A 55651-nucleotide genomic window follows, 5' to 3' on the forward strand; every position below is an offset into this window, starting at 1 on the left:
TTCACGTTCGCCAGATCGACGCCCGTCCCGTCCGCCTTCACGCGCGGCTTTACGTTATAATCCAACACCCGCTTCACGGGCACGACGATCTTCATGTCCACTCTCTCAATCAGAAGCTGAAGCGGCCGCCGATCGACGCTACGAACGCACGGGCATTCTGCACCTGACCATTGGTCAGGATCGGCGTCTGAACGGCCGTTCCCGCATAGGCGGCGGTGCGGCGATCGATGCTGGCATTGGCGAAGTCAATATAGCTGCCCGCCGCATCCAGCGTGAAGCGCGGGGTCACCTGATAGGAACCACCGATCGAATAGTTCCAGCGGTTCGCATCGGGCACGCGCGCGTCGCGATTGCCGTTCTGGGTCGGCGTGATGCCACGCTGCGCGCCCGCGCGCAGGGTCAGGCGATCCGTGGCCGCGTAATCGAAGCCGCCCGCCAGCGAGAAGCTGTTCTTGTAATTTTGCGGGATGGCGGTGTTGATCGGCGCGCCCAGGCGGATCGCATCGAAATCAGCCCAGGTAAAGCGCACCGCCTGCGCATTCAGCGTCAGCTTGTCGGTCGCGCGGAAGCGACCGGCGACGATGATCTGGGCGGGCGTGTAGAAGGTCGCGGTCGCACCATCGATCGTCCGGTTCTGCCCGGCGAGCGGGCCGAGCAGGCCGCCGACTTCCAGGCTGCCCTTCAGATTGTGCTTGATCCGCGACTTGTAGCTGATGCCGACCGTCGCCCAGTCATTGTGCAGCTGGACACCCGCGGTCCATCCCAGATCCCAGCCATCGCCCTTGAGCCGCTGAAAGCCATCGGGCAAGGCCGAGGACAGGTTGGGCAGCGCGTTGCCCAGCTCGGCCTTGGTATATTGGACGTTCAGCGCGCCGCCGACGCGCAGCCAGTCGAGCAGCGCGACGCCGACCGAGGGCTGGATATCGATGGTGCGCAATTCGGTCTTCAGCGCGCTGTACCGCGCCCAGCTGGTCGCGTCATATTCGGTCGTGAAGCTGTAGGGCGACGTGACCGCCAGGCCGACCGCGACCCGGTCGTTCAGCGGAACGCCGACCGCGCCCGACGGCACGATGCCGCGATTGATGGGGTCGCTCGACACCCGGTCGCCACCGACCGGCTGGAAGGTCGTCTGGCCCGGACGACGGATCAGCGTGCCATTGTCGACGACATCGCCCTTGGGGATGATTGCCGATGCGCCCAGCACCGCCTCGCCACGCTCCATCCCCGCGATCGCGGCCGGGTTCCACCAGAGCGAGGACGCGCCGGTGTCGGCACCCTCACCCGAAAAGGCGCGACCCTGGCCACGGGTCGACTGTTCCTGAAGGTAGAAGGCCTGACCATGCGCCGCGCCTGCAAAGGCGAAGGACGAAGACAGGATGGCGGTGGCCAGAAGCGGCGCCTTGAGGGACTTGTTCATGAGCATACTCCCCGAGAATTTCTATCTGGTTGGGCAAAGATCAGCGGATGCGGGTCCAGGTCTGCGTCTTGCAGAGCGGTACGAAGACGCAGCCGCGCACCTTCAACGTGTCCGGCCCCTCGGGCGTCAGCTTGGCGCTATAGGTCTTGCCATCCTCGGCATTGTAGATCGTGCCGCCGTTCCAGGCCGCGCCATCCTGCGAAAAGCCCTGCAGGATCAGCAGGTTCTTCAGCGGACGGTTGCGCAGCTTGGGATCGCGGTTGTTCTGGTCGGTCAGCGCGGGGTTGGTGCGCAGCTTTTCCGAGGTCAGGACACGGCCGCAGACCGAAGAGCCGCATTTCTGGATTTCGACCACGCCGCCGCGCGTCTGGGTCTGCCAGCGGCCGACCACCGAGTCCGCATTCACACCGGCCGCTGCAAGGGCCATCGCCGTCAGGGTCAACAACATGCCTCTTCTCCTCTCCACACCCGCTTATCGGGGCCGAAGCGCCGGCTTTTTAGCCGGTCGCTCCCGAAAATCTTTATTACCCTATACGTCCACCATGTGACGCATAGGAGAACAACACGTCATGCCTACGATGCCGGTTAACCGCAATCAAGTGTAACCGGCATCGCGTCACCTCAAAACGCCTCCAGTTCCAGTGCCATGGTCGAGCGCTTGCCCGACTTGATCGCCAGGAACGCCGCCGTCGCCTGCGGCAGGATGCGGTCGAAGAAGAACCCGGCCGTGGCCAGCTTGGCCTTGTAGAAGCCCGCCTCGGCGGTACCCTCGGCCAATCGCTCGGTCGCGATCCGCGCCGACTTCAGGAAGCAGTGCCCCATGCCGACCAGGCCCAGCAGGCGCAGATAGTCGGTTGCTGCCGCACCCGCCTCCTCGGGGTCCTTCATACCCTTTTGCGCGATCATACCGGTGCTGAGCTGCAAGGCGCCGAACGCCTGCTGCATCCCTGCTGCCCAGCCGGTGATCGCCTTGTCGTCGTGGCGGGTCAGCGCCTCGACCTGCTCCGACACGGCATGGAAGAAGGGACGCATGTACCGGCCCATATGCGCGGGCATCTTGCGGCCGACCAAGTCGAGCGCCTGGACGCCGTTAGTGCCCTCGTAGATCTGGGCGATACGCGCGTCGCGGACGAACTGCTCGATGCCATGGTCACGAATATAGCCATGGCCGCCATGGACCTGCACCGCCATGTTCGCCGCGTCGAAGGCGAGGTCGGTGAACAGCGCCTTCACGACCGGGGTCAGCAGCGCGACGAAGTCGGCCGCGCGCGACTGGTCGGCCGGGTCGATCGCATGGGCTTCGGCATCCAGACCACGCGCCGCCCACTGCCCCAGTGCACGACACCCTTCGGCATAGGCACGCATGGTCATCAGCATCCGGCGCACGTCCGGGTGGACGATGATCGGATCGGCGGGCAGGTCGGGACGCACCGCCCCGCCCAGCGCCCGGCCCTGCAAGCGGTCCTTGGCGTAGGCGACCGCCGACTGGTACGCGACCTCGTTGATGCCCAGGCCCTGGATGCCGACCGAGACACGCTCGGTGTTCATCATGGTGAACATCGCCGCCAGGCCCTTGTTCAGCTCTCCCACGACCCAGCCCTTGGAGTCGTTGAACTCCAGCTGGCAGGTGGCCGAAGCCTTCAGACCCATCTTGTGTTCGATCGCCGCGACGCTGACGCCATTGGCCGGGCCGACCGAGCCGTCATCCCTGGGCAGATATTTCGGCACCAGGAACAGGCTGATCCCCTTCACCCCCTTGGGCGCATCGGGCGTGCGCGCGAGGACGAGGTGAATGACGTTGTCCGTCAGGTCATGGTCGCCCGCCGAGATGAAGATCTTGCCGCCGGTCAGCAGATAGGAACCATCCTCCTGCGGCTCGGCACGGGTGCGCAGCAGGCCCAGATCGGTGCCGCAATGCGCCTCGGTCAGGCACATGGTGCCGGACCATTCGCCCGAGATCATCTTGGGCAGGTAAAAGCTCTTCAGGTCTTCCGAGCCATGGCCCATCAGCGCGGTGGTCGCGCCATGCGTCAGGCCGGGATAGAGGCTGAACGACAGGTTCGTCGCGCAGATCATCTCCTCGACCAGCTTGTTCACCGCCTCGGGCAGCCCCTGCCCGCCATATTCGACCGGTGAGGCGAGCGCGGCCCAGCCGCCTTCGCAGAACTGGCTATAGGCTTCCTTGAAGCCCGAAGGCGTGCGGACGACGCCGTTTTCCAGCTTGCACCCTTCGATGTCGCCGGTAGCGTTGAGCGGCAGCAGGACCTCCTGCGTGACGCGCGCCGCCTCTTCAAGAATCGCGTCGTACAGCTCGGGACCAAATTCGTCCTGGCCCGCGACGGGGCCGAACTCGTCCTCCTTGAACAGCTCGTGGAGGACGAAACGCATGTCGCGCAGCGGTGCGTTATAGACTTGCATGGGATTATCCTCTCCCGATCAGTTGCGCAGCGGCTTGCCGGTTTCGAGCATATGCTCGACCCGCGCCTGGGTCCGCGCATCCTTGACGCTTTCCATGAAGGCGGCGCGTTCCAGCTTGAGCAGCTGATCCTCGCTCACCTCGTCGATGATGTCGGCCTCGCCGCCGGTAACAATGTTCGCCAGACGGCCCGCGACCACCACATCGTACGGCGTGGCGACGCCCTTCTTGGCGAAGTCGGCGACCGCGCCGTTGAACGCGACGCGTCCGGCCGCACCCGGCAGGCGGAAGACCGGCTTTTCGGGCGGCTGATAGCCCTCGACCAGCGACAGCGCCTTCTGCTTGGCATCGGCCAGCAGCCGGTCGCGGTTCATGGTGATGCCATCGTCCTTGCGGAGATAGCCCAAATCCTTGGCCAAAGCCGCCGAGCGCGACACCTGCGCGGTCGAGATCGTCTCGAACGCCTTCATGGCGGCGGGCATCGGCCCCTTGGGCATCTTGGGCGACTTGGCGAGACGGTCGATCAGCTCGCCGTTTCCGCCCCATCCGGGGACCAGACCGACGCCGGTCTCGACCAGCCCGATATAGCTCTCGGCATGGGCCTGGATCGCATCGGCGTGAAGCAGGATCTCGCACCCGCCGCCCAGCGCCATACCCGCAGGCGCCGCGACCACCGGGAAGGGCGCGTATTTCAGCGCCTTGTAAGCCTGCTGCCCCGCGACGACCAGCTTGTCGACCTCGCCCCAGGCGGCGATGTTCACCGCGAACATGGCGAGACCCAGATTGGCACCGGCCGAGAAGTTGCTGCCCTCGTTATAGATGACCAGCGCCTTATACTGGCTCTTCACCAGCGCGATGGTCTTTTGAAGGAGCGACAGAACCTGCTCGTCGAGCGCGTTCATCTTGCCGGTGAACTCGAACGCTACGACGCCGTCACCGACATCCCAGGCCGAGGCCGAACCATTCTTGAGCAGCGGTTCGGAGCGCAGCTTGATGTCCTCCAGCAGCACCACGCCCTCTGCACGGACGACATCGGCATAGTCGCCGCCTGCGGTCAGATACTGACGCTTGCCATCGACCACACGGTAGAAGGGGCGGTCGCCTGCCGTCTCCAGCAGGGCGGGCACCTTCTTGCCCTCGGCACGCAGACGCTCGGCGAGCTTGCCCGGACCCATGCGGTCGATCAGCTCGAACGGGCCGAACTTCCAGTTATAGCCCAGCTTCATCGCGTCATCGATCGCGACCACATCGTCCGCCGCCTCGCCGACCAGCCCGGCGGCATAGGACAGAACCGGACCCAGCACCGCCCAGGCATAGTCGCCGACCTTGCCCGGCGCCGCGACCAGCGCGGCCAGATCCTTTTCGGCGCGACCTGGCAGACGTTCCGGCTTCTTTTCAGCGCGATATTCGCCGGTCTTCAGGTCGATAGCCTGCTTCGCCTTGGTGCCGTCGGGCTTGCGGTCGAGGCGGTAGAAGCCACCCTTGCCCTTGCGGCCCGTAAAGCCCTCCGCGATCATCTTGTCGATCAGCGGCAGCGGACGGATCGTGTCGAAATAGGCGTCGCCCTCCGGCAGGGTCGACGATAGCGACTTGGCAAGCAGCGGCATCAGGTCGATGCCGACCAGATCGATTAGCCCGAAAATGCCGGTCTTGGGCACGCCCATCGGACGGCCGCCGATCTGGTCGGCCTCCTCGACGGTCAGGCCCTGGTCCATCGCCGCGTTGATCGCGACCGCCAGCCAATAGGTGCCGATACGGTTGGCGATGAAGCCCGGCGTGTCCTTCGCGCGGACGATGCGCTTGCCCATGCGGTGATCGACGAACTGCTCGACCTTGGCCGCAACACCGGCATCGGTATGCTCGGAGGTGACGATCTCGATCAGCCGCATATAGCGCGGCGGGTTGAAGAAATGGGTGATCAGGAAGTCTTGTCTGAACTGCTCCGACCGCCCCTCGACCAGATGGCCGAGCGGGATGGTCGAGGTGTTGGACGACACGGCCGTGCCGGGACGCTTCAGCTCTTCCAGCCGGGCATACAGCGCCTGCTTGATGTCCAGCCGCTCGACCACCGCCTCGACGATCCAGTCGCATTCGGCGACGCGATCGAGGTGATCCTCGATATTGCCGGTTTCGACCAGCTTGGCGGCGGCGGGCGACATGAAGGGCGCGGGCTCGGTCTTGAGCATCTTGGCCACAGCCCCCTTGGCGATGACGTCGCGGTCGGCGCCGTCCTTGGGCACGATGTCGAGCAGCAGGACGGGCACACCGGCATTGGCGACCTGCGCCGCGATGCCTGCGCCCATCACCCCTGCACCGATCACGCAAACCTTGTTGATCGTGTCAGCCATCATGCACGCTCCAGCACAGTCGCGATGCCCTGCCCGCCACCGATGCACTGGGTGGCGAGAGCGTACTGACCGCCGTCACGCGCCAGCAGCGCCGCCGCCTTGCCGACGATGCGCGCGCCGGTCGCGCCCAGCGGATGGCCGATCGCGATCGCGCCGCCATCCTTGTTGATCGTCTCATCCTTCAGGCCGAGGTCGCGAATGCAGGCGATCGCCTGGCTGGCAAAGGCCTCGTTGATCTCGACGACATCCAGATCGCCCGCCGAGATACCCGCCCGCTCCAGCGCCTTCTTCGACGAACCGATCGGGCCAAGGCCCATCGTCTCCGGCTCGCAGCCCGAAATGCCGACCGACTTGATGCGGGCGAGGATCTTCAGGCCGTGGCGATTGGCGAATTCCTCCGACGTGACCAGCACCGCCGCGGCACCATCGGTCAGCGGCGAGGCGGTGCCTGCGGTCACGGTGCCTTCCTTATCGAAGGCAGGCTTCAGGCCCGCCAGTACCTCTTCGGTCGTGTCGGCGCGGATCAGGCCGTCCTCGGTCACATCGCCCGCCTTGGTGTGGATCGGCACGATCTCATCGGCCAGACGACCGGCGGTGCGCGCCTCGGCGGCCTTTTTCTGGCTGGCGACCGCGAACTTTTCCTGCTCGGCGCGGGTGATCTGGTACTTGGTCGCGACATTCTCGGCGGTCTGACCCATGCCCATATAGGCCCCCGGCCGCGCTGCGGCGAGTTCGGGGTTGGGCAGCGGGTTATAGCCGCCCATCGGCACCCGGCTCATCGACTCGATACCGGCGCAGATGAACGCCTCGCCAGCGCCGATCTGGATCTGGCCCATGGCGATATGGATGGCCGACATGGACGATCCGCAGAAGCGGTTCACCGTCATGCCGCCGACCGACAGCGGCAGGTCCGCCAGCAGGCCGATCAACCGCGCGACGTTCATGCCCTGCTCGCCCTCGGGGAAGGCGCAGCCCAGGATGATGTCCTCGATCTCCGAAGCATCGACGCCGGTCCGCTCGATCAGGCCGCGAATCACCTGCGCGGTCAGGTCATCGGGACGAACCCGTGCGAGCGCGCCCTTGCCAGCCTGGGTGAAGGGAGAGCGGGCATAGCCTGCGATCACGATGTTGGTCATCCAATCCTCTCTTTATGGGCTTGCGGCCTAACGTTAAGGTGCGTTACCTACCCTATACGTCAACACAATAAGCAACTCGACCGCAATCGACAACCGGGTATGGTCGAAAAAAGATATAGGAGAGCGACGCGATGACGGCAGGAGCCATCGGGGAAACCACGACAGGCGGTGTACCGGGTCAAGCGATGGGACGCCCTCTGGTCTTCGAGCCGCGGCTGCTGACCGACATGTTCGAGACCACGGTACGGCGGCATGGGTCTCGGCCCGCCATCGATTTCATGGGCCGAATCACCCGATATGACGAACTGGGCGCGATGGTCGACAAGGCCGCCGCCGGGCTCCAGGCGCTGGGGGTGACGAAGGGCACCCGCGTCGCGCTCTGCCTGCCCAACATCATCTATTACCCCGTCCTCTACTTCGCGACGCTGAAGGCCGGGGGCATCGTCGTTAACGTCAACCCGCTCTATGTCGAGCGCGAGCTGTGCCACCTGCTGGAGGATTCGGGCGCGGAGATCATCGCGACCTGCGACATTCCCGACATTTACGGCCGCGTCAGCCATGTCGCCGAGAAGCTTGGCCTGCGCCATGTCATCTCCTGTCCGGTCGCGGGCGCGCTGCCGACGATCAAGGGGCTGGCCTATCTCCTGCTCAAGCGCGCGATGATCGCCGCCCCCGGCCCCTCGCCCCGCCACCTGACCTTTGCTCAGATGATGAAGCGCGGCGGCGCTTTGGCGCCGATCTCGGCGAGGTCCGATGATGTGGCGGTGCTGCAATATACCGGCGGCACCACCGGCAGCCCCAAGGCGGCGATGCTGTCCCACGCCAATCTCGTCGCCAATGCCGATGCCATGGTCATCCATACCGGCGGCGAGGAGATGATCGGCGAGGAACGCATATTGGGCGTGCTTCCCCTCTTCCACGTCTTCGCGCTGACCACCGTGCTCAGCTTCGCGATCCGGGTCGGCGCGGAGATGATCCTGCTCCCCCGGTTCGAGCTGGACCAGGTGCTCAAGACGATCGCGCGCAGCAAGCCGACCTATTTCCCCGCCGTCCCCACCATCTATAATGCGATTGCGGGCGTCGCGGAGGCACGCAAGGTCGACCTGTCGGCGATCAAGGCGTGCATTTCGGGCGGCGCCCCCCTGCCCGCCGAGGTGCGCGTGGCGTTCGAGAACACGACCGGCGGCAAGCTGGTCGAGGGTTATGGCCTTTCGGAGGCGTCGCCGATCATCACCTGCAACCCGCTGATCGGCGAGAACAAGGGCGGATCGGCGGGCATCCCCTTCCCCGGTACGATCATCGAGATCCGCGACCGCGACAATCCCGACCGGCTGATGCCGCCGGGCGAGGTCGGTGAAATCTGTGCGCGCGGCCCGCAGGTCATGTCCGGTTACTGGAACAAGCCGAGCGAGAGCGAACAGGTCTTCATTCATGGCGCGCTGCGTACCGGCGATGTCGGCTATCTGGACGAGGACGGCTATCTGTTCATCGTCGACCGGATCAAGGACGTGATCCTGTGTGGGGGCTATAACGTCTATCCGCGCATGATCGAGGAAGCGCTGTACGAGCATCCCGCCGTCGCCGAAGCCGTCGTCATCGGCATTCCCGACCCCTATCGCGGCCAGTCGCCCAAGGCTTTCGTCAAGCTGGCCGCCGATCACCACGCCACGCCCGAAGAGCTGCGTGCCTTTTTACAGGACAAGGTCAGCAAGATCGAACTTCCCCGCGAGGTCGAAATCCGCGAAAGCCTGCCCAAGACCTTGATCGGCAAATTGTCGAAAAAGGAATTGGTTGAGGAAGAATTGGCCAAAGCCGCCGCTACGGCGGCGCGGCCCGTGGGGGAATAGACGGTGGGGGAAAACGAGGAGCTTCGCGGCATCCAGGATGTCGCGAACAGCTTGGGCGTGACGACGCGCACGCTGCGTTTCTATGAAGATCGCGGACTAATCGAGCCGCGCCGTGTCGGCACCGCGCGCGTCTATTCCAAGCGCGAGACGGGGCGGATGCAGTTGATCCTGCGCGGCAAGCGACTGGGCTTTTCCCTGCGCGAGATCGAAGAGTTCCTGCGGCTGGACGATGCCGACCCGCAGCATGTCGAACAGATGCGCGTGCTGGCCGAACGCTGCCGCGAACGGGTCGACGAACTGCGCCAGCAAATGACCGCGCTGGTCCAGACGGTCGACGAACTGGAAACGATCGAACGCGAAGCGCGCGAACGGATCGCAAAGGCGGGGGCCTGACCGCTTCTGATTCCTCCCCTGCAAGGGGAGGGGGACCAGCGAAGCTGGTGGAGGGGCGTCCCCGCTGATGGTGACACCCCTCCGTCAGTCCTGCGGACTGCCAACTCCCCTTACAGGGGAGGAATTGGGAACTAAGCCCCCGACGGCGCCCGCCATCCCAGGCCGAGCGCCTTTTGCAGCGCGACGTAATCATTCGTCAGCCCGGCGACCGCCTGCGACAGCGACTGCTGCGCCGCCACCCGCTGCCGTTCCGCGTCCAGCGTGTCGATCAGCGTGGCCGCCCCCGCCCGATAGCGCTGCTGCATCAGCACCGCCGAGCGATCCGCCGACGCCTTGGCCCGCGCCAGCGTCGCTACCGTGTTCCGCCGCGCCCGGAAGCGCGACAGCGAATCCTCGGCATCGCGGAGCGCCGACAGGACTGCACCGCGATAACGCGCCTCCGCCTCGTCGCGCGCGCCCTCGGCCTGGCCGACCCGGGCATTGGCGCGACCGAAGTTCAGGACGTTCCACTGCAGCATCGGCGCGCCCAGCGTCACAAGATTGTCGAGATCGGTCAGCGAGTCGAGCGAGGTGCCGCCGATGCCGATGATCCCCATCAGGTTGAGGCGCGGGAACTTCGCCGCCTCCGCCACGCCGATTTTGGCGGTCTGGGCCGCCAGATTGCGCTCGGCCGCGCGGATGTCCGGGCGACGCTGAAGCAGCGCAGTCGGATCGCCGACCGCCACCTGCGCCGGCGGCAACGGCACCGGTGCCGCCTGGGTCAGGCGCTGGTCGAGCGTACCGGGTGCCTCGCCGATCAGGATAGCGAGCGCATTGAGGTAGGTCTCGACCGAGGACGATAGCGGCAGGATCTGCGCATCGGTGCTCTCCACCTGATTGCGCAACCGCTCGACCTCCAGTTGCGAGGCGGTGCCGTTGTTGAACCGCTGGAGCGTCAGGTTCAGCGTGTCGCGCTGCATCTTCGACGCCTCGCGCGCCAGGATCAGTCGCTGCTGCGCGTCGCGAAGCCCGACATAGGCCTGGGCGACATCGGCGCTGAGCGAGACCTGCGCATCGGCGACATTGGCTTCCGCCGCCTCGGCACTGGCGCGCGCGGCCTCGACGGTGCGACGACGGCCGCCGAACAGATCGATCTCCCAGCTGGCATCGAAGCCCAGGTTGAAGAAGTCGACATTGGTGCCGCCGCCAGAGCCGCTCGCCGAACCGCCGGACGCGCCGCCATTGGCGCCACCCTGCTCTCCGCCACCGCCGCCGAGGTTGAGTTCGGGCAGATTGGCGTGGAGATAGGTCGCGCTGGCATTCGCATTGGGCGCCTGATTGGCGCGCTCCAGTCGTAGCGAGGACCGCGCCTGCTTCAATCGCGCCTGCGCGACCTCGACATTCGGATTGGACGCCAGCGCCCGCTCCTCCAGCCAGTTGAGCATCGGATCGTTCAGCGTCGTCCACCAGTCGGCCACCGCGGGTGCGGTCGTCGCCAACGTGTTGTCGGCACGCGCGAACCCGGCGGGCGGGGTCGCGGCCGAACCGATGGCCTTGGGCGGCCCGGCATAGTTCGGCCCGACGGTGCAGGCCCCCAGCAGGAGGAACGGGATGAGGGAAAGCTGCTTGCGCATCATGGGTCTCAATGCATCGCCACGGGGCCGCCCTTGGGCAGCGGGCGGAGGAACAGGACAAGCGGCATCACCATGATGATGCCGACGCACAGGATGAAGAACAGGTCGTTATAGGTCATGACCAGCGCCTGTTGCCGGATCGTATTACCGATCATGCGCAGCGCAGCATCGGCGCTGCCGAATTGCTGGGTCAGCGCATCGATCCATCCCTGGGTCGACCCCGAATTGGCCGACAGCGATTCCTCCAGCCGACGCTCGTGCAGGAAGCTGCGCTGGTCCTGCACGGTGGCGATGCCCGCCAGCGCGAAGGAACCGCCCAGGTTGCGCGCCGCGCTGAACAGCCCGGCCGCATCGCCCGCCTGAGACGGCGGCACCGACGAGATCGCCGCCTGATTCAGGAACACCATGCCAAGGATCGTGCCGACGCCGCGCAACAGCTGGCTGTCGGTGAACGAACTGCCAGTGGAATCGGCGGTCAGCACCGTGTCGATCCCAGCGCTCAGCGCCATGATGCTCAGCCCCAGTCCGACCGCGATACGGATGTCGACTTTCTTGATCAGGATCGGGGTGAACGGCATCATCATGAGGCTGGGAATGCCGCTCAACAGCACGACCTTGCCCGCCTGGAACGCGTTATAGCCAGCGATCGAGGCGAGGAACTGCGGGATCACATAGGAGGTGCCGTAGAGCACCATGCCCAGCACGATCCCCATGATCACCACACTGCCGAACTGGCGGTCGAGCAACAGCTTTAACCGGATAACCGGACGCGACGCCACGAACTGCCCAGCGAACAACAGGCCAAAGCCGAAGATCGACAAGATGGTCAGTTCGATGATCTCACGCGACTCGAACCACTGCTCGCGCTGCCCTTCCTCGAGCACGACGGTCAGCCCGCCCAGCCCGAGCGCTAGGCCCGCAATGCCCAGCCAGTCGGCCTTGGCCAGCTCGGACAGGTGCGGCTTCTGGTGCGGCAGGCCGACGAGCAGCAGCGTAACGAGCACCGCGCCGACCGGGATGTTCAGAAAGAAGGCATAGTGCCAGCTGACATTCTCGGTCAGCCAGCCGCCGATCAGCGGCCCCATGACAGGCCCCAAAATGGCGGTGACGCCGAAGAACGCCGTCCCGATCGGCTGCTGCTCGCGCGGCAGACGGGTGGCGATGATGGTCAGCGCGGTCGGGATCAGCGCACCGCCGGTGATGCCCTGCCCCGCGCGACCGATGATCATCATCGTCAAATTGGTCGATAGGCCGCACACCACCGAAAAGCCGGTGAACAGGATCGAGGCGATCAGCAGGAAGGTACGTAGGCCCAGCAGCCGCTCCAGCCACGCCGACAGCGGAATGATGATGATCTCGGCGACCAGATAGGAGGTCGCGATCCATGTCCCCTCGGTCCCGCTCGCACCGATCTCGCCCTGGATGGTCGGCAGCGCGGAGTTGACGATCGAGATGTCGAGCGTCGCCATCAGTGCGCCGATGCTACCCGCCGCGACGGCGAGCCAGGCGGTCAGGTCGGCCTTCGCCGGTGTGCCGCCCACTGGGGCAGCCGAACCGGCCTTCATGCCCTTTGACGGGGCGGCGGCGGCGCTCACCGGCCCTGCGCCCCCTGCCGCGCTTCGTTATGCTGGTCCTGCTGCTCGGCGATGTGCTTCAACGCGCCCTTGGCCGAGCGGGTGTCGACGGTCACCTCGACCGACATGCCGGGCACCATCAGCGCACGGGTCTGCGCATCGGCGTCGACCGCGATGCGGACGGGCACGCGCTGGACGATCTTGGTGAAGTTGCCGGTCGCGTTCTGCGGCGGCAGCAGCGAGAATTGCGCGCCGGTGCCCGGTGCCACGCTCTCGACATGGCCCTTGATCTCGACACCCGGCAGCGCATCGACTTCGATCTTCACCGGCTGGCCGGGACGCATCAGGCCCAGCTGCGTTTCCTTGAAGTTGGCGTTGATATACAGCTGGTTGACCGGCACGATCGACATGGTGCGGGTGCCCGCCTGCAGGAACTGGCCGACGCGCACCGTCTTGTTGCCGACGCGACCGCCGATCGAGGCGCGGATCGTGGTCGAGCCCAGATTGACCTCGGCGGCGTCCAGCTGCGCCTTGGCGGCCTGCCCCTGCGAACGCGCCTGCTGCACCTGCGCATCGAGCGTGCCGATACGGCGACGCGACGCGGCCAGCGCGGCGGAAGCTGCGGCGACCTTGGCGTTGGCCTGACGCGCCTGGTTCTGAAGCTGCGACAAACGCTCGCGGCTCTCGGCACCCGATGCGGCGAGCGGCGTGTAACGCGTCACCTCGGCCTGCGCGAAGGCGGCGTCGCTCTGCGCGGCGCGGAGATCGGCCTCGGCGCGGTCGATCGCGGCCTGCTGTTCCTTGATCTGCGCCTGGACGCCCTCGGCATTGGCGCGGGCGACACCGATCTGCGCCTGGATTTGCGCGGTCTGCGCCTGATAGTCGCGGGTGTCGATCTGGAGCAGCGGCTGGCCCGCCTGGACATTCTGGTTTTCGCCGACGAACACCTTGTCGACATAGCCCGAGACCTTGGGCGCGACCGTGACCGCATCCGCCTGGATGAAGGCGTCGTTGGTCGTCTGCATATACTGGCCGACGCTCTTGTAGTTCGCATACCAGAAGACGCCGCCGATCACGGCGACCGCCGCGACGACCAGCAGGATGACACGGATGCGCCGCTTCTTGGCGGGCGATGCGGGGGTCTTGCTCTCCGCCGTCTCCGCGTCCTGGCGCTCGGCGTCCTGCCCCTCATTCACTTGGTTTGCGTCGGCCACACCGGCCTCCCTGTCGATGGAATCAAAAGAACTGGATGGTGCATTTGCTCGCACTTGCACAATAAGGCAAGACCATTTATTGAGCTACCTCATATTATGTGCGATTATGAAACCCTGGCTCTCCGCTACAGCCGCATCTATCTGCGTTTCCACCGGCTTCTGGACCGGCGGATGGCCGCGCAAGGGGCTTCGCTGGCGCGCACCAAGATGCTGCACTTCATTGCCAACAATGCGCCGGTTCGTGCCGCCGATGTCGCCGACTGGTTCGACCTGGCCCCCCGCACGGTGACGCAGGCGATCGACACGATGGAGCGCGACTTGCTGGTGGTGCGCGTGCCCGACCCCGACGACCGGCGGGCGAAGCGGCTCGATATCACCGATCATGGGCGGCAGGTGCTGCGCCAGACCGAGCCGCTGCGTCGAACGCTGATCGCTCAGGCCTTCGGTTTGCTGAGCGATGAGGAAGTCGGGCAGTTCGCGCGAATCCTCGACAAGATGGAACAGGCGATCGAGGGTTCGCCCGAAAATCAGAACCGCGATCAGATCCTCTCGCCATAGAAACGCAGCGCGGCGGGGGGATCGCTGGGCCGCCCGCCCTGCGCCACCACATGCGCGGCACGGACGGCGGCGCCCAGACTGCCTGCGCGAAACGGCTTGGCGATGCAGCCGATGACCAGCGGATGGCCGCCGCGCTCGGGGCAGTTGCCGCTCAGGAAGATGCAGGGAATGCCGCGATCTGCGAGCAGTTGTGCGGCGGTCAGCCCGCTATCGCCATCGGCCAGCTTCACGTCGCAAAGCGCAAGGTCGGGCCGCTCCTCATCAACCAGCGCCATGGCGGCGGAGACGGTGTCGGCAATGCCGATCACGCGGTGACCGTGCAGCGTCAATGCGTCCTCGACCAGCATGGCGACCAGCGCCTCATCCTCGATAATCAGGAGGTTCAGCGGGGTTTCGTCGCCGCGATCGTCATCGACCAGTTCGTTAGGACGCGAGGCGAGCCCCATATGCGCCGCCGTCATGCGGCATGACCAAGATCAGGCACCCATCATCCTCGTTCGTCAACGTCGCGCGCAACTGATGGCAAAGCCTCGCCACCAATCGATCTCGGTCGACCACTTCGGCGATACGTCCCCATCCGATCGCCTCAAACGAGATACGGAGCATTTCGTTCCCCGGCGCACTGTTCACCGTGAAGACGATGCGTGGCACCCCCGCACCCTGCGCCATCAGCGCGTCGAGCAGCAGTGCGGCCGCCACCGCGCGTTCGATCGGCACCGAGACCGGACTGTCGACCGTGATCGGCACATTGCCGGTCTCGCCGCGTAACTGCGCGATCACGTCGCCGAACAGCGCGGGCAGGTCGACCAGCCCCGTATCGGCGGTGGCGTAGAGCGGCCGGTGCGCGCTCGCCAGCACCTGCAACCGTTCGGCCGCCCGCATCAGCGCTCGGCGCGTGCCGGTATCGGGGGCCTCCCGCCCCTCATGCGAGACGAGACCGATCGCCACTTGCAGCGCGTTGCGGACCCGGTGGTTCAGCTCGGCCAGCAACTGCGCCTGGGTATCGAGCCCGCGCCGCAGCGCCTCCTCGATCCGCAACCGGTGCTGCGCCAGTGCGGCATAATGGCAGAGTAGCAGCAACAAGCGCCGCTCCTCCTGGTCGAACGGCCGCGCCGCACGCCGCCCGAAGCCGAGCGTGCCCAACAACTCGTCCCCGTGCAGCAACGGCATGCACAGATAGACCTGCACGCCCAGCGACCGGACGAACCCCGTCCGCTCCTCACCGCTGGTCTGGATATCGGTCAGGTGCAGCGTACGCCGCTCGCGCATCGCCTGACCGCAGGCGGAGGGGCCGATGTCCAGACCGGCCGCCGCCTGCCACTCGGCCCGGGTCAGGCCGCCAGCGGCCTCCAGCCGGACGGCATCGCCGTCGCGGCGAAAATGGAAAAAGACGTCGAGATGGAGTTCGTCGCGGATCAGCGCGAACAGCGAGTCGATCATCGCACCGGGATCATCCGCCGCCATCAGCCGGTCGGTCGCCGCCGCCACGAGCGACAGATAGCGCTGCGCATCGGCAGGGCTGGCCGCAGCCGTTCCGATCGCTTCGCCGGGCAGCGGCAAAGGCGGGAATGAAGGTGGTGGGAGAGCCACGGAGGTCAGAGTAACGCTACCGGCCCGTGGCTCCAAGGGGTGTTTCGGATAAATCCGTGGGGCGGGAGGTCATCCCGCCCCAAACGGGTCAGCGCGCCGCCACCGCCGACTGGTCGAGCGGCACGACCGGCAGCCAGACGCGGCTGGCATTGGCGCCGCCGCGCTCCAGCGTGATCGTCGCCTTCCGGTAATCGCCCGCCTTGGCCGTGAAGATATTGGGCACGAAGGTCTGCGGATTGCGATCGTAGAGCGGGAACAGGCTGGACTGGACCTGGACCATGATCCGGTGCCCCGGTTGGAACACATGGTTCACGGTCGGTAGGCGGAACTTATATTCCTGCACCTTGCCCGCCGGAATGGCCGTGGGGTTGGAGAAGCTGTTGCGATAGCGGCCGCGGAAGACGTCGAGGCTGATCGGCAGTTCATAGCCGCCCATCTTTTCGTCGATCGCGTTTTCGGACGGGTAGACGTCGATGATCTTCACCACGAAATCGCCGTCCGTCCCGGTCGTGCGCGCGAACAGGTCGGCGATTGGCGCACCGGACACCCGCACCGCCTTGGTCAGGACCGGGGTCGTATAGGTCACGACATCGGTCCGCCCATCGACATGGCGCTGGTCGCTGACCAGCCAGTCGCCCCAGCGGCCGTCGTTGAAGTTCACCGGGCGCGACAGATGCGGGACCGGATTGGCGGGATCGGAGACATAGGCATCCGCCCCCGTCCCCGGCTTGTCGAAGCTCAACCCCTTGTCCTCCGCCAGATAGAGCGGGGTCAGCGGCGCGGCGCACCCGCTCTGGCAGGCGAGCGGCCACTGGGTCAGCTTGTCCCAGTGATTCTCCCCGGTGTTGTAGATGGCGGCGCTGGGCAGGTTGGCGGGCGCGCCGTCCTTCAGATACTGGTTGAACAGCGGTAGGACCATCTCCTCGCGGAACTGCTTGGCGGTGTCGCCATTCCACTGGAACGGCCCCAGGCTGGTGCCGGTGCGGTTGATCTGGCTGTGCCGCCACGGGCCCATCACCAGGAAATTGTTGCCCAGCTTGCCCTTGGCCTTCAGCGCTTCCCAGGCGGTGATGGCGCCGTACATATCCTCCTGGTCCCACAGCCCCTGTTCCCAGATGGTCGGCACGTTGGAGGGGTTGGCCGCGAGCAGCTTGTCCAGCGCCTGACCCTGCCAGTAGAAGTCATAGGCCGGATGCTGCACCACGCGCTGCCACATGGGCAGTTGGTCATAGCCCGACTTCTTCGCCCAGTCGTTCGCCGAGCCGTAGCGGAAATTCTCGTAATCGTCGTAGCCGCCGCTGGACGGCGCCTTGCCCTCGCCCTTGTAGCCGGTTTGCGACCCGATCCAGCCGATATTGGCGAGGCGGAACGCGCCGTAATGGAACCAGTCGTCGCCCATCCAGCCGTCGATCATCGGGCTTTCGGGCGCGGCGACCTTCAGCGCGGGGTGTGGGTTCAGCAGCGCCATGACGACCGTAAAGCCCTCATAGGACGACCCGATCATGCCGACGCGGCCATTGGATTCGGGCAGGTTCGCCTTGTTCACCAGCCAGTCGATCGTGTCATAGGCGTCGGTGACGTGATCGACCTTGGTCGCGTTCAGCGGACCGATGACGGGACGCGTCACGACATAGTCGCCCTCCGAGCCGTACTTGCCGCGAATATCCTGATAGACGCGGATATAGCCCGCCTTGACGAACGCCTCGTCGGCGAGCGGCAGCGCCTCGATCATCTTCGTGCTGTCCGACCGCTTGGCCCGGCCAGCCGCATTATAGGGCGTGCGCGTCAGGACGATCGGGGCGTTCACCGCACCCTTTGGCACGACGATGACGGTGTACAGCTTGGTGCCGTCGCGCATCGGGATCATGATCTCGCGCTTGTCGTAATCCCGCTCCGCGACATTGGTCGGCGGCGTGAAGCGGGCGGGAATGTCGCCGACCGTGGAGTCGGTGACGACCTTCACGGGTGACGGGTCAGCCGCGGGCACCTGTTGCGCGGTGGCGGGCGTCAGGACGGCGAGCGCGCTGGCGGCGAGCAGAAACGGGCGAAAACGCATGGAAAAACGGACCCCCTCATGGATCGGTGGATGCCGCATCGTGCCGCGACATGGGGTCGGGAGCAACTGGCGGCGATCATGATACATGGTATCATTTGGAGTGCAACCAAGGCACATGTCTCGCCTTGCGCTTCCCTTTCGGCGCATCGCCCCATAATATGGTCAGACAACAACGGGGTGCGGCCCCGCGATCCGGGGAGGACCCTACCGAGTGACGACCTTGAAGCGGCGCGGCCCCGCCCATAGTGCCTTGGCGCGGGACATCGGTGTCGCCATCGTGACCGGCCGCATCCCCACCGGATCGACCCTGCCCGGCGAAGTCGAGATCGCCGAACAACGCGGCATATCACGCTCCGTGGTGCGCGAGGCGCTGCGGATGCTGTCCGCCAAGGGGCTGGTGGTCAGCAAGCCCAAGGCAGGCACGCGGGTGCGCGAGCGGCTGGAATGGAATCTGCTCGATCCCGAACTGCTCGCCTGGATGTTCGAGGGCGAGCCGCCCGCCGGTTTCGTCACCAGCCTGTTTCAGCTCCGCCTGATCGTCGAACCCGCCGCCGCCGAACTGGCCGCCCTCAAGCGCGACACGCGCCAGCTGTCGCGCATGGGCGCTGCGCTGGAGGCGATGGGCGAACATGGCCTCCATACCGAACAGGGCCGCGCCGCCGACCAGCTGTTCCACAACATCATCCTGGAGGCGACGGGCAACGAACTGCTGATCAGCCTGTCGGGCAGCATCGGCGCGGCGGTCCGCTGGACCACGCTCTACAAGCACCGCAGCGCCAAGCTGCCCCGCGACTCCATGCCCGAACACCGCCAGCTGTTCGCCGCCATCGCCGACGCCGATGCGTCGGCGGCACGCGCCGCGACCATCGTGCTGGTCGAGCAGGCCCGAGAGGATACGGAACGCGCGCTGACGTCCTGACCCTTCGGGACCATGTCGAAGGGGTGTCGCATGTCACAAGCTGACGGCGGCGCCGGTCGTCGCCAACCCTCTCCTCGCCCGGAAAGCCGCTACTCGCCCTCGCCGGTCTTCCGGCCCGGCCCGAACTCGGTCCGCAGGCCGAAGCCGCCGCCCTTTTGAAAACCGAACGAAACGCCCGGCGCAATCTGGATACGCAAGGGGCGGGACAACATGCCGTCGGCCGACGGTGGCGGCGGCATTGGCCCAAGGCGGAACCGCGCATCGTCCCTTCGCCCGCAAACCACGACATCGTCATCGGTCGGCCCGATAGTGCAAGGGCGTCGAATCAGGACGACCGGGCCTACCATTGCGGAGGCTTCCCGCTTCACGGGCGCGGCATCGGGAATTGACGCAACCTGCTCGACCGGGATCATCGGCTCGCTCCTTGTCTATCCTACCCGTGAACGCGCGCAAAGCCAGGGCAGCGCCGCGACGGCCGCCCGACCGTCCGGCATCAAGAATAAACGCTGCTACTTCCGGGGTTGGACAACGGGGTCCTTAACGACCAGCCGCAGATAATCGCGGCGATAACCCTTCAGCGCTTCGGACATGCAATGGAAACTGGGCTGATCGTCGGGCGCAGCGTCACGCTCCGCCAATGGCACCAGATAGTCGCCATAAGGCAGCTTGCCGGTTCGCGAATAATGGACGCCCAGCGATCTCACATGGCATTTCGCCGCCGCACGAGCGAGCGCACGGTTGGTCAGCACCGGCTTTTCGCGGGGCGTGGTGGCACAACCCGCCACCAATAGACAGGCCACCACACTCCATCCCGTCGCGTTCATCTCGCCCCCTCCGATCAGTCGAAAGTCTTAGCCGCCCGTGGGAGGCGACATGTCCCCGGACGCCTTCCGCCCCCATCGCGGACGACGCCAGCCCCGCTTGCGCGCGATACGACGCACAAGCAGCCACAGCCCACCGCCAACCGCCAACCAGGGCAGCGCGGCCACGATGACCGCGATCATCGCCGCCAGGCTGTTCGCCAGCGTGTCGCCCGCCGACCGAAGACTTTTGAGGATGACGCCCCGCGATTCCGGCGGATCATTGTAAAAATAGTTGATCGTCACCGGCGACATGGCGACGCGCTGCGCCAGGCTGGCCTGTTCCTGCCGCGCCGCATCCAGCTCTTCCTGCGTGGTCGCATAGGCGCGTTCGGCCTGCACCAGTTCACCGACATTGCCCTTGGCCGAGCGGATGATCGTCAGCAATCGCTCAGCCAACGCCTGTTTGGCGCGGACCTTGGCATTCGCGTCGATCACCTGCCGCGTCACATCCTCCGCCGTGGATTCTCGCTCGGACAGCCGTGCGCCGCCCGCCTTCGCCAAAGCGTCGAGGCGCCGGTTGAATTGCGTCGCGAGGCGCGCATCGACCAGTAGCATCGCCTCATCGACGGTAGCGACACCGGCAGCGGCCGCATCGCCACCGACGCCGGGCGCATGCAGGGTCGAGCGTACCACCAGACAGCGGGCATTGCCGAGACGGCGACACAAAGTGAGTTGATCACCCTGCACCTTGGCAACCGTCGGCCGATCGAAAACATAGGAAACGGTATAGCTATAGGCGATCTGCAATCCGGCGGCCGCCGTCGCCGGAGCCGAGTCCGGCTCTTGGACGTCGAAGGCCTCGAGCTTCTCGGTTGTCTTGCGAATGGGCGCCTGATCGCAAGACACCAGACATGCCGCCGCCAGCACTGGCGCGATCGTTCGCCTCATGACTCACCCCCCGTTGACCCAGGTCAGGGTCACCCGGTTCCCCGCCAGCGTCAAGCCTATCCCACAGCCTCGAACACAAAGGCCGTGCCGACGAAATCCCCCTTCAGCGGCGCACGCAAGCCCCGGTTCATCCAATAGGCCCCCGATGCCCGCTCCGGCACACCCGCGGGTCGGGCCGATCCGTCAAGCATCCGCACCGTATAGACCCGTGCCGGGTCCAGCCCCTGCGCGTGGATGGCGGCGGGATTGTCGCGCCACATCGACGAATGCAGCATCTGGAACATCACCGCCTGCCTTTTGTCCTGCCCGACATACATGGTCGCCGAGGTCGCATCGTCGCCGCTGGGCGACTCCAGGCGATAGAGCGCGCCGCGCTGCACCGTCTCGCGGATGGTCTTATAGGCCGCGACCCATTTGCGTGCAGTGGCGAAGTCCGCGTCCGCCCATTTGTCCAGGTTCGCGCCGATCCCCAGCCCGCCCTGCATCGACGACAGGAAACGATAATCCAGGCTGGTCACGCGCGTGTTCGCCCAATTGGGGCTGTCCGTGACCCAGGCCATCATCACCGCCACCGGATAGGCGCGGGTAAAACCGTCCTGGATGGTCAGCCGGTCGGCCGGATCGGTATTGTCCGAGGGCCAGACCTCATCGGTCAGCCCGATGATGCCCAGGTCCACCCGACCACCGCCGCCGGAACACGCCTCGATCTCCAGCTTCGGATGCCGCCGCCGCAGCTCGGACAGGATGAAATAGAGGTTGCGGACATAATCGACATAGACGCGCTGCTGGTCGGCGACCGGCCGTTCGGGCCAGCCCGCCTCGGTCCAGTTGCGGTTATAGTCCCATTTCAGGAAGGCGATGTCGTTGTCGCTGACCAGCTTGTCGAGCACGCTCAGCAGGTGATCGCGGACATCGGCGCGCGCGAGGTTCAGGACCAACTGGTTGCGCCCCTCGGTGCGCGGCCGGTCGGGGAAGTTCAACACCCAGTCGGGATGCGCGCGGTAGAGGTCGCTGTCGACATTGACCATCTCCGGCTCGACCCATAGGCCAAAGTCCATGCCCAGCCCCTTCACCCGGTCGATCAGGGGTTTGAGGCCATTGGGGAATTTGGTCGGGTTGACGGTCCAGTCGCCTAAGCCGGCCTTGTCGTTGTTGCGTGCGCCGAACCAGCCGTCATCGACCACGAACCGCTCGACGCCGATCTTCGCCGCCTTTTCGGCCAGCGCCATCTGCCCCGCCTCGGTCACGTCGAAGGCGGTGGCCTCCCAGCTATTGTAGAGGACCGGGCGCAGCCGCGCCTTGGTCCCGTGCGGCAGGATGTTGGCGACCTCGAACTTGTGGAAGGTGCGCGAGGCCCCGCCCAGCCCGTCGCCGGAATAGCCCGCATAGAAGACCGGCGTGTCGAGCGTCTCGCCCGGCTTCAGCGTCCAGGAGAAGTCGTAAGGATTGTATCCGCCCGCGATCCGCACCCGGCCCAGATTGTCGGACGCCACGCTGATCCGGAACGAGCCCGACCAGGCCAGCGCACCATACCAGACCGGCCCATGCTCCTCACTGGTCAGGCCTTCGCGGCCGATCGCGAACCAGGGATTGTTGCCATGGCCGGTCGATCCGCGACGGCTTTCCAATATGGTCGCGGCGGCCTCGACCGGCACCGTCTTCCGGGTCCATTCGGCGGCGTGGCGGCCGGTCAGATAATGAAGCCGGTAATCGTCGCCGACCGGCAGCGAGAGGACCGCCGCCGCCAGCTGGTCGACACGCACCGGCCTGGCATCGCCGTTCCGAACCTTGGCCGAGCGCGCGATGATGCCCGTCGCGGGGTCGATCGTATAGGTCAGGGTGACGAATAGCGGTTGCCGGATATCGGCCAGCTCGACGGTCAGCGTCTCTCCGCTGGCCTTGTGGCTGCGATATTTCAGGACGAGGTCACGATTGCCGTCGGCGAACAGCGCCTTGACGCCCGGCTCGCTGACCAGCCCCTCGCCCTGCCCCGGATATTCCTGAAGCGTGACCGATCCGGCGGGGTCAAAGCCGGACAGTTCGCCCGGCGCCTTCAGGACGATCGGGTCGCCCGTCTTGACCGGATCGCCCGAGATCAGCGGATCGCCCTCCGCCAGCGCCGATCCCCAGTAGAGCGGTTGGAGATAGCCCTTCTCGTCCACCCCCATCGCATAGGTGACGCCGCCGCCATCGAGGCGAAACACCTTCGCCCCCGTCGGTGCGGTCACCTTCGCCGAAACCGGCGCCGCCAGCGCAGCCAGACCCACCCCTGCCAGAATCGCATTCCGCCAGCGCATCACACCTCTCCTGCAAACCTTTGCATTAAGTCTGACATAGCGCGGGGCTGTGATGCAAGCGCTTGTTTTAGAAGCTCAAGGCACGGCCAGCGGCCACAGCGTCTTGAGCGGACGACCGGCATCGGCCAGCGCCTCGACCGGCACGGTGGCGCCACCGGCGACCAGCGCCTTACCCTGCACAAAGTCGCGCATCGCATTGACGCAATCGAGCGCGATCACCCGGCCCTGCCGCAGATAGGCGACTGAGAAGCTGCGTGAGGCCGGATCGCCACGCACGATCGTCTGGTCATGCCCCATCGACAGACCGACCGTTTGCAGCTTCAGGTCATATTGGTTCGACCAGAACCAGGGCACGGCATGATAGGCGACCTCGCGCCCCATGATCGTGCGCGCCGCCACCGTCGCCTGATCATGGGCGTTCTGCACCGATTCCAGCCGGATGACGGCACCGTCGGCAAAGTCGTTGGCATGGGCCGCGCAATCGCCGACCGCATAGATATGGGGCAGGCTGGTGCGCCCCTGCGCATCGACCGCCACGCCATTGTCGCCCGCCGCTCCGGCCGCGATCAGGGGCTGGACCGCGGGCACGATGCCGATGCCGACAATCGCCATCTGAGCGGCCAGCACCGTACCGTCTGCCAGCCGGACGCCGCTGATCCGCTCCTCTCCCTCGATACACGCCACGCTCTCGTTGAGCCGCACCGTCACGCCATGCGCACGGTGTTCGGCTTCGTAGAAGCGCGACAGGGCCTCGCCCGCGACACGCGCGAGCACCCGGTCCTGCGCCTCGACGATGGTGACGGCCTTGCCGAACTTGGTCAGCACGGCGGCGGCCTCCAGACCGATATAGCCGCCGCCGATCACCACCACCTGCGCCACATCCGGCAGTTCGGCGATCAGCCGGTCGACATCGGCGCGGCTGCGGACACCGTGCACGCCGGTCAGCTGGTGGCCGTCGCAGCTCAGCCGCCGGGCATGGCCACCCGCCGCCCAGATCAGCGTGCAATAGTCGATCACGATGCCCGCCGCCGTGGTCAGGCACCGCGCCTCGGCATCGACCGCGACGACCTGCTCGCCCAGCCGCAGCGTGATCGCGCGCTCTTCCCAGAAACGCTCGGGGCGGATCAGGGTACGCTCGAACGGCTTGTCCCCGGCCAGATACTCCTTGGACAGCGGCGGGCGCTCATAGGGCGGCCAGTCCTCTTCACCGATCATCGCGATCGTGCCCTCGAACCCTTCCTGACGCAGCGCGATGGCAGCCTGCGCCCCCGCATGGCCGGTGCCGACGATAACGATGTCGTAAGAGGGATTGTGCATATCGGTCATGGCCTATCCTCTAGGATGGATCGGCGGCGGCTGCCAATGACCACGACGCAAATGACCATGACCCAACGACCATGACAAAGCGTTGCAAGTGCGAAAGACCGTCTTCAATCGCGCGACGCTTGCCGCTAGGGGAAAGGGCAAATCCTCAGGAGACACCATGAGCAAGCTGCACCTCGTGTTCGGCGGCCGCGTCAGCGACCCGCAGACCCTCGATTTCGTCGATCCCGCCGGGCTGGAAGTGGTCGGCGTATTCCCCGACTATGCCAGCGCCGAAAAGGCCTGGCGCGCCGCCGCGCAGCGTACCGTCGACGATGCCGAGATGAAGTTCGTGGTGGTGCACCTGCACCGCCTGCTCGAGCCGACGCTCGACTGATTGGGATGGGGGCGGAAGTCTATTCCGCCCTACCTTCCAGAACCCCGTCCGCACCGAGCGAAGTCGAAGTGCACGGGATGCCGCCGATGCTGGGCGAGGTTCAGGCGTGGCCTTCGACTTGGCTCAGGCGGAACGGAGGGTGGGATGAAGTCCCCCTCGCTTCAAGCGTTGCGATAGCGCCACAGCAGCAACGGCTTGGCAAAGACCAGCCCGGCGATGAACCCGCCGATATGCGCGGCGACCGCGATCGCACCCATTCCCATGCCCGCATAGCCGAGCAGCAGCTGGATACCGATCCATCCGGCCGCCAGCCACAGGACATGGGTGAATTCCGCCGACAGTCCGGCGATACCCCGGGTCGCGCGCCGCCGTCCGAACAGCAGCGCATAGGCCCCGACAATGGCAGAGATTGCGCCGCTCGCACCGATCATCGGCATGGGCGAAGCGGGATCGGGAAAATATTGCGCCATCGCGGCGGCATAGGCACCCACGACGTACAGCACCGCGATGCCTCGCGGCCCGAGCGCGCGCTCGGTCTGCGCACCGCAATAGACCAGCATAACCAGATTGAAGGCGATATGCGCGAACCCGCCATGGATCAGCGTCGCGCTGAGCGGGGTCAGCAGCGTCGGCACCGCAAAGCCGAAATCGGGCGGAAGGACCGCCCCCTCGAAGCGCAGGGGTATGAACCCGCCCGCCACCGCCGCATCCGGCACCATGCCGGTGACGATGAGGATCAGCGACACGGCCGCCGTGACGACCGCGATGGCCGTCGTGGCCCGTGCCGCTGTCCAGTTCATCGGGTCAGATGAACTGGATCTTGCTGACGACGTAATAACGGTCGCCCGACGGCACCGTCACCTCGACCTCTTCGTCCAGCTTGCGCCCGATCAGCGCACGGCCGAGCGGCGAGTTGTAGCTGATCCGACCGGTCTTGGCGTCCGCCTCGGTCTGGCCGACGATCTGATACTTGACCGGCTTGTCGTCCTCGTCGAGCAGCGTGACGGTCGCACCGAACACGATCTTGTCGCCCGACAAATCCTTCGGGTCGATGATCTGCGCACGGCTCAGCTTGTCCTCGATGTCGGCGATCGTCGCCTCGACCTGACCCTGCCGTTCCTTGGCCGCATGATATTCGGCGTTTTCGGACAGGTCGCCGTGTGCACGCGCTTCCTCGATCGCGTCGACGATCAGCGGCCGCTCTTCTTTCAGACGCCGCAGGTCCTGGGTGAGCTTGTCATAGCCCTCCTGGAGCATCGGCATCTTTTCGACGGTCGCCATATTCCTAGTCCCCAATTCTTACGCATTCCCGGTACGGACCGCCCTCCCAAACCGGGAGAGCGGCCCGCCAGCACATCATGTTCTCATGTCGGGATCAGTTGTGCGAACGCGAATAGTAGGATTGCAGGGGACGTACTTCAAGACCACGGGTCGCCGACGCCGCAATCGCCTTCGCCGCCTCGACGCTGGCGGGCGCCGTGGTGAAGTAGGGAATCTTCTGGCCGAGCGCGGCTTCGCGGATCGGCTTGGAGTCCTTCAGGCTCTGCCACCCCTCGGTCGTGTTAAAGATCAGGGTGATGCCGCCGTCCTTGATCCGGTCGACGATATGCGGCCGTCCTTGCGCCACCTTGTTGATCTTCTCGACCGTGACGCCTGCACGGTCGAGATAATCGGCGGTGCCACCGGTCGCGACGATCGCGAAGCCCGCTTCCGACAGCATCCGGGCGGCGGGAACGATCTGTTCCTTGTCGCCGTCCTTCACGCTGATGAAGACCGCGCCTTCGGTCGGCAGCACGGTGCCCGCCCCCAGCTGCGACTTGGCGAAGGCGGTGGTGAAGTCGGGGTCGATGCCCATGACTTCGCCCGTGGACTTCATTTCGGGCGACAGCACCGGATCGACACCGGGGAAGCGCGCGAAGGGGAAGACCGCTTCCTTGACCGCGTAGTAATCGATATGACGGTCGATCTGCGGCAGGTCGGCCAGCTTCTCGCCCGCCATGACGCGTGCGGCGATCTTGGCGATGGGCGTGCCGATCGCCTTGGCGACGAAGGGCACCGTGCGGCTGGCGCGCGGGTTGACCTCGATCAGATAGACTGTGCCGTCCTTCACCGCGAACTGGATGTTCATCAGGCCGCGCACGTTCAGGCCGCGCGCAAGGGCTTCCGCCTGACGCTCGATCTCTGCGATGATTTCGGCCGACAGGCTGTAGGGCGGCAGCGAGCAGGCCGAGTCGCCCGAATGGACGCCCGCTTCCTCGATATGCTGGAGCACGCCCGCCACGACGACCTGCTCGCCGTCGCAGATCGCGTCCACGTCCACCTCGATCGCGTCACGCAGATACTGGTCGATCAGCACCGGGGCGTCGCCCGACACCTGCACCGCCGTCTGGATATAATCCTCCAGCTGCTGCGGGCCGTCGACGATCTCCATGGCGCGGCCGCCCAGCACGAAGCTGGGGCGCATCAGCACTGGATAGCCGACGCGCTCGGCGACGATCAGCGCTTCCTCGCGGCTGCGCGCGATGCCGTTCTTGGGCTGGTGCAGCTTCAGCTTGTCGACCAGCGCCGCGAACTGCTCGCGGTCCTCGGCCAGGTCGATCGCGTCGGGGCTGGTGCCCAGGATCGGGATACCCGCCGATTCCAGCGCGCGGGCGAGGTTCAGCGGGGTCTGGCCGCCGAACTGCACGATCACGCCGACCAGCTCGCCCTTCGACTTCTCGACGTCCAGGATCGCCAACACGTCCTCGGCGGTCAGCGGCTCGAAATAGAGCCGGTCCGAGGTGTCATAGTCGGTGCTGACCGTTTCCGGGTTGCAGTTGACCATGATCGTCTCATAGCCCGCATCCGCCAGCGCGAAGCAGGCGTGGCAGCAGCAATAGTCGAACTCGATGCCCTGCCCGATCCGGTTCGGACCGCCGCCCAGGATCACGATCTTCTTGCGATCGCTGGGTACCGCCTCGTCCTCGGGCTCGCCGAAGGTCGGGGCTTCGTAGGTCGAGTACATATACGGCGTCTTCGCGTCGAACTCGGCCGCGCAGGTGTCGATCCGCTTGAAGACGGGACGCACGCCCAGCTTCTGGCGATGCTCGCGCACCTCCTGCTCGGTGACACCGCCGGTCATCATCTTGACGACCTCGTGGATCAGGCCAGACCCACGCGCGATGCCGCGATCCATACCGCGCAGGTTCGCCGATTGCAGCGCCAGATAAGCGAGCCGCTTGTCGGAGAAGCCCATCGCCTTCAGGCGGCGCATACCGGCCGCGTCCTGCGGCAGGCCATTCTGCATGACCTCGGCCTCGGCCGCGACGATCTCCGCGATCCGCTCCAGGAACCAGGGATCGTACTTGGCGATCGCATGGACCTCGGCGACGGTGAAGCCTTCGCGCAGCGCCTGGGCGGCGACCAGCAGCCGATCAGGGGTCGCCTTGGCCAGCGCCGCCTCGATCTCGGCACGGGGGGCACCGACCAGATGCTCGACATCGTTGAAGCCGCTGAGGCCGGTTTCCAGACCGCGCAGCGCCTTCTGCATCGACTCGTGGATGTTGCGGCCGATCGCCATGACCTCGCCGACCGACTTCATCGCGGTCGACAGCACCGGCTCCGAACCCTTGAACTTCTCGAAGGCGAAGCGCGGGATCTTGGTGACGACATAGTCGATCGTCGGCTCGAACGAGGCCGGGGTCGCGCCGGTGATGTCGTTCTCGATCTCGTCCAGCGTATAGCCGACCGCCAGCTTGGCCGCGACCTTGGCGATCGGGAAGCCGGTCGCCTTCGACGCCAGCGCGGATGAGCGCGACACGCGCGGGTTCATCTCGATGACGATCAGGCGGCCGTCCTTCGGATTGACCGCGAACTGCACGTTCGAGCCGCCCGTCTCCACGCCGATCTCACGCAGCACCGCCAGGCTGGCGTTGCGCATGATCTGATATTCCTTGTCGGTCAGGGTCAGCGCGGGCGCGACGGTGATCGAGTCGCCGGTGTGGACGCCCATCGGATCGATATTCTCGATCGAGCAGATGATGATGGAATTGTCGTTGCGATCACGCACGACTTCCATCTCATATTCCTTCCAACCGAGGAGCGATTCCTCGATCAGCACCTCGGTCGTCGGCGAGGCGTCGAGCCCGGCGCGGACGATGGCGATGAACTCCTCGCGGTTATACGCGACGCCGCCGCCGGTGCCGCCCAGCGTGAAGCTGGGGCGGATGATGGCGGGAAGGCCGACCTTCTCCAGCCCCGCCAGCGCTTCCGCCTCGGTATGCGCGATCGCCGAGCGGGCCGATTCAAGCCCGATCTTCTCCATCGCGACCTTGAACTTCTGACGGTCCTCGGCCTTGTCGATCGCCTCGGCATCGGCGCCGATCATCTGGACGCCGAACTTCTCCAGCGTGCCGTCATGGAACAGCGCCAGCGCGGTGTTCAGCGCGGTCTGGCCGCCCATGGTCGGCAGGACCGCATCGGGGCGCTCCTTCTCGATGATCTTGGCGACGACGGCGGGCGTGATCGGCTCGACATAGGTCGCGTCGGCCAGCTCGGGATCGGTCATGATCGTCGCCGGGTTCGAATTGACCAGGACGATGCGATAACCCTCTTCCTTCAGGGCCTTGATCGCCTGCGTGCCCGAATAATCGAACTCGCACGCCTGACCGATGACGATCGGGCCAGCGCCGATGACGAGGATGGAGGAGATGTCAGTGCGTTTTGGCATTTGGGCGATGACCATTCAAAAGGGATGCTGGATAAGGGCTATCATCACTGCCGGGCTCAGGAATTTCCTCGCCCAGATAATCGTACCGATAGCCGCGAAGCGCGTCCGTCAGGCAAGCTCGGCTTTCCCCCTCGTCCGATCGGGCTTTGCCGCCCGGCCCCGGAATGCGATAACTTGCATAGGGAATTTGGCCGTTCCTAGGGCGGGAGACCCCCTTGGAGACGACGTGACACCGACCCGCGGCACGCGAGAAAGCTTTTTTAGTTAGAAACGGCTTCCCCCCGGATTGCGCCGTACACCCTGTCAACAGGGCGAATGCCGCCAACATCGCGAGGGGAGCCGCCCGCTTCATTACCGAAGCGATCCCACGAACCGCTCGAATAGATAGAAGCTGTCCTGCGGCCCCGGCGAGGCTTCGGGGTGGTACTGGACCGAGAAGGCCGGGCGGTCGGTCAGTTCCAGGCCCGCATTCGACCCGTCGAACAGCGACACATGCGTCTCGCGCGCGTTCGCGGGCAGCGTCTCGCGCTCGACCGCGAAGCCGTGGTTCATGCTGGTGATCTCGACCAAACCGTCGGACAGGCGCTTGACCGGGTGGTTCGCGCCGCGATGGCCCTGGTGCATCTTGGTGGTCTTGGCGCCGACCGCCAGACCCAGAAGCTGGTGACCCAGGCAGATGCCGAACAGAGGCTTGCCCGTGTCGAGCAGCTGGCGGATCACCGGCACCGCATAGTCGCCCGTCGCCGCCGGATCACCGGGGCCGTTGGACAGGAAGATGCCGTCGGGGTTCAGCGCCATCACATCCTCATAGGACGCAGTGGCGGGGACCACCGACACCTTCGCCCCGGCCTGAACCAGGTTGCGGAAGATGTTGTGCTTGCTGCCATAATCGATCGCGACGACGTGCGGGCGATCCTCGCCCTCGGCACCGGCATAGCCGAAGCCCAACCGCCACAACCCGCCCTCGCGCGTCTCGCCCCAGCCATAATGCAGCTCGGTCGACACGTCCTTGGCGAGGTCCATGCCTTCCAGCCCCGGCCAGGCCTTCGCCTTTTCGAGCAGTGCGGCGATGTCGAACTCGCCCGAAGCCGAATGCGCGATCACGCCGTTGGGCGCGCCGGCGGCCCGGATGCGGCGGGTCAGCGCGCGGGTGTCGATGCCCGCCAGGCCGATGCGGTTGTGCCGCGCCATCCATCCGGCAAGGTTCTCCATCGCGCGGAAGTTGGACGGGGCGGTCGGGTCCTCACGGACGATCATGCCCAGCGCGTGCGGCGCGTCCGCCTCGATATCGTCGGGGTTGGCCCCGACATTGCCGATATGCGGGAAGGTGAAGGTGATGATCTGGCCCGCAAAGGACGGATCGGTCATGATCTCCTGATAGCCGGTCATCGCGGTGTGGAAGCACACCTCACCGACGGCATCACCCTCGACGCCGAAACCGCGCCCCCATAACACGTCTCCGTTCGCCAGAACGAGAACGCCCGTGGCGCCTTCAGGCTTTTCGGGCATGGCGAATGGCTTGGCGTCGGCCATGATCGGCGGGCACTCCTGCTAAAATGTCTGCAATGTCGCTAAGTGGCGTCCGCTAGACCCCATGTGGCCATCCGTCAACCGGTTCACGGAAATGGTTACGTACGCTATCGTCCCCGCCTTTCAGACAAGACGGACGAAACATGATTCGCGACGACATCAAGGCCGCGCAGGTGGCCGCCATGAAAGCGGGCGACAAGGAAAGCCGCGCGGCGATCAGCCTGATCCAGGCCGCCATCAAGAACCGCGACATCGAACTCCGCACCGGCGAAGCACCCGCCGACGACGACATGGTCGTGATCGAAGTGCTGCAAAAGATGGTCAAGCAGCGCCGCGAATCGATCGCCATGTACGAACAGGGCGGCCGCCAGGAACTGGCCGACGCCGAAAAGGCCGAAGTGGCGGTGATCGAGCGCTTCCTGCCGCAGACGCTGACCGAGGATGAGACCAAGGCCGCGATCGAGGCGATCAAGGCGGAGATCGGGGCGAGCGGCATGAAGGACATGGGCCGGGTGATGGCCGAGCTGAAGGCGCGGCATGGGGCGGTGCTCGATATGAGCAAGGCCAGCGGGTTGGTGAAGGCTTCGCTGGCGTGATGTGAGGTGGGGAGTTGGGCTGGTGGATCGGATCGATCGCGAGCGGAGTCCCCTCCCCCAGCCCCTCCCGCCTGCGGGAGGGGAGCCTGTTTCGCTTCGAGGAGAGGACAGTCCTCTGCCACAAACGCATCCCCTCCCGCAGGCGGGAGGGGACCGAGGGGAGGGCCCCCGGCCTTTCCGCGAAAACCGGCCCACGAAACAGGCGCGGGAACTGCGCCTGAACCCGACCGATACGGAGCGACGGTTGTGGCGGGCCTTATCGAGACGCCAGGTCGCAGGCGTCCGCTTCAACCGCCAAGTGCCGGTCGGCCCGTACATCGCCGACTTCGCCGCCCGGTCGGAAAAGCTAATCGTTGAAGTCGATGGCGGCCATCATGCCGAACACGAAGCTTACGACGAAGCCCGAACCCACTATCTCAAAGCGCAAGGCTGGCGGGTCATCCGCTTCTGGAACAACGACGTTCTGGGCAATCTGGAGGGCGTCGTTGCAACCATCGAGCGCACGCTTGCGGAAAGGCCCTCCCCCAGCCCCTCCCGCCTGCGGGAGGGGAGCCCGTAGCGCCCGGCCGAGAGGACTGTCCTCCACCAAATGCGCTTCCCCTCCCGCAGGCGGGAGGGGATCGAGGGGAGGGCAAACCCGGACCATCCGAAACCACCCCACCCCTTGCCAAAACACCCCCATCCCGCTACCAATTATAATCACGCGGACGCCATGAGCCTGACCCCGCAATTCCTTGACGAGCTTCGCGCTCGGACCAGTCTGTCGGCGCTGATCGGCAAGACGGTGAAGCTGCAAAAGGCGGGCCGGGAATATAAGGGCTGCTGCCCTTTCCATAACGAAAAGACGCCCAGCTTCTACGTCAACGACGACAAGGGCTTTTACCACTGTTTCGGCTGTTCGGCGCATGGCGATGCCATTCGCTGGATGACCGACCAGCGCGGACTGCCCTTTATCGACGCGGTCAAGGAACTGGCGCAGGTCGCCGGACTCGACATGCCAGCCCAGGACCGCCGCGCCGCGCAGAAGGCGGAGCGGGCCAAGGGCCTGCACGATGTGATGGCCGATGCCGCCGCATGGTTTTCCGAACAGCTGGGGGGGCTGTCGGGCGGTGATGCGCGCGAGTTGCTGACCCGCCGCCGGGTCACGCCGGACACGGCGCGCGCCTTCGGCCTGGGTTTCGCACCTGACAGCCGGGGCAAGCTGAAGACGGCGCTGGCCGAATATGGCGACCCCACGCTGATCGAGTGCGGGCTGCTAATCAAGGTCGACGGCAAGGACCCGTATGACCGGTTCCGCGGCCGATTGATGATCCCGATCCGCGACGCGCGCGGCCGGGTGATCGCGTTCGGCGGCCGGATCATGGGCGACGGCGAGCCGAAATATCTGAACTCCCCCGACACGCCGCTCTTCGACAAGGGCCGCACCCTCTACAATCTCGACCGTGCCGCCCCCGCCGTGCGCAAGTCCGGCCGGGTGCTGGTGGTCGAGGGCTATATGGACGTGATCGCCCTCGCCCAGGCCGGGATCGAGGAAGCCGTCGCGCCGCTGGGCACCGCGCTGACCGAGCATCAGCTGGAACGGCTGTGGCGGATGGTCGACGTGCCGACGCTCTGCTTCGACGGCGATGCGGCGGGCCAGAAGGCCGCGATCCGCGCCGCCCATCGCGCGCTGCCGCTGCTCCAGCCGGGCAAGAGCCTGTCCTTCGTCACCCTGCCGCAAGGCCAGGACCCGGACGACCTGGTGCAGGAAAAAGGCGCAGCGGGGTTCGAGGCGGTGCTCACCCGCGCCACGCCGCTCAGCGACCTGCTCTGGCAGTCGGAGATCGCCCAGGCCCAGACCGACACGCCCGAGGGCCGCGCCGCGTTGAAGCAGCGGCTGGAGGAACTGGCGCAGCAGATCCCGCACAAGGATCTGGCCTACGAGTACAAGCGCGCGATGATGTCGCGCTATTTCGACATCTTCGGCATCCGGCGGGTCAATGCGGCGGCGGTGCATCAGGCGGTGGCCGAAGCCAATCGCCATGTTGGGCGCGGTGTCGAGTACAGCCTGAAGCGCGCGGTGCTGCTCGGCCTGATGCGCTATCCGCATGTCCTGTGCCGCTACATGGACGAGATCAGCCGGTTGGACATGGGCGACCGCTATCTCAACGACTGGCGGCATCACCTGCTCGACGCGGCGGTCAACGATCCTCATCTGTCGCGCAAGGATGCGGCGGAGGCGGAAAGCCTGATCGAACAGATCATGGCGACGACCGACGTCCATCCGATCGACGCGCGCGACTATACCCGCGACCTGGCGTTCAGCTTCTTCAGCAAGACCAGCGACCCGGCCATTGCGGTCCGCGACCTGGAAAAGATCATCGAGGTCATGCTGGAGGAAAGCGAGACGCGCGCGAACCGCGAACGCGCGGTGCAGGCGTTCCAGACCGACATGACCGAGGATCGCTTCGCCGAGCAGACGCGGTGCCATGCGGCACATGCGCAATCGCGCGACGAACTCTATCGCTGGCTGGAGGCGGCGCGCGATCTGGCCGAGAAGCAAGCCGGGGAGGCCGCTTGATACAGCACCTCTCCCGCCCCATATCCGGGGCATATTGGGCGACCTACGCCCGCACTGGAAAATTACGCATGGCCCCCTCACCCGCTTGCATCACCTGCGAGCGGTGTGACAGAGGCCGGGCACGGAACCCTGAGGGCATTTGATGGCGAAGGCGAATATGGCGGCGGATACGACCGATACCACGGAAACGGGCGATGCGCCGCTGATCGACCTGAACGAGGCGTCGATCAAGAAGCTGATCGCGCGCGCCAAGAAGCGCGGCTACATCACGTACGACCAGCTGAACGAAGCGCTGCCGCAGGACCAGATGTCCTCCGACCAGCTCGAAGATATCATGGCCGCCCTGAACGAGATGGGCGTCAATATCGTCGAGAATGAGGAACAGGGTGAGGACGGCGAGTCCGAGGAAGAGGCCGACGACGCCGAAACCACGGACGCCGAATCCGATGGCGGCCCGCAGCCCGAGGCGAAGAAGAAGGAAACCGTCGATCGCACCGACGATCCGGTCCGCATGTACCTGCGCGAGATGGGCGCGGTCGAACTGCTGAGCCGCGAGGGCGAGATCGCCATCGCCAAGCGGATCGAGGCGGGTCGCGACACGATGATCCTGGGGCTGTGCGAAAGCCCGATCACCTTCAACGCGATCATCGACTGGTCGACCGCGCTGAACGAAGGCACGATGCAGCTGCGCGAGATCCTCGATCTCGACGCCATGCTGTCCAAGGACGCCGGCCCGGAAAATCTGGGCGAGGAGGACGAGGACGACAATGGCGAGATCAGCGCCAAGAACGCCGGTCCCCAGTTCAAGGAAGAAGAAGAGCCCGAGGAATCCTCGGTCGATGACGAGGATGGCGAGGGCGGCGAACGTCGCGGGCCCCGCGCCGAGGACGAGGAAGAGGACAATACCCTGTCCCTCGCCCAGATGGAGGAGACGCTCAAGCCTCAGGCGCTGGAGAAGTTCGCCAACATCACCGCGATCTACAAGAAATTCTCGAAGATCCAGCAGCAGCGCCTGGAGTCCATGGCGCTGGGCGGCGAGCTGTCGTCGGCCGAGGAGCGCAAGTACCACAAGCTGCGCGAAGAACTGACCGCCGAGGTCGAGAGCGTTCAGTTCCACAACGCCAAGATCGAATTCCTGGTCGACCAGCTCTACGCCTATAACCGCCGCCTGACCGCGCTGGGCGGCCAGATGCTGCGTCTGGCCGAGCGGCACAAGGTCAACCGCAAGGACTTCCTCGACCGCTATCTGGGTCACGAGCTGGACGAGAACTGGCTCGATACCGTGCGCGGCGTCGACAAGAAGTGGGGCAATTTCGCCACCAACGAAGCCGCCACCGTCGACCGCATCCGCAGCGAGATCGCCGACATCTCGCAACAGACCGGCATGGCGCTGACCGAATTCCGCCGCATCGTAAACATGGTGCAGAAGGGCGAGCGCGAGGCGCGTATCGCCAAGAAGGAAATGGTCGAGGCCAATCTGCGCCTCGTCATCTCCATCGCCAAGAAATACACCAATCGCGGCCTGCAATTCCTGGACCTTATCCAGGAGGGCAATATCGGCCTGATGAAGGCGGTCGATAAGTTTGAATATCGCCGTGGTTACAAATTCTCGACCTATGCGACCTGGTGGATCCGTCAGGCGATCACCCGCTCGATCGCCGACCAGGCGCGGACCATCCGTATTCCGGTCCATATGATCGAGACGATCAACAAGCTGGTCCGTACCAGCCGCCAGTTCCTGCACGAGCAGGGCCGCGAACCGACCCCGGAGGAGATGGCCGAGCGCCTCTCCATGCCGCTGGAGAAGGTGCGCAAGGTGATGAAGATCGCCAAGGAGCCGATCTCGCTCGAAACGCCGATCGGCGACGAGGAGGATTCGCACCTCGGCGACTTCATCGAGGACAAGAACGCAGTCATCCCGGTGGACGCGGCCATTCAGGCGAACCTGAAGGAGACGGTCACCCGCGTCCTCGCCTCGCTCACCCCGCGCGAAGAGCGCGTGCTGCGCATGCGCTTCGGCATCGGCATGAACACCGATCACACGCTGGAAGAGGTCGGCCAGCAATTCTCGGTCACCCGCGAACGCATTCGCCAGATCGAGGCGAAGGCGCTCCGCAAGCTGAAGCATCCGAGCCGCAGCCGCAAGATGCGCAGCTTCCTCGACCAGTAAGGTCGGGTCGCGAGGATCACCAAAGGGGTCGCCGGTCGCAGGATCGGCGGCCTCTTTGCTTTTAGATTCTCATGACCCGAAAAGGACCCCCCCTCCCCTTCAGGGGAGGGGATCACGTCGATTCCATATAATATCATCCTGCTCTAAGGGATCGCACGTCAGCCGGGGTTGCGCTGCCGACGGCGGTCGGGCCATCCTCCGACCCAGGGGGATATGGGCCATGATGATCGCATTTTTTCTGTCGACGGCGGCGATCGTGCAGAGCCCTGCGCCGATAGCGTCAACTGCGCAGGCCTTTGCCAGCGAGGCGACATTCCGCCCGCTATCGCCGACCCATGCGACGGTGACGATCCGCGCGGCCGAAGGCGAAAGCGTGGTCGATATCGACACTATCGACGACGCCCTTGCCGTGCTGGCCGACCGTCGTCTCGCCGCCATCTGGCCACAGCTGCTGACATGGGCTGGCCCCTCGCTTACCGCCTTGCGCGAGGCCCTGGTCGCGGATGCGAGAGCCGTCTTGGCGAAGGGGCGTACCAAACAGGCGGATAGCGCCATCGCCTCGGTCGTCCGCCCGCGTCTTCGTCCGACTTTCCAATTGGCCGATGCCCTGCTGGCGGCAGGACAGGTCGCGGAGGCGACCCAGTTGATGGAGGACGCCCGCATCGCCGAACCACAACAGGGTAACTCGTTTTGGTCGATCCATTGGGCGGCGATGTCGCAGTGGCTGGCCAAGGCCCGGGACGTTCGCGGCGACAGCCAGGGCACGCTGGACGTTCTGGAAGCCGCTATCCCACCATTGGGGAACGACCGTGTGAAGCTCAACCTCGAGGCCAGCCGGGCATCGGTACTGCTCGACCTGCACCGCCCCGCCGAGGCGCTGGCCGCGATCGATGCGGTCGAGGCGCGCTTCCAGGCCCCCGGCGGCATCTTCTCAGGCGACGTTCGGATTAAAGGCAGCGACCGCCAGTTCGCCTGGATACGCGCCTGTGCGCTTCAGCAACTGGGCCGGACGGCGGAGGCCAAGGCTGCCGCCGCCCCGCTCTACCCGATCACCGAGCCACAGGACCGGCGTGTCCGGATCGATCCGACCGTCAAGCTGCGCAAGCAACTGGGGCTTTGCACACGCGACGTCGCCCTCACCGCACAAAGCTATGCCGAGATGCTGCGCGACGATCCTTATGGCGGAGAGGCGCTGGTGGAGCTGCAACCCGCATTCCGGCGCCGGGGGTATGATGCACGCTTCATGTACGAGGTTCGCGGCCATCCGCTCCTTGCTTCGATCCTCGCGGCACGGCTGAGGGCCGTGCCGGACGATTTGGTGCCTGCACTGGACGGCTGGGGAGCGATGTCGCCAGCGCCGTGATGCAGGGCTTCGGGCAAATGACATCGGCCGTCGCACCCGCTAGGATAGGCGCCATGAAGTATGCGTTGCCGTTTCTCGCCCTGCTGATCGCAGCCGCCCCCGCCAACCAGAATGTCCCCCGCCCCGGCACCATCCGGGTGCAGCTCAACACGTCGGAGGGAGCGATCGTCGTTGCGCTCGACACGCGCCATGCGCCTGCGACATCGAAGAACTTCCTCGCCTATGTCGATGACGGCCGGTTCGACGGGACCAGCTTCTACCGCGCGGCACGGGACAAGCGCGACCCGCAAAAGGGCTTCGTACAGGGCGGCATCCGCACCGATGCGCGCCGCATCCTGCCCCCCTTCCCGCTGGAGAAGACGAGCCAGACCGGGATCAAGCATCTCGACGCCACGATCTCGATGGCGCGGGGGACGACGCCGTCCTCGGCGGGCGGCAATTTCTTCATCACCGTCGGGCCGACGCCCGGCATGGACGCGCGACCGGGCTATGACGGCTATGCCGCGTTCGGGCGCGTGGTCGCGGGGATGGACACGGTGAAGAAGATCCTCGCCAAGCCCTCGGGCGGTGGGCAGGACGCGATGAAGGGGCAGATGATCTTCAAACCCGTCACCCTGATCAACGCCAAGCGACTGGACGGCAAGCCGCAGCCGACCAAGGAGCCCAAGATGTGGCTGTACAATTTCGGGGGATAACGTCCCATCCTCCGTTCGGCCTGAGCGAAGTCGAAGGCCAAGGGATGACCTATCCAATTAGCGTCCGGCCCGCTCGCGGCTACTGCTGGGGCGTGGCCTTCGACTTCGCTCAGGCTGAACGGAGATTGGGGTAATGCATAGAAAAAGGGCGGCGGCACCGCTTGGTGCCACCGCCCCTTCCCTGTCGAACCGCTGGACGGTCCGCCGCGCCGATTACTCGGCGGCTGCGGTGCCCTTGGCCGGACGCGGATCGCGACGCTCGGCGATACGCGCCGACTTGCCGGTGCGACCGCGCAGGTAATAGAGCTTCGCACGACGCACGGCGCCGCGACGAACCACTTCGATCGAGTCGACATTCGGCGAGTAGAGCGGGAAGACGCGCTCCACACCCTCACCGAAGGAGATCTTGCGGACCGTGAACGACGAGCCCATGCCCTTGTTCGAGCGGGCGATGCAGACGCCCTCATAGAACTGGACGCGGGTGCGCTCGCCTTCGACGACCTTCACACCGACCTTCAGCGTGTCGCCGGGGCGGAATTCCGGGATCTTTTTCGTCTCGTTGAACTTGGCGATCTGCTCAGCTTCGATCTGCTGGATCACGTTCATGACACTATTCCTCAATCGTCGCCGCGCGCCAGAGGGCGACCGACCCGAACGCCCTCATGACGTTCCCAAAGGTCCGGCCGCCTTGACCGTGTATCCTCGCAAGCCCTGGCATGACGCCATTTTGCGATTTTCGCATGATCCCCCGATCGCAGCACTTCAGGGATCGTGCGCCCTTCCCACTCGGCGGGTCGGGTATATTGCGGATATTCGAGGAGGCCGCTTTCGAAGCTTTCCTCGACTCCACTGGAAGCCGCGCCCATTACGCCGGGAAGCAGCCGAACGCAAGCGTCGAGCAGCACCAGCGCCCCCATCTCGCCGCCCGACAGGATATAGTCGCCGATCGACACCTGTTCGATGCCGCGCGCGTCGAACAGGCGCTCGTCGAACCCCTCGAAACGGCCGCACAATATGGTGACGCCCGGCCCCGCCGCGATTTCGCGAACGCGCGGCTGGGTGAGCGGACGCCCGCGCGGCGTCATCGCCAGCACGGGCCGGTCGTCCGCCACCGAATCCACCGCCGCCGCCAGCACATCGGCGCGCAACACCATACCGGCGCCGCCGCCCGCGGGAGTATCGTCGACCGAACGATGCTTGTCGGTCGCAAAGTCGCGGATCTGGACCGTCTCCAGCCCCCAGCGATCCTCGCGCAGCGCCCGCCCCGCCAGCGAATGGCCCAAGGGACCGGGAAACATCTCGGGATAGAGCGTCAATATCGTCGCGCGAAAGGTCACAGCGTCCAGTTCTCGATAGTCAGGCCGGGGATGTCGGCGAAGTCGGCTTCGTTATCGGTGATGACGGTGCTGCCCAGGCTGAGGGCATGGGCACCGAGCAGCCGGTCGAACCGTCCCCGTCGAAACGGAAGGGTCGCATAGCAGCGCGCCGCCGCTTCGTCGAACGGCAGGATCGGCATCTGCGTCGCCAACTGCTCCAGTTGCCGTTCCCGCGGCGGCTTGCCGTGACGGACACCCAGCGCCAATTCGGCGAAAACGATGCTGGACAATCCGATCTCTCCCACGGGCGTCGCCGCAACACGTTCCAGCAGAGCCGGATATTCCCCGGCAAACAGGAAAATGCAGCAATTGGTGTCGATCAGGTAGCGCACTGCTTTATGCGTCCTTATCGTTCAGCAGGTGCCAGGGCCGCTCGGGATCGTCGAACTCGCGTTCTTCCCGTTCGATCGGCTTCAGCCACGGCATAGAGCCTGCGATGCCGGTCAGATCGATCGTCTTGGGCGGCGTCTGAACGGGCTCGAACACATAACGCCCCTGCTCTTCGCGCAGCGTCATCTCCGTCCCCTCTGTCAGCCCCAGCGCGGCAGGCAAGCGAAGTGCAAGCGAATTGCCCGAGCGGAAGACCTTTGCCTGATAATCCTTGCCCATAAAGCCTCCGTATATACATCGCGTATATACATGATGTACTGCGCGACGCCAAGGAACGTTGCGCTGATTGAGGCTTTGCCCCCGCCATGGACGATTGCATCATCATTGGGGCGGGCCCCGCCGGGCTGACGGCCGCGATCTATCTGGCGCGCTATCACCTGCGCATCCATATGTTCGACAGCGGATCGAGCCGGGCCGCGATGATCCCATGTACGCACAATCATGCCGGTTTCCCGGAAGGCATCAGCGGCAAGGCCTTGCTGTCACGTATGCACGATCAGGCGCGTCGTTACGGCGCGCATTGCACGCCGCACCGGGTCTCGGCGATCCACCCCGAAAAAGGTCACTTCCGCGTCGTCACCGATGAGGTCGAGTATCGCACCCGAACCGTCCTGCTCGCCACGGGCGTGGTCAATCACCGTCCCCGCAAGCTCCTGCCCGAGGTGCACGATCCGGCGCTGGAGCGTGGGCTGATCCGCTATTGCCCGGTTTGTGACGGCTATGAGGTCACCGACAAGCGGGTCGGCGTCATCGGCACCAGCGACCATGGCATGCGCGAGGCGCTGTTCCTGCGCGGGTTTACCAAAGACGTAACGCTGATCGCGCCCGATGCCGCGCATGACCTCGACCCGGCATGTGCCAAAGCGCTGGACGAAGCAGGCGTGTCACGCGTGGACGGCCCCTGCGGCGGCTGGGCAATCGAAGGCGAGCAAATCGCGCTCGACACGGCGAACGGGCGGATGCGCTTCGACAGCGTCTATCCGGCGATGGGCTCGCGTATCCGGTCGGAACTGGCGGTATCGGCAGGCGCGAAGGCGGACCCGAGCGGATGCCTGGAAGTCGACGACCATCAACGGACGTCGGTCCCCGGCCTGTTCGCGGCAGGGGATGTGGTGAAGGGGCTGGATCAGATCAGCCACGCCATGGGCGAGGCCGGAGTCGCGGCCACGACGATCCGCAACCTGCTGAACGAGCAATCGCCGATCAGGCGATGAAGGCGCGTTCCACGATCAGGCGATCCTGATCCCATTCGGGCACGGCCTGCGCGTTCATCGGCACCATGAACCGGCGGCCATCGGGACGTTCGATCTCGAGCACGTCGCCCGCGCCGAAATTCTCGATCAACGCGACATGGCCCAGTTCCTCGCCATCGCTGGCGATCGCGGACAGGCCTATAATGTCGGCATGATAATATTCGCCCTCTTCCAGCGGAGGCAGGGCGGAGCGCGGTACCGTCAGTTCCGTGCCGCGAAGCGCCTCGGCGGCGTTGCGGTCGGTGACCTCGGTGAAGCGTGCGATGACGCCGTTCGAACCGTCACGCGCCGACTTCAACGTCAGCGCGCCGTCATTGAACGAGCGATAGTCCGACAGGTCGTCGGCAAAGACCTTGAGCCGAACCTCGCCCGTAATGCCGTGCGCGCCGATGATGACGGCCAGCGTGACGTGCGGCTCACCCGTTGGGCGAGTTGCCGTCCCCGTTGGGGGCGTCGTCTCCGCCTTCGGCGGGGTCTGGCGCAGAGACGCCTTGGTTGGTCGCGTCGTCATGGTCGTCGGGTGCGGTCCGGGGATCGGGTTCGGTCGGCGGGGTCATGCGCATATCTCCTGAAGCCATTGGCTTTGGAAACGCATGACCCCGTATCCGGTGCCTTGCCCTGCCCCGATCGCGATCGACCGAGGCAGCGCAAAGCCGAAAGCCATTAGGCCTCGGCGGTCTCTTCGGCCGGAGCGTTGGCGGCTTCCTGAGCAGCCTTCAGCTTCTCGGCACGCTCTTCGGCGCGCTCGGTGGCCTTTTCGCCCGGCTTCGCCTTGTTCGGGTTGTTGCGAGCGGCGCGCTCACGGACACCGGCGGCGTCCAGGAAGCGGGCGACGCGGTCGGTCGGCTGCGCGCCATTGGCGAGCCAGTGCTTCGCGCGCTCGGCGTCGAGCTGCACGCGCTGGTCGTTGTCCTTGGCGAGGAGCGGGTTGTAGTTGCCGATCTTCTCGATGAACTTGCCGTCGCGCGGCGCACGGGCGTCGGCCACCACGATGCGGTAGTAAGGGCGCTTCTTGGAGCCACCACGCGACAGACGAATGCTGAGAGCCATTATATAGTCCTTGGAGTTAAACGTTCAAAATTACCGGCCATTCCGTCCGGCGCGGGGGTTATTTTTTCTTCAGAAGATTTTCGAAGCCGGGGGGCAGTTTCGGCATGCCCTCGGGCAGCTTGCCGCCGCCCGCACCCATGCCCCCGATGCCCGGCAGGCCGCTACCGCCACCTGCCTTGTTGAGCATCTCGCCCATCTGCGGACCGCCCAGTGCATTGCCCAGGCCGCCAAGGCCGCCCTTGCCGAGCATGGCCATCATGCCCTTGATGCCGCCCATCTTCTTGATCTTCTTCATCGCCGTGGCCATTTCCTGATGCATCTTCAGGAGCTTGTTCACGTCCTGCACCGTGGTGCCGGAACCCTTGGCGATACGGATCTTGCGCTTGGCGTTGACCAGCTCGGGCTTGGCCCGCTCCTTGACCGTCATCGACGTGATGATCGCGTCCATGCGGAGCAGGATTTTGTCGCCACCGGCATCGTTGAGCGCGTTCTGCGCCTTCTTCATGCCCGGCATCATGCCTGCCAGCGCACCCAGCCCGCCCATGCGGCGCATCTGGGCCAGCTGGCCGCGCAGGTCGTTCAGATCGAACTGACCCTTGGCCATTTTCATGGCCATGCGCTCGGCATCTTCCTGCTGGATCGTCTCGGCGGCGCGCTCGACCAGCGACACGACGTCGCCCATGCCGAGGATGCGGCCCGCGACACGCTCCGGATGGAAGGCCTCCAGCGCGTCCATCTTTTCGCCGACACCGGCGAACTTGATGGGCTTGCCGGTGACCGCGCGCATCGACAGCGCCGCACCACCGCGCGCATCGCCGTCCATACGGGTCAGCACCACGCCGGTCAGCGGCACCTGCTCCGAGAAGCTGGTCGCGACGTTCACCGCGTCCTGACCGGTCAGCGAGTCGACGACGAGCAGGATTTCCTGCGGCTGGGCGATCTGCGCCACCGCCTTCATCTCGTCCATCAGCGCCTGGTCGACGTGCAGACGACCGGCGGTGTCGAGCATCAGCACGTCATAGCCCTGCAGCTTGGCAGCCTGGAGCGCGCGGCGCGCGATCTCGACCGGCTGCTGACCCGCGATGATCGGCAGGGTCGACACCTCGACCTGCGTGCCGAGCGTTGCCAGCTGCTCCTGCGCGGCGGGGCGATTGACGTCGAGCGACGCCATCAGCACCTTCTTGCGATCACGGCCCATCGCACCGCTCGACAGGCGGCGGGCGATCTTGGCGGTGGTCGTGGTCTTACCCGAGCCCTGAAGACCGACCATCATCACGACGGCGGGCGGCGTGACGTCGAGCAGCAGCTCGCTGGCATCGGCGCCCAGCATCGCGACCAGCGCGTCATGGACGATCTTGACGACCTGCTGACCCGGCGTGATCGAACGCAGGACGTTCTGGCCGATCGCCTGTTCGGTGACCTTGTCGACGAAGTCGCGCGCGACGGGCAGCGCCACGTCGGCTTCCAGCAATGCCACGCGCACTTCGCGCATCGCGGTGCGGACATCCGCCTCGGTCAGCGCGCCACGGCCGCGAAGGCGGTCGAATACGCCGCCAAGCCGATCGCTCAAGCTGTCGAACATCGCCTCACCTCGTCAAACCCGAGCCGGAGAGTCCGGCCCAAAAACTCGTGTCGCGCCGCCAAACGCAAAAGCGCCGGCGGGCGAAACCTCGCCGGCCAGCGTGCACCCTTGGGCGCTTCACCTTCACATTCCGAAACGGAACTTGGGTGCGCTCTTATGAGAAAATGGCGACGGGTGCAAGTCGAACGCAACCAGCCCCGATCCGGCGCACGCGTTAACCTATTGTACACTCCTGACATGCGACCGCTATGCCATGTCCGGGTCGCGCCAGCCTGTTGCCAATATCCCTGCTTCTGCGGGCCTTACGGGCGCGGCGGTGGCGATTGGCATCGCGTTGCTGGCGGCGGCGATCGTCCTGATCCAGCTGGGCCTGACCCTTCCGGCGAAACTTTTGCTGTCCGCGACGGCCGTCGCTGCCGTCCTCGTCCATTGGCGCCTTCCCGCGTCTTCGGCCCGCTCGCCCGATGTCGAGCAGATCGACCCGCTGACCGGGCTGACGAATCGCCGCTATTTCCACGATGTCGGGCAGGCGATGATCGAGAATGTGCAGCGCCGCCAGCGCGGCATTGCACTGATGCTCGTCGATATCGATCGTTTCCGCGCCATCGCCGGGTCGCTGGGCCATGAAGCCGGCGACCTGCTGCTCCGCCATGTTGCCAAGACCATCCGCGACGAAGCGCCGTCCGAGGCGATCGTCGCACGGTTCGAGAGCGATTGCTTCGGCTGCCTCATCCCCTTCGACCCGCGCGGCCGCGACCGGATCGAACGGCTGGCCGAACGGCTGGCGGTGCGACTCGGCCAGCCGGTGAAGCTGGTCGATCAGGAACTGACGCCGCGCGCCGCCATTGCGCTGACCCGCATCGACGACGGGGCCGCGACGGTCGACCGGCTGGTCCGCCAGGCCGATCTGGCTCTGATCGCCGCCAAGGCGCGCAGCGACGGCAAGCCGCTCTGGTTCGCCCCCGCGATGGAAGAGGCGATGGCCGAGCGTAACGCCATCATCACCGACCTGCGCGCCGCCCTGGCGAATGGCGATATCCAGCCCCGGTTCGAGGCGCAGGTCGATCTGGGCACCGCGCGCCTGACCGGGTTCGAGGTGTCGGGCTATTGGGATCATCCCAGCCTGGGTCCCATGACCGCCGAACGCTTCATGCCCGTCGCCGAAGCCTGCGGCCTGTCGGGCGAGGTCTCCTTGTCACTGATGCGGCAGGCGATGGCCGCCGCGCGCGACTGGGACCCGTCGATCACCCTGTCGATCCCGCTCGCCGCTTCGCAATTCCAGGATGCCTGGCTGGCGCAGAAGGTCATCAAGACGCTGACCGAGTGCGGTTTCCCCGCGCACCGGCTGGAAATCGAGATTACCGAAAATGCGTTGTTCGCCAATCTGGCGCTGGCGCAGTCGATCGTCATCAGCCTGAAGAACCAGGGCATCGCCCTGGCGCTCGATGCGTTCGGGCGCGGTTATTCCAGCCTGGCGCATTTGCGCGCCCTGCCCTTCGACCGGGTTCGGATCGATCCGAACTTCATCCGCAACATGGCGGCCGACCCGGATTGCTGTGCCATCGTCACCGCCATCGTCCATCTGGGCGACAGTCTGCACCTGCCGATCGCCGCCAAGGGCGTGCGAGACCTGGATATCGAGATGCGGCTGCGCGACATCGGCTGCTCGCACGGACAGGGCTCGCTCTATGGTCCGCCGCTCGATCTGGCGCAGGTGCGTCAGATGCTGGCGGAAAAGCGGCTGCTCGCGGGCATCTCGCCCTCCTCATTCACCATCCCGCGTCTGGCTGGCTGAGATAGTCGCGTTCCGCCTCGGTCGAGGCTCGGCCCAGCGCCGCATTGCGACTGGGATAACGCCCGTAAAGCCGGATGACGTCGCGATGATCGCGGGCGAAGAAGAGGTTCTCCGCGCGTCCCAATTCAGTGAATTTCGCGACGCTCAAATCCTGCATCGCACGGGACTCGGCATGCATCAGCGGCATATAGATAAAGGCGAGCCGTTCGGGCGGATAGCGATCCTCCCATCCCGCATCGATTGCGCCCAGGCACAGTTCCAGCGCCAGCGGATCGGCGGCATAGGCCTGCGCCGAGCCGCGATGCAGATTGCGCGAAAACTGGTCGAGCAGCAGGATCGCCGCCAGCAGTGTATCGGGATCATCCCGCCAGCCGATCGCCTCGGTCGCCAGCACCTGATCGCGCAGCACACCGAACCGCTCGGCGATCACCCGGTCGAGCGCATCGTCCCTGGCAAAATGCTTTTCGGGTGGCAGGGCGAACCAGAAGTCGATTATGTCCCGCGCCTCCGCGTGGACACGTCGTTCATCCATCCCTAGATCAGCAGCCATGTCGTCCCCATCCGGGCCCGAGATCATCAGTCTGGGCTGCCGCCTCAACATCGCCGAGAGCGAAACGATCCGCGCGCTGGCCGCCGGGCGGGAGGACTTGGTCGTCGTCAACAGCTGCGCCGTGACCAACGAAGCAGTGAAGCAAACCCGCGTCGCCATCCGCCGCGCGGCCAAGGCGCGGCCAGACGCCCAGATCGTCGTGACGGGATGCGCCGCGCAGATCGATCCGGCCAGCTTCGCCGCCATGCCCGAGGTCGCGCGCGTGCTGGGCAATGTCGACAAGCTGCGCCCCGAAAGCTGGGCCTCGGCCGAACCGATGCTGGTCACCGATATGTCGCGCGTGGTCGAGACCGCGCCGCATCTGGTGTCGGCCTTTGCGGGCCATGCACGAGCGTTCGTCGAGGTCCAGAATGGCTGCGACCACGCTTGCACCTTCTGCATCATCCCGACCGGGCGCGGCCCCAGCCGTTCGGTGCCAGCCGGGCTGGTGATCGATCGCATCGCGCGCGCCATCGAACTGGGGCATCGGGAGGTCGTACTCACCGGCGTCGACCTGACCAGCTATGGCCATGACCTGCCGGGCCAGCCGAGTTTGGGCCTGCTGGTCGAGCGTATCCTGACCCATGTCCCCACCCTCCCCCGGCTGCGGCTGTCGTCGCTCGACTCGATCGAGATCGACGACCGTTTGTTCGAGCTGGTGACGGGTGAGGCGAGGGTGATGCCGCATCTGCATCTGTCGCTCCAGGCGGGCAACGACCTGATCCTCAAGCGGATGAAGCGCCGCCACAGCCGCGCCCAGTCGGTCGCCATCGTCGAGCGGCTGCTGACCGCACGGCCCGAGATCGCGATCGGTGCGGACCTGATCGCGGGCTTCCCGACCGAGGATGAGGCGATGGCGGCGGACACGCTGGCGCTGATCGACGACGCCCATATCGTCCACGCGCATATCTTTCCCTATTCGGCGCGCGACGGCACGCCCGCCGCCCGGATGCCGCAGGTGCCGCACCCGCTCCGTCGCGAACGCGCCGCCCGCCTGCGCGAGGCTGCCGCGCGTCGCCGCCGCGACTGGCTGGCCACGCAGATCGGTGCGACCCGTGACGTGCTGGTCGAGCGGCCGGGCACGCGCGGCCACGCGCCCGACTTCGCCGACATTCATTTTTCCCCCGCCGCCGAACCGGGCAGCATCGCCCGCGTTCGGGTCACGGCGGCGACCGAAACCCATCTGATCGGACAATTGGCATGAGTTCTTCCTCCTCCTGGCACGACAAGCTGCTCGGCGGTTTCCGTCGCACCTCGGACCGGCTGGTCGGCAATCTGGCGGGCCTGGGCACCGCGCGGCTCGACGAGGGCACGCTGGACGAGATCGAGGAAGCGCTGATCGCCTCCGACCTCGGCCCCGAAACGGCGGGTCATATCCGCACCCGCCTGGCCGAGGGCAGCTTCGAGCGGAACATGGAGGATCTCGGCATTCGCCTGGTCGTGGCCGAGGAAGTCGAGAAGGCACTGGCCAAGGTCGCCACCCCGCTGGAGATCGACGCCTTTCCCCGGCCGCAGGTGATCCTGGTCATCGGCGTCAACGGGTCGGGCAAGACGACGACCATCGCCAAGCTGGCGCATCTGTTCATGGAGCAGGATTATGGCGTGATGCTGGCAGCGGGCGACACCTTTCGCGCCGCCGCCATCGGCCAGCTCGCCACCTGGGCCGAGCGGGTCGGCGTACCGATCGTCTCGGGCAAGGAAGGCGGCGACGCCGCGGGCATCGTCTATGAGGCGGTGAAGCAGGCGACCGCCACCGGCATCGACGTGCTGATCGTCGACACCGCCGGGCGCCTCCAGAATAAGCGCGAGCTGATGGACGAGCTGTCCAAGATCCGCCGCGTGCTCGGTCGCCTGAACCCCGAGGCGCCGCATGACATATTGCTGGTGCTCGACGCCACCACCGGCCAGAACGCGCTCAACCAGATCGAGGTGTTCAAGGACGTGGCGGGCGTCACCGGCCTGGTCATGACCAAGCTGGACGGCACCGCGCGCGGCGGCGTGCTGGTCGCGGCGGCGGAGAAATACGGCCTGCCCATCCACGCCATCGGTGTCGGCGAAGGCATGACCGACCTGCGCCCCTTCGACGCCAACGAAGTCAGCCGGATCATCGCGGGCATCGAGGGGGGCCGCAAATGAGCGTGCCCCAGAAGGAAGCCAGCGCAGGGTTGAAGGCGGGCATCGAGTACGGCCCGCTGATCCTGTTCTTTGCGGTCAATTTCCTGGCGCCGATCGGCCCGCTGACCCGCGTGCTGGTCGCAACCGGTGTCTTCATGGCCGCGACCGTGGTGGCGATGATCGTCAGCAAGGTGAAGCTCGGTCGCATCTCCCCGATGCTGTGGCTGTCGGGCGTGCTGGTCGTCGTGTTCGGCGGCCTGACCCTGTATTTCCACGACGAGCGCTTCATCAAGATGAAGCCGACCATCGTCTATGCGATGTTCTCCGCGCTGCTGTTCTTCGGGCTGGCGACCGGACGGCCGCTGATCCAGATGGTGCTGGGCAATGTCTATCCGGGGCTGACCGAGTTGGGCTGGCGCAAGCTGACGCGCAACTGGGCCTGTTTCTTCGCCTTCATGGCGGTGCTGAACGAAGCGGTGTGGCGTAATTCGACCTGGGATTTCTGGGTCGGCTTCAAGCTGTGGGGCGCGATGCCGCTGACCATCGCCTTTGCGATCGCGAATATTCCGATGCTGTTGCGGCATGGGCTGAATGCGGAAGGCGCGAAGGTCGACGAACCGCCGGTGGAATAAACTCCAATTCCTCCCCTGTAAGGGGAGGGGGACCAGCGAAGCTGGTGGAGGGGTGTAACCGCTCTCGATAGGGCGACACCCCTCCGTCAGGCCTTCGGCCTGCCACCTCCCCTGCAAGGGGAGGAATAAGAATAGAAAAAAGGGCGGCTCCAGTGGAGCCGCCCTTTCCCTTATCCGAAACGGATCGGCGTAGGAATTACGCGACCGCCGCCTCGTACCGGCGACCGGCCTCGTCCCAGTTCACGACGTCCCACCAGGCCTTCAGATAGCCCGGGCGGTCGTTCATGTACGTCAGGTAATAGGCGTGCTCCCACACGTCGTTACCCAGGATCGGCGTGCCCTTGTCGGCGACGACGTCCATCAGGGGGTTGTCCTGGTTCGGGGTCGAGGTGACCTTCAACTTGCCCTCGGCATCCGCGATCACCCAGGCCCAGCCCGAACCGAACTGACCCGCGCCCTTGGTGTTGAACTCGTCCTTCAGCTTGTCGAGGCCGCCGAACGCCTCGATCGCCTCGGCCAGCTTGCCCGAAGGCTGGGTCGTGCCGGGCTTGGTCATGATCTTCCAGAAGAAGTCATGGTTCCAGAAACCGCCGCCATTGTTGCGGACGGCGGCCGGGGCCGACGAGATGTTCGCCAGGATGTCCTCGATCGACTTGCCCTGAAGCGACGTGTCGGCTGCCACCGCCTCGTTCAGCTTGTTGGTGTAGGCGGCATGATGCTTGTCATGGTGGAAGGTCATCGTCTCCTTGGAGATGACCGGCTCCAGCGTGTCATAGTCGTACGGAAGGGGCGGCAGTTCGAAAGCCATCGTGATTGCTCCTTTGGGGTTTGCCTGTGGCAACGCCGGGCGCCTCAAATGGCTCCCCGAACGCGGTTACGCAACCGTTCCGATCAGATCGTGACGACGAAGCGCATGACGAAGCTGATCATAGGACAGGCCCAGCGCCTCGGCCGTGGTCCGCTGGTTGAAGCGGTTGTCGGCCAGCGCCTTGGTCAGCAATTCCCGCTCGAACCGGGCGACGCGCGACTTGAAGTCGGATGGGCCAACGTCGCAGGCCGCCACCTCGTCGCCGTCGCTCACCGGCTCGGCGGAGGCGGGCGGATTCCCCTGCTCACTCCGCGCGGCGGCAGGCGACTGGCCCTGCGGGCGATAGGGCGAGCGGAACGGATCGATCTCGATCGCATCGACCGGCCCCTCGCGGTCCCAGCGATAGACGGCACGCTCGACCACGTTGCGCAATTCCCGGACATTGCCGGGCCAGCGATGCTCCATCAGCGCATCGGTCGCCGCCGCCCCGAAGCCGGGCCACTCGTTCCAGCCAATCTCGGCCGCCATGCGCCGCCCGAAATGATTGGCCAGCACCATGATATCGCTCTTGCGCGCGCGAAGCGGCGGCAGCGTCACCACCTCGAAGCACAGCCGGTCGAGCAGATCGGCACGAAACTGATGCGCGGCGACCTTGTCGGGCAAATGCTCGTTGGTCGCCGCCACGATACGCACATCGACCCGCAGGGGCCGTGACGATCCGATCCGCGTCACCTCGCCATATTCCACCGCGCGCAGCAGCCGGTCCTGCGCCGCCATCGACAACGTGCCCAGCTCGTCGAGGAACAGCGTGCCCCCGCTCGCCTCCTCGAACCGCCCCGCCCGCGCCTTGGTCGCGCCGGTAAAGGCGCCCGCCTCATGGCCGAACAGCTCGGCCTCGATCAGCGTCTCCGGCAACGCGGCGCAGTTCATGATGACCAAAGGCTGGTCCCAGCGTCCGCTCAGCCGGTGGAGGCGCTCGGCGACCAGCTCCTTGCCGGTCCCACGCTCGCCGATGACCAGCACGGGACGGTCGAGCGCGGCGGCGCGGCTAGCCCGTTCCAGCGCGTCCAGAAAGGCCCCCGATTGGCCGATGACCTGACTCGTTCGCTCCATTCCCAACAGGTGGCGGATTTTCCCAACGCTTGGCAAGAGTGCAATCGTTGTTTCTCCGCAACTATTGCAAAAACCCCTGGATTTCCGCCATTTTTGAAACTGGCACGCCTCCTGCAAAGCATCTGGCATCCCGCCGACGAGCGGACCGAAACAAAAGAATTCAGGGAGTTTCCACCATGTTCGCCACCACCTTCAGCCGCCAGATCGCCGCCATCGCCTGCACCGTCGTGATGAGCGCCACCTGCCTGATGGGCGCCCTCGCCCCCGCGCATGTCGCCACCAGCACGCCCCCGGTTGCGGCGATCGAGGCACCGACCGCATAATCCCCGAATAGCCGCCATCAAGGAGTATCCGATGGGCATTTTCTCCCGCACCCGCGATATCGTCGCCGCCAATTTCGCCGACCTGCTGGACAAGGCGGAAGACCCCGCGAAGATGATCCGGATGATCATCCTCGAAATGGAGGAAACGCTTGTCGAGGTGCGCGCCTCCGCCGCCCGCACGATCGCCGACCAGAAGGAAATCCGCCGCCACATCATGAAGCTGGACCAGCTTCAGGACAGCTGGACCGAAAAGGCCGAGCTGGCGCTGTCGAAGGATCGCGAGGACCTGGCCAAGGCCGCGCTGATCGAGCGTCAGAAGGCCGCCGACATGGCCGACCAGCTGAAGGCCGAAGTCCAGGTGCTCGACGATGCGCTGCGCGCGTCGGAAGAGGACATCGCCAAGCTGCAGAACAAGCTGCGCGAGGCGCGGACCAAGCAGAATGCGGTCCAGACCCGTCTGGAAAGCGCCAACAACCGCTATCGCTTGCGCGAGATGTGGAACGGCCCGAAGACGCACGATGCGTTCAGCCGCTTCGACATTCTGGAGCGCAAGGTGGACGAGGCCGAGGGCCGCGCGGAAGCGCTGGGCCTGGGCGCGAACCCCAAGACGCTCGAGGACGAGATCGCCGAACTGCGCGCCTCGGACCGGGTCGACGCCGAACTCGCCGCGCTCAAGGCGCGCCTGAACAAGGGGGAGTGAGATGGAGGATATCATCACCCCCGGCATCGCGATCACCACGATCTTCATCGCGCTGCCCTGGCTGATCCTGCACTATATGACGAAGTGGAAGCAGGCGCCCAAGATCACCCATGAGGACGAGCAGCTGCTCGACGAGCTTCACCTGCTCGCGCGCCGCCTGGAGGATCGGGTGAACACCGTCGAACGGATCGTCGCCGCCGACAATCCCAACTTCAAGCCGGGTCTTCAGTCCGAATGGCGCCCCGAACCGCGCCTGGGCCAGACCGACTACAGCCTCGATCGGAGGAATTGAGATGACCGCCAGCCGCACCAATTTCTACCTCGACAAGCAGAATGCCAAGTTCAAGGGCGTCTGCTCGGGCATCGCCGACTATACCGGCGTCGATGTGATGTGGGTCCGCGTCGCCGCGGTCCTGCTCACCCTGACCGGGGTCGGCATGCCCTGGGTCCCGCTCGCCTATATGCTGATCGCCTGGATGGCGACGGCCAAGCCGATCGGCCTGTACCAGTCGGACGAGGATGCCAAGTTCTGGCAGGGCGTGCGCAGCAATCCGCGCCGCTCGACCGCCGAGGTCCGCTCGAAGTTCCGCGATCTCGACCGTCGCCTTGCCGATATCGAGCTGCACTATACCAGCCGCAACCGCCAGCTGGCCGACGAGATCGACAGCCTGCGCTGAGACCGCGCTGACACATCAACTATCCTATGGGAGTATGGATTATGGCTTGGGGAGGACCGGGTTTCGTCCTGGCGATCATCGCAATGTCGACGATCGGTTGGGTCGTCACCACCTGGATCCGTGCGAAGCACGGCTACAGCCTGGAAAATGACTGGGGCGGGATGACGCACAAGAGCGACATCGCCGATGGCCGCAAGGTCGAATTGCTGACCGCCGAGAACCAGAAGCTGGTCGGCCAAATTTCTCGACTGGAAGAGCGGATCGCGGTGCTGGAGCGCATCGCCACCGACCCCGCCGAGCGGACCGCGCGCGAAATCGACGCGCTGCGCGATCGCTGAGGGAGGGGATTGATGAACAACATCGCTCTTCTGATCCCCATCATGGGCATCAGCTGCGGCCTGGTCGCCATCATCGGCGGCGTCTTTGTCCGGCCCTGGTTCAAGTATCGCGAAAAGCAGCTGGCCACCGAAGCCTCGATGGTCGCGGAAAAGGCGGCACAATATGCCGCCCAGACCGAACGGCTCGAACAGCGGGTCCGGGTGCTGGAGCGGATCATCACCGATCGCGGCCTGGTCCTGAGCGACGAGATCGAAGGCTTGCGCATACCTGGCGAAACGCCCGTCCGCATCGAACACTGACATAAGTATCCAGAGGGGAGTTACCGCTATGTCCGGCGGACAGTTCATGACCGTTCTGATCGTTGCGATCGTCATGGTCGCCAGCATCTTCAAGGCCAAGCATCGCCGTTCGCCCGGCCTCGACATGGTCGAGCATCTGCGCGGCGACGCCTCGCGCGACACCCAGGCGCTGCGTGCCGAGGTGCAGCAGCTCAAGGAGCGTATCCAGGTCCTGGAACGCGTCATCACCGACGAACGCAAGAGCATCGATCTCGACCGCGAGATCGAGCGGCTGCGCGACCGTTAAGCCACCATTGATACGGACAGGGAGCCCGGATCATGACCGACACCAATCTCTACATCGTGATCGCGACCGCCGGCCTGGCCGGCCTGGCGATGATCGTCACCGCAGGCCTGGCGGGCTGGCGCGGCTGGTTGCAGCTGAAGAACCGGGAGTTCGAACGCAGCCACGACATGCCCTACCCGCCCGCCGCCTCGGCCGCGTCGCGGATCGAGATGGCGGACCTGAAGGAGCGTATCCGCAAGCTCGAAGCCATCGCCGCCGGGGTCGATCTCTGACCATGACGCGTTTTGCGGCCCTTCGCCGATGGACGACCCGGATCGCCTGTGGCGGCGCGGTCGTCGTCGCCGGGGTGCTCCATGTCCCCGCCGCGCTCGCCTTTCCCTATCGCGCCGATTTCGGGCGGACGACGGTCCTGTCCGAACAGCCGATCGATACGGCCGCGATGGGACAGGTGCTTGCCCGTGCCGACGGGTTGCTGGCGGCAAGCCCGCTCTATCGGCCTGGGCTGTCGCGCCAGCTGGTGCTGACCGATGGGGGCTGGCGCTGGGACATATTGTCGATCGGAGCACAGGGGTCGATCGCGTTCCGGCGACCCTTCGCCCATGCGCTGATCTTCAACCGCCATTCGGTGGCGGCGGACCGGGTGACGAACGGCGCGCCACTGGGCGGCGTACGCACCCTGTCGGGCACCATCGCGCACGAAATGACTCACCGGCTGGTCGCCGATCATATCGGCGAATGGGCAGCCCTTCGCCTTCCCGCCTGGAAGCGTGAGGGCTATCCGGATTATGTCGCGCGGGAAACCAGCATCCACCCGCAGGACGAGGCGCTGATCCGCGCGCGCGATCCGCATGCGCGGGTGCTGGCCTATTATGAGGGGCGTCGCCGCGTGGCGGCCGAACTGGCGCGCAATGGCGGATCGGTGGACGCCCTGCTCCGGGACTAAGCACGCAGGGACTGAACAGTTGTCGTGAAGCGCCGTTCGCGGTAGCGCGAGCGCCATGTCCGATCTTGCCGAAATCCGCGACGAATATGAGTTTCTCGACGCCGACGATCGCTATCGCCTGCTGATCGATCTCGGCCGCGCGTTGGAGCCGATGCCCGAGGCGTTGAAGACCGATGCGACGCTGGTGCGGGGATGCTCGGCCTCGGTCTGGGTCTATCCGACCAAGGGTGATGCGGAAGGGCTGCACTTTCTGGCGGATTCGAACGCGGCGATCACCAAGGGGATCATCGCCTTGGTGTTGAAGACGGTGCAGGACAAGACGCCTGCGCAAATCCTGGCGACCGATATCGAGGGCGAACTGGCGCCGTTCGATTTGCGGAACCAGTTGAGCTCGAACCGGACGCAGGGGATCCCGAACATGATCGCGCTGATCCGGGAGACTGCTGGGCGGTATTGAGGTTCTGGGTGCGGGCTCGGTGAGACCCCTTGCCCTCCCCCATCCCCTCCCGCTTGCGGGGGGGGGGGGGGCGTGCTTCTTGGCTGGCCCGAACCTACTTTAAAAACGTCTGCCCCATCCCTGACGGTCGACAAAGAGAATTGCCCGCGCCTCCAGCCGCTCCCCTCCCGCAGGCGAGTTTCAGGTCGGTCATGCCCCCGGCATGACCTAAACGATGCGGGGCATCGTTTACCTGAAACTGGGATGGGGGAGGGCCAAGGTGTCTCACTGAGACCGCCCCCCCCAAAAGAAGTCATTCCCGCCCCAACCGCGCCGCGATCACCTCGACATCCTCGTCCGGCGTCACCACCAGCCATTCCCCCGGCCGACGCCCATCCACCAGCGTCACCGCATTCTTCGGGCACAGGCCCAGGCACTTGGTCTCGATCACCCCGACCGACGCCTTGCGCCCCTTGCCGAAAATTCGCTTGAGCG

The 55651-nt window shown here is 65.6% G+C and carries 55 protein-coding genes and 2 pseudogenes (1 of these 57 cut by a window edge); 26 read left to right on the top strand and 31 right to left on the bottom strand.

Annotated features, from left to right (window positions below; translation table 11 throughout):
* The 6 genes and pseudogenes from GGQ89_RS12745 to GGQ89_RS12770 form a co-directional block, all read right to left on the bottom strand.
* A pseudogene (locus GGQ89_RS12745) lies at nt 1-95 on the bottom strand (electron transfer flavoprotein subunit beta/FixA family protein); the annotation flags it as partial.
* Between the two features lie 14 nt (nt 96-109).
* Nucleotides 110-1423, bottom strand: a complete 1314-nt coding sequence (locus tag GGQ89_RS12750) for an OmpP1/FadL family transporter (RefSeq protein ID WP_184106062.1) — start codon at nt 1421-1423, stop codon at nt 110-112.
* A 34-nt stretch (nt 1424-1457) separates the two neighbouring features.
* Nucleotides 1458-1865 (bottom strand): DUF2147 domain-containing protein, encoded by a 408-nt coding sequence (locus GGQ89_RS12755; protein WP_056433839.1) that lies wholly within the window; start codon nt 1863-1865, stop codon nt 1458-1460.
* Between the two features lie 173 nt (nt 1866-2038).
* On the bottom strand, nt 2039-3835 hold the full coding sequence (locus GGQ89_RS12760; RefSeq protein WP_184106063.1) for an acyl-CoA dehydrogenase C-terminal domain-containing protein: 1797 nt from the start codon (nt 3833-3835) through the stop codon (nt 2039-2041).
* An 18-nt stretch (nt 3836-3853) separates the two neighbouring features.
* Nucleotides 3854-6181, bottom strand: a complete 2328-nt coding sequence (locus GGQ89_RS12765; protein WP_184106064.1) for a 3-hydroxyacyl-CoA dehydrogenase/enoyl-CoA hydratase family protein — start codon at nt 6179-6181, stop codon at nt 3854-3856.
* Entirely contained in the window at nt 6181-7317 is a 1137-nt protein-coding gene (locus GGQ89_RS12770; protein WP_076716776.1) for a thiolase family protein, read from the bottom strand. The genes GGQ89_RS12765 and GGQ89_RS12770 overlap by 1 nt, the downstream gene beginning before the upstream one ends.
* Nucleotides 7318-7502: 185 nt before the next feature.
* Here GGQ89_RS12770 and GGQ89_RS12775 point away from each other — a divergent pair, with 185 nt between their 5' ends.
* Both GGQ89_RS12775 and GGQ89_RS12780 read left to right on the top strand, forming a co-directional pair.
* Nucleotides 7503-9164, top strand: coding sequence for a long-chain-fatty-acid--CoA ligase (locus GGQ89_RS12775; protein WP_240456411.1), 1662 nt, complete (start codon nt 7503-7505; stop codon nt 9162-9164).
* A 3-nt stretch (nt 9165-9167) separates the two neighbouring features.
* Nucleotides 9168-9557, top strand: coding sequence for a MerR family transcriptional regulator (locus GGQ89_RS12780; RefSeq protein WP_184106065.1), 390 nt, complete (start codon nt 9168-9170; stop codon nt 9555-9557).
* 131 nt (nt 9558-9688) lie between these two features.
* Here the strand turns inward: GGQ89_RS12780 and GGQ89_RS12785 are convergent, their stop codons facing one another.
* The 3 genes from GGQ89_RS12785 to GGQ89_RS12795 are packed head-to-tail and all read right to left on the bottom strand — an operon-like array spanning nt 9689 to nt 13958.
* A complete protein-coding gene (locus GGQ89_RS12785) occupies nt 9689-11170 on the bottom strand; it encodes an efflux transporter outer membrane subunit (RefSeq protein WP_184106066.1) in 1482 nt (493 codons plus the stop codon).
* Between the two features lie 8 nt (nt 11171-11178).
* Complete coding sequence (locus GGQ89_RS12790; RefSeq protein ID WP_380773174.1) at nt 11179-12765, bottom strand: MDR family MFS transporter; 1587 nt, start codon at nt 12763-12765, stop codon at nt 11179-11181.
* A complete protein-coding gene (locus GGQ89_RS12795) occupies nt 12762-13958 on the bottom strand; it encodes an HlyD family secretion protein (RefSeq protein WP_184106067.1) in 1197 nt (398 codons plus the stop codon). The genes GGQ89_RS12790 and GGQ89_RS12795 overlap by 4 nt, the downstream gene beginning before the upstream one ends.
* Before the next feature lie 96 nt (nt 13959-14054).
* Here GGQ89_RS12795 and GGQ89_RS12800 point away from each other — a divergent pair, with 96 nt between their 5' ends.
* Nucleotides 14055-14516, top strand: a complete 462-nt coding sequence (locus tag GGQ89_RS12800; protein WP_184106068.1) for a MarR family winged helix-turn-helix transcriptional regulator — start codon at nt 14055-14057, stop codon at nt 14514-14516.
* Here the strand turns inward: GGQ89_RS12800 and GGQ89_RS12805 are convergent.
* From GGQ89_RS12805 to GGQ89_RS12815, 3 genes are all read right to left on the bottom strand, one after another.
* A complete protein-coding gene (locus tag GGQ89_RS12805; protein ID WP_184106069.1) occupies nt 14498-14962 on the bottom strand; it encodes a response regulator in 465 nt (154 codons plus the stop codon). The two genes, GGQ89_RS12800 and GGQ89_RS12805, sit on opposite strands and share 19 nt — an antisense overlap.
* The gene (locus tag GGQ89_RS12810) at nt 14940-16106 is read right to left on the bottom strand and encodes a GAF domain-containing protein (RefSeq protein WP_184106070.1); all 1167 of its coding nucleotides are present in this window, start codon (nt 16104-16106) and stop codon (nt 14940-14942) included. Before GGQ89_RS12810 ends, GGQ89_RS12805 begins: the two co-directional genes overlap by 23 nt.
* An 88-nt stretch (nt 16107-16194) precedes the next feature.
* Nucleotides 16195-18162 (bottom strand): CocE/NonD family hydrolase, encoded by a 1968-nt coding sequence (locus tag GGQ89_RS12815; RefSeq protein ID WP_184106071.1) that lies wholly within the window; start codon nt 18160-18162, stop codon nt 16195-16197.
* A gap of 211 nt (nt 18163-18373) precedes the next feature.
* Here GGQ89_RS12815 and GGQ89_RS12820 point away from each other — a divergent pair, with 211 nt between their 5' ends.
* Complete coding sequence (locus GGQ89_RS12820) at nt 18374-19081, top strand: FCD domain-containing protein (protein ID WP_184106072.1); 708 nt, start codon at nt 18374-18376, stop codon at nt 19079-19081.
* 509 nt (nt 19082-19590) lie between these two features.
* On the opposite strand, the gene GGQ89_RS12825 is transcribed toward GGQ89_RS12820, so the two are convergent.
* From GGQ89_RS12825 to GGQ89_RS12840, 4 genes are all read right to left on the bottom strand, one after another.
* On the bottom strand, nt 19591-19905 hold the full coding sequence (locus GGQ89_RS12825; protein WP_184106073.1) for a hypothetical protein: 315 nt from the start codon (nt 19903-19905) through the stop codon (nt 19591-19593).
* A gap of 27 nt (nt 19906-19932) precedes the next feature.
* Nucleotides 19933-20832, bottom strand: coding sequence for a DUF4349 domain-containing protein (locus tag GGQ89_RS12830; protein ID WP_184106074.1), 900 nt, complete (start codon nt 20830-20832; stop codon nt 19933-19935).
* A gap of 56 nt (nt 20833-20888) precedes the next feature.
* The gene (locus GGQ89_RS12835; RefSeq protein WP_184106075.1) at nt 20889-23129 is read right to left on the bottom strand and encodes an alpha-galactosidase; all 2241 of its coding nucleotides are present in this window, start codon (nt 23127-23129) and stop codon (nt 20889-20891) included.
* Between the two features lie 75 nt (nt 23130-23204).
* Nucleotides 23205-24455, bottom strand: a complete 1251-nt coding sequence (locus GGQ89_RS12840) for an NAD(P)/FAD-dependent oxidoreductase (protein WP_184106076.1) — start codon at nt 24453-24455, stop codon at nt 23205-23207.
* A 157-nt stretch (nt 24456-24612) separates the two neighbouring features.
* Here GGQ89_RS12840 and GGQ89_RS12845 point away from each other — a divergent pair, with 157 nt between their 5' ends.
* Nucleotides 24613-24828, top strand: a complete 216-nt coding sequence (locus tag GGQ89_RS12845; protein WP_056433879.1) for a DUF4170 domain-containing protein — start codon at nt 24613-24615, stop codon at nt 24826-24828.
* A gap of 161 nt (nt 24829-24989) precedes the next feature.
* Here the strand turns inward: GGQ89_RS12845 and GGQ89_RS12850 are convergent, their stop codons facing one another.
* From GGQ89_RS12850 to carA, 4 genes are all read right to left on the bottom strand, one after another.
* Entirely contained in the window at nt 24990-25628 is a 639-nt protein-coding gene (locus tag GGQ89_RS12850) for a rhomboid family intramembrane serine protease (protein ID WP_184106077.1), read from the bottom strand.
* A 4-nt stretch (nt 25629-25632) separates the two neighbouring features.
* The gene (gene greA, locus GGQ89_RS12855) at nt 25633-26109 is read right to left on the bottom strand and encodes a transcription elongation factor GreA (protein ID WP_184106078.1); all 477 of its coding nucleotides are present in this window, start codon (nt 26107-26109) and stop codon (nt 25633-25635) included.
* 94 nt (nt 26110-26203) lie between these two features.
* The gene (carB, locus tag GGQ89_RS12860; protein ID WP_184106079.1) at nt 26204-29536 is read right to left on the bottom strand and encodes a carbamoyl-phosphate synthase large subunit; all 3333 of its coding nucleotides are present in this window, start codon (nt 29534-29536) and stop codon (nt 26204-26206) included.
* Between the two features lie 351 nt (nt 29537-29887).
* Complete coding sequence (carA, locus tag GGQ89_RS12865; RefSeq protein ID WP_184106080.1) at nt 29888-31069, bottom strand: glutamine-hydrolyzing carbamoyl-phosphate synthase small subunit; 1182 nt, start codon at nt 31067-31069, stop codon at nt 29888-29890.
* 140 nt (nt 31070-31209) lie between these two features.
* Between carA and GGQ89_RS12870 the strand changes: the two genes are divergently transcribed.
* The 6 genes from GGQ89_RS12870 to GGQ89_RS12895 all read left to right on the top strand — a co-directional run bounded on the left by GGQ89_RS12870 (nt 31210) and on the right by GGQ89_RS12895 (nt 38450).
* Nucleotides 31210-31662, top strand: a complete 453-nt coding sequence (locus GGQ89_RS12870) for a GatB/YqeY domain-containing protein (RefSeq protein ID WP_184106081.1) — start codon at nt 31210-31212, stop codon at nt 31660-31662.
* A 22-nt stretch (nt 31663-31684) separates the two neighbouring features.
* Nucleotides 31685-32221 (top strand): endonuclease domain-containing protein, encoded by a 537-nt coding sequence (locus tag GGQ89_RS20345; protein WP_342354524.1) that lies wholly within the window; start codon nt 31685-31687, stop codon nt 32219-32221.
* Nucleotides 32222-32374: 153 nt separating this feature from the next.
* Entirely contained in the window at nt 32375-34222 is a 1848-nt protein-coding gene (dnaG, locus tag GGQ89_RS12880; RefSeq protein WP_184106082.1) for a DNA primase, read from the top strand.
* Between the two features lie 142 nt (nt 34223-34364).
* Nucleotides 34365-36392, top strand: coding sequence for an RNA polymerase sigma factor RpoD (gene rpoD / locus GGQ89_RS12885; RefSeq protein WP_184106083.1), 2028 nt, complete (start codon nt 34365-34367; stop codon nt 36390-36392).
* 220 nt (nt 36393-36612) lie between these two features.
* Complete coding sequence (locus GGQ89_RS12890; protein WP_184106084.1) at nt 36613-37755, top strand: hypothetical protein; 1143 nt, start codon at nt 36613-36615, stop codon at nt 37753-37755.
* Between the two features lie 53 nt (nt 37756-37808).
* Nucleotides 37809-38450 (top strand): peptidylprolyl isomerase, encoded by a 642-nt coding sequence (locus GGQ89_RS12895; RefSeq protein ID WP_184106085.1) that lies wholly within the window; start codon nt 37809-37811, stop codon nt 38448-38450.
* Nucleotides 38451-38663: 213 nt separating this feature from the next.
* Here GGQ89_RS12895 and rplS read toward each other — a convergent pair whose 3' ends face one another.
* The 4 genes and pseudogenes from rplS to GGQ89_RS12915 form a co-directional block, all read right to left on the bottom strand.
* Entirely contained in the window at nt 38664-39056 is a 393-nt protein-coding gene (gene rplS, locus GGQ89_RS12900) for a 50S ribosomal protein L19 (protein ID WP_042483560.1), read from the bottom strand.
* Nucleotides 39057-39071: 15 nt separating this feature from the next.
* Nucleotides 39072-39787, bottom strand: a pseudogene (gene trmD / locus GGQ89_RS12905) (tRNA (guanosine(37)-N1)-methyltransferase TrmD); the annotation flags it as partial.
* Nucleotides 39784-40158, bottom strand: a complete 375-nt coding sequence (locus GGQ89_RS12910; RefSeq protein ID WP_184106087.1) for a PIN domain-containing protein — start codon at nt 40156-40158, stop codon at nt 39784-39786. The pseudogene trmD and the gene GGQ89_RS12910, both read right to left, overlap by 4 nt.
* A gap of 4 nt (nt 40159-40162) precedes the next feature.
* Nucleotides 40163-40435: an AbrB/MazE/SpoVT family DNA-binding domain-containing protein gene (locus GGQ89_RS12915; protein ID WP_184106088.1), complete on the bottom strand. Its 273-nt coding sequence runs from the start codon at nt 40433-40435 to the stop codon at nt 40163-40165.
* A gap of 86 nt (nt 40436-40521) precedes the next feature.
* On the opposite strand from GGQ89_RS12915, the gene GGQ89_RS12920 reads away from it, so the two are divergent.
* Nucleotides 40522-41430, top strand: coding sequence for an NAD(P)/FAD-dependent oxidoreductase (locus tag GGQ89_RS12920; protein WP_184106089.1), 909 nt, complete (start codon nt 40522-40524; stop codon nt 41428-41430).
* Here the strand turns inward: GGQ89_RS12920 and rimM are convergent.
* The 3 genes from rimM to ffh all read right to left on the bottom strand — a co-directional run bounded on the left by rimM (nt 41420) and on the right by ffh (nt 44101).
* Nucleotides 41420-41980, bottom strand: coding sequence for a ribosome maturation factor RimM (gene rimM / locus GGQ89_RS12925; protein ID WP_240456410.1), 561 nt, complete (start codon nt 41978-41980; stop codon nt 41420-41422). The two genes, GGQ89_RS12920 and rimM, sit on opposite strands and share 11 nt — an antisense overlap.
* A 152-nt stretch (nt 41981-42132) precedes the next feature.
* Nucleotides 42133-42519, bottom strand: a complete 387-nt coding sequence (gene rpsP, locus GGQ89_RS12930) for a 30S ribosomal protein S16 (RefSeq protein ID WP_007404083.1) — start codon at nt 42517-42519, stop codon at nt 42133-42135.
* Between the two features lie 58 nt (nt 42520-42577).
* Nucleotides 42578-44101: a signal recognition particle protein gene (ffh, locus tag GGQ89_RS12935; protein WP_184106090.1), complete on the bottom strand. Its 1524-nt coding sequence runs from the start codon at nt 44099-44101 to the stop codon at nt 42578-42580.
* Nucleotides 44102-44354: 253 nt separating this feature from the next.
* Here ffh and GGQ89_RS12940 point away from each other — a divergent pair, with 253 nt between their 5' ends.
* Nucleotides 44355-45896, top strand: coding sequence for a putative bifunctional diguanylate cyclase/phosphodiesterase (locus tag GGQ89_RS12940; RefSeq protein WP_076716805.1), 1542 nt, complete (start codon nt 44355-44357; stop codon nt 45894-45896).
* Here GGQ89_RS12940 and GGQ89_RS12945 read toward each other — a convergent pair.
* Complete coding sequence (locus GGQ89_RS12945; protein WP_184106091.1) at nt 45871-46446, bottom strand: DUF924 family protein; 576 nt, start codon at nt 46444-46446, stop codon at nt 45871-45873. The two genes, GGQ89_RS12940 and GGQ89_RS12945, sit on opposite strands and share 26 nt — an antisense overlap.
* Here GGQ89_RS12945 and mtaB point away from each other — a divergent pair.
* The 3 genes from mtaB to GGQ89_RS12960 are packed head-to-tail and all read left to right on the top strand — an operon-like array spanning nt 46445 to nt 49232.
* Nucleotides 46445-47689 carry a tRNA (N(6)-L-threonylcarbamoyladenosine(37)-C(2))-methylthiotransferase MtaB gene (gene mtaB, locus GGQ89_RS12950; protein ID WP_184106092.1) on the top strand — a complete coding sequence of 415 codons (1245 nt, stop codon included), beginning with the start codon at nt 46445-46447 and terminating at the stop codon, nt 47687-47689. The genes GGQ89_RS12945 and mtaB overlap by 2 nt on opposite strands.
* Nucleotides 47686-48621, top strand: a complete 936-nt coding sequence (gene ftsY, locus GGQ89_RS12955) for a signal recognition particle-docking protein FtsY (protein WP_056433924.1) — start codon at nt 47686-47688, stop codon at nt 48619-48621. The genes mtaB and ftsY overlap by 4 nt, the downstream gene beginning before the upstream one ends.
* Nucleotides 48618-49232, top strand: a complete 615-nt coding sequence (locus tag GGQ89_RS12960; protein ID WP_076716810.1) for a septation protein A — start codon at nt 48618-48620, stop codon at nt 49230-49232. The genes ftsY and GGQ89_RS12960 overlap by 4 nt, the downstream gene beginning before the upstream one ends.
* A 196-nt stretch (nt 49233-49428) precedes the next feature.
* Here GGQ89_RS12960 and GGQ89_RS12965 read toward each other — a convergent pair whose 3' ends face one another.
* Together GGQ89_RS12965 and pspF are read right to left on the bottom strand one after the other, a co-directional pair.
* Nucleotides 49429-50040 (bottom strand): superoxide dismutase, encoded by a 612-nt coding sequence (locus GGQ89_RS12965; protein WP_056433929.1) that lies wholly within the window; start codon nt 50038-50040, stop codon nt 49429-49431.
* Between the two features lie 66 nt (nt 50041-50106).
* On the bottom strand, nt 50107-51153 hold the full coding sequence (gene pspF / locus GGQ89_RS12970) for a phage shock protein operon transcriptional activator (protein WP_076709302.1): 1047 nt from the start codon (nt 51151-51153) through the stop codon (nt 50107-50109).
* Between the two features lie 176 nt (nt 51154-51329).
* Here pspF and GGQ89_RS12975 point away from each other — a divergent pair, with 176 nt between their 5' ends.
* Genes GGQ89_RS12975 through GGQ89_RS13020 form a run of 10 tightly spaced genes read left to right on the top strand, consistent with a single transcriptional unit; the run spans nt 51330 to nt 55177 of the window.
* Nucleotides 51330-51476, top strand: a complete 147-nt coding sequence (locus tag GGQ89_RS12975; protein WP_172839675.1) for a hypothetical protein — start codon at nt 51330-51332, stop codon at nt 51474-51476.
* A gap of 31 nt (nt 51477-51507) precedes the next feature.
* Nucleotides 51508-52176, top strand: a complete 669-nt coding sequence (gene pspA / locus GGQ89_RS12980; protein ID WP_042483728.1) for a phage shock protein PspA — start codon at nt 51508-51510, stop codon at nt 52174-52176.
* Between the two features lies 1 nt (nt 52177).
* A complete protein-coding gene (gene pspB, locus GGQ89_RS12985) occupies nt 52178-52468 on the top strand; it encodes an envelope stress response membrane protein PspB (protein ID WP_056433936.1) in 291 nt (96 codons plus the stop codon).
* 1 nt (nt 52469) lies between these two features.
* A complete protein-coding gene (pspC, locus tag GGQ89_RS12990) occupies nt 52470-52853 on the top strand; it encodes an envelope stress response membrane protein PspC (protein ID WP_056433939.1) in 384 nt (127 codons plus the stop codon).
* Between the two features lie 41 nt (nt 52854-52894).
* Nucleotides 52895-53191 (top strand): hypothetical protein, encoded by a 297-nt coding sequence (locus GGQ89_RS12995; RefSeq protein WP_184106093.1) that lies wholly within the window; start codon nt 52895-52897, stop codon nt 53189-53191.
* 12 nt (nt 53192-53203) lie between these two features.
* On the top strand, nt 53204-53491 hold the full coding sequence (locus GGQ89_RS13000; protein ID WP_184106094.1) for a hypothetical protein: 288 nt from the start codon (nt 53204-53206) through the stop codon (nt 53489-53491).
* Nucleotides 53492-53537: 46 nt separating this feature from the next.
* A complete protein-coding gene (locus tag GGQ89_RS13005; RefSeq protein WP_056434531.1) occupies nt 53538-53777 on the top strand; it encodes a hypothetical protein in 240 nt (79 codons plus the stop codon).
* 32 nt (nt 53778-53809) lie between these two features.
* Entirely contained in the window at nt 53810-54049 is a 240-nt protein-coding gene (locus GGQ89_RS13010; protein ID WP_042483743.1) for a hypothetical protein, read from the top strand.
* Between the two features lie 2 nt (nt 54050-54051).
* Nucleotides 54052-54720: a hypothetical protein gene (locus GGQ89_RS13015; protein ID WP_184106095.1), complete on the top strand. Its 669-nt coding sequence runs from the start codon at nt 54052-54054 to the stop codon at nt 54718-54720.
* Between the two features lie 55 nt (nt 54721-54775).
* A complete protein-coding gene (locus GGQ89_RS13020) occupies nt 54776-55177 on the top strand; it encodes a SufE family protein (RefSeq protein WP_184106096.1) in 402 nt (133 codons plus the stop codon).
* Nucleotides 55178-55469: 292 nt separating this feature from the next.
* Here GGQ89_RS13020 and GGQ89_RS13025 read toward each other — a convergent pair whose 3' ends face one another.
* Nucleotides 55470-55651: the 3' portion of a (2Fe-2S) ferredoxin domain-containing protein gene (locus GGQ89_RS13025; protein WP_184106097.1), read on the bottom strand. The gene runs 112 nt beyond the window's last position; 182 of the gene's 294 nt are visible here — the last part of the coding sequence; its start codon lies beyond the right edge, outside the window; it ends in the stop codon at nt 55470-55472.

It is taken from the genome of Sphingomonas yabuuchiae (assembly GCF_014199595.1).
In the GTDB taxonomy this organism is placed as follows: Bacteria; Pseudomonadota; Alphaproteobacteria; order Sphingomonadales; family Sphingomonadaceae; genus Sphingomonas; species Sphingomonas yabuuchiae.

Bases quoted from the DNA above. Each gene is read 5' to 3' on its own strand.
- ffh (WP_184106090.1), bottom strand. From the start codon at position 44,101: ATGTTCGACAGCTTGAGCGATCGGCTTGGCGGCGTATTCGACCGCCTT.
- GGQ89_RS12920 (WP_184106089.1), top strand. From the start codon at position 40,522: ATGGACGATTGCATCATCATTGGGGCGGGCCCCGCCGGGCTGACGGCC.
- pspC (WP_056433939.1), top strand. From the start codon at position 52,470: ATGACCGCCAGCCGCACCAATTTCTACCTCGACAAGCAGAATGCCAAG.
- rpsP (WP_007404083.1), bottom strand. From the start codon at position 42,519: ATGGCTCTCAGCATTCGTCTGTCGCGTGGTGGCTCCAAGAAGCGCCCT.
- GGQ89_RS12915 (WP_184106088.1), bottom strand. From the start codon at position 40,435: ATGGGCAAGGATTATCAGGCAAAGGTCTTCCGCTCGGGCAATTCGCTT.
- GGQ89_RS12890 (WP_184106084.1), top strand. From the start codon at position 36,613: ATGATGATCGCATTTTTTCTGTCGACGGCGGCGATCGTGCAGAGCCCT.
- pspB (WP_056433936.1), top strand. From the start codon at position 52,178: ATGGAGGATATCATCACCCCCGGCATCGCGATCACCACGATCTTCATC.
- pspF (WP_076709302.1), bottom strand. From the start codon at position 51,153: ATGGAGCGAACGAGTCAGGTCATCGGCCAATCGGGGGCCTTTCTGGAC.
- pspA (WP_042483728.1), top strand. From the start codon at position 51,508: ATGGGCATTTTCTCCCGCACCCGCGATATCGTCGCCGCCAATTTCGCC.
- rpoD (WP_184106083.1), top strand. From the start codon at position 34,365: ATGGCGAAGGCGAATATGGCGGCGGATACGACCGATACCACGGAAACG.
- GGQ89_RS13000 (WP_184106094.1), top strand. From the start codon at position 53,204: ATGAACAACATCGCTCTTCTGATCCCCATCATGGGCATCAGCTGCGGC.
- GGQ89_RS12960 (WP_076716810.1), top strand. From the start codon at position 48,618: ATGAGCGTGCCCCAGAAGGAAGCCAGCGCAGGGTTGAAGGCGGGCATC.
- GGQ89_RS12850 (WP_184106077.1), bottom strand. From the start codon at position 25,628: ATGAACTGGACAGCGGCACGGGCCACGACGGCCATCGCGGTCGTCACG.
- GGQ89_RS12760 (WP_184106063.1), bottom strand. From the start codon at position 3,835: ATGCAAGTCTATAACGCACCGCTGCGCGACATGCGTTTCGTCCTCCAC.
- GGQ89_RS12835 (WP_184106075.1), bottom strand. From the start codon at position 23,129: ATGCGCTGGCGGAATGCGATTCTGGCAGGGGTGGGTCTGGCTGCGCTG.
- ftsY (WP_056433924.1), top strand. From the start codon at position 47,686: ATGAGTTCTTCCTCCTCCTGGCACGACAAGCTGCTCGGCGGTTTCCGT.
- GGQ89_RS12845 (WP_056433879.1), top strand. From the start codon at position 24,613: ATGAGCAAGCTGCACCTCGTGTTCGGCGGCCGCGTCAGCGACCCGCAG.
- GGQ89_RS12785 (WP_184106066.1), bottom strand. From the start codon at position 11,170: ATGCGCAAGCAGCTTTCCCTCATCCCGTTCCTCCTGCTGGGGGCCTGC.
- GGQ89_RS12750 (WP_184106062.1), bottom strand. From the start codon at position 1,423: ATGCTCATGAACAAGTCCCTCAAGGCGCCGCTTCTGGCCACCGCCATC.
- GGQ89_RS13010 (WP_042483743.1), top strand. From the start codon at position 53,810: ATGACCGACACCAATCTCTACATCGTGATCGCGACCGCCGGCCTGGCC.
- rplS (WP_042483560.1), bottom strand. From the start codon at position 39,056: ATGAACGTGATCCAGCAGATCGAAGCTGAGCAGATCGCCAAGTTCAAC.
- carB (WP_184106079.1), bottom strand. From the start codon at position 29,536: ATGCCAAAACGCACTGACATCTCCTCCATCCTCGTCATCGGCGCTGGC.
- GGQ89_RS13015 (WP_184106095.1), top strand. From the start codon at position 54,052: ATGACGCGTTTTGCGGCCCTTCGCCGATGGACGACCCGGATCGCCTGT.
- GGQ89_RS12815 (WP_184106071.1), bottom strand. From the start codon at position 18,162: ATGCGTTTTCGCCCGTTTCTGCTCGCCGCCAGCGCGCTCGCCGTCCTG.
- GGQ89_RS12995 (WP_184106093.1), top strand. From the start codon at position 52,895: ATGGCTTGGGGAGGACCGGGTTTCGTCCTGGCGATCATCGCAATGTCG.
- GGQ89_RS12975 (WP_172839675.1), top strand. From the start codon at position 51,330: ATGTTCGCCACCACCTTCAGCCGCCAGATCGCCGCCATCGCCTGCACC.
- GGQ89_RS13005 (WP_056434531.1), top strand. From the start codon at position 53,538: ATGACCGTTCTGATCGTTGCGATCGTCATGGTCGCCAGCATCTTCAAG.
- GGQ89_RS12840 (WP_184106076.1), bottom strand. From the start codon at position 24,455: ATGACCGATATGCACAATCCCTCTTACGACATCGTTATCGTCGGCACC.
- GGQ89_RS12805 (WP_184106069.1), bottom strand. From the start codon at position 14,962: ATGGGGCTCGCCTCGCGTCCTAACGAACTGGTCGATGACGATCGCGGC.
- GGQ89_RS12940 (WP_076716805.1), top strand. From the start codon at position 44,355: ATGTCCGGGTCGCGCCAGCCTGTTGCCAATATCCCTGCTTCTGCGGGC.
- dnaG (WP_184106082.1), top strand. From the start codon at position 32,375: ATGAGCCTGACCCCGCAATTCCTTGACGAGCTTCGCGCTCGGACCAGT.
- carA (WP_184106080.1), bottom strand. From the start codon at position 31,069: ATGGCCGACGCCAAGCCATTCGCCATGCCCGAAAAGCCTGAAGGCGCC.
- GGQ89_RS12830 (WP_184106074.1), bottom strand. From the start codon at position 20,832: ATGAGGCGAACGATCGCGCCAGTGCTGGCGGCGGCATGTCTGGTGTCT.
- GGQ89_RS12775 (WP_240456411.1), top strand. From the start codon at position 7,503: ATGGGACGCCCTCTGGTCTTCGAGCCGCGGCTGCTGACCGACATGTTC.
- GGQ89_RS12800 (WP_184106068.1), top strand. From the start codon at position 14,055: ATGTGCGATTATGAAACCCTGGCTCTCCGCTACAGCCGCATCTATCTG.
- GGQ89_RS12945 (WP_184106091.1), bottom strand. From the start codon at position 46,446: ATGGCTGCTGATCTAGGGATGGATGAACGACGTGTCCACGCGGAGGCG.
- GGQ89_RS12825 (WP_184106073.1), bottom strand. From the start codon at position 19,905: ATGAACGCGACGGGATGGAGTGTGGTGGCCTGTCTATTGGTGGCGGGT.
- GGQ89_RS12755 (WP_056433839.1), bottom strand. From the start codon at position 1,865: ATGTTGTTGACCCTGACGGCGATGGCCCTTGCAGCGGCCGGTGTGAAT.
- GGQ89_RS12770 (WP_076716776.1), bottom strand. From the start codon at position 7,317: ATGACCAACATCGTGATCGCAGGCTATGCCCGCTCTCCCTTCACCCAG.
- GGQ89_RS12870 (WP_184106081.1), top strand. From the start codon at position 31,210: ATGATTCGCGACGACATCAAGGCCGCGCAGGTGGCCGCCATGAAAGCG.
- mtaB (WP_184106092.1), top strand. From the start codon at position 46,445: ATGTCGTCCCCATCCGGGCCCGAGATCATCAGTCTGGGCTGCCGCCTC.
- GGQ89_RS12895 (WP_184106085.1), top strand. From the start codon at position 37,809: ATGAAGTATGCGTTGCCGTTTCTCGCCCTGCTGATCGCAGCCGCCCCC.
- GGQ89_RS12765 (WP_184106064.1), bottom strand. From the start codon at position 6,181: ATGGCTGACACGATCAACAAGGTTTGCGTGATCGGTGCAGGGGTGATG.
- greA (WP_184106078.1), bottom strand. From the start codon at position 26,109: ATGGCGACCGTCGAAAAGATGCCGATGCTCCAGGAGGGCTATGACAAG.
- rimM (WP_240456410.1), bottom strand. From the start codon at position 41,980: ATGACGACGCGACCAACCAAGGCGTCTCTGCGCCAGACCCCGCCGAAG.
- GGQ89_RS13020 (WP_184106096.1), top strand. From the start codon at position 54,776: ATGTCCGATCTTGCCGAAATCCGCGACGAATATGAGTTTCTCGACGCC.
- GGQ89_RS12965 (WP_056433929.1), bottom strand. From the start codon at position 50,040: ATGGCTTTCGAACTGCCGCCCCTTCCGTACGACTATGACACGCTGGAG.